The sequence below is a fragment of the Allobosea sp. P2_A10 genome (genome assembly GCF_056405115.1).
In genome coordinates, this window is record NZ_JBFUCS010000009.1 from 55,279 (window position 1) to 110,352 (window position 55,074).

Here is a 55,074-nt window from a genome sequence, read left to right on the forward strand (position 1 = left end):
TGAGGTCGAACTGTCGCGCGCCGCCGCTGACCCGCCCGGCAAGACTGATCGCGCCACCCGGCGACAGCGTGAACGCGCCGTCCAACCCGAGCCCGACGCCAGCCTTGGTCTCAGGCAGCAGAAACGAGCCGTCGAAACCGACCTGAATCGTCTCACCCGTGATCGAGCCCTTGGCGCGCAGCTTGCCGTCGGGTTCCAGCGCGCCGGTCGACAGCCGCATCGACGCGCCGGCCACCTCGCCCTCGGCCCGCCATGGCCCGGCGAGGCTGACGGCCGAAAGCTCCGCGGCGATCGGCGCGACCGTCACCGCGTCCTTGCCGGGCTCGCGCAAGACCAGGGCCGAGCGGCGCAGGGTAAGCTTGTCGAGGCTGGTTTGCGCCGGCAGGCCCGTTCCCGTCCGGGCGGGGAGCTTCACCGCGCCCGTCTCGTCGAGCACGGCCGTCAGGGTCGCACCCTCGGCCTCGGCATGGGAAAAGCGGAACTCGCCGCGCGCCAGCGCCGAGAGCGCCAGTTCGACATTGAGCTGTTCGATCGCGACCGAGCTTTCGGCGTCGCCTGCCCCGCCGATGCGGACATTGGCCAGCGCCAGACGCGGCGACGGCAGCAGGCGCAAGCCGATGCCGCCGGCGACCTGGGTCTCGACGCCGAGCACTGTCGTCAGCCGTGCTTCGATCTGCGGACGAAAACCTCGCCAGTCGACGAAGCCAGGCCCGATCAGGGCAGCCAGCAGGCTCAGCACGAGCAGGCCGGCCAGGACTGTCAGGCTTTCACGCACTGGCTGGCTTGTTCCTCAACATCGCGGATCATACCGGATCATGCCGTCAAGTCGCGGCAAGATCACGACATTTCAAGAATGCGGCCCGCACTTTGCCGCCACGCCGGTCACGAAACAAAGATCTTGCCAGGATTGAGGATGTTCCGCGGGTCGAGCGAGCGCTTCAGCAGCCGCATCACCGCGACGGCCGGCGCACCGTGCTCGGCTTCGAGATATTTGCCCTTCTTCTGGCCGAGACCGTGCTCGCCGGTGCAGGTGCCGCCCATGGCCAGCGCCCGCTTGACCAGCCGATCGATGAAGGCCTGGCAGCGCTCGACCTCGTCTGGGTCAGCGAGGTCGACGATCGGCTGGGTGTGGAAATTGCCGTCGCCGACATGGCCCGCGATCGGCGCGATCAGACCGCTCGCCTCGATGTCGCGCTTGGTCTCCTCGACGCATTCGGCGAGCTGCGAGATCGGCACGCAGACATCCGTCGCGACGGAATCGAAGCCCGGACGCAGAGCCTTGGCCGCCCAATAGGCATCATGGCGCGCCTGCCAGAGTTTTGTCCGGTCCTCGGCCCTGGTCGCCCAGTCGAAGGGACCGCCGCCATATTCGGCTGCGATCTCGCCGAAGCGTTCGGCCTGCTCCTTCACGCCGGCCTCGGAGCCGTGGAACTCGACGAAAAGCATCGTGGTCTCCGGCAGCCCGAGCTTGGAGTGCAGGTTGACGCCGCGGATCATGACGTCGTCCATCAACTCGATGCGCGCCACCGGCAGGCCGGTCTGGATGGTCGCGATCGCAGTGTCGCAGGCCGCCTTGACGGACGGGAACGCGCACACGCCGGCCGAGATCGCCTCGGGGATACCGTGCAGCTTGAGCGTGATCTCGGTGATGACGCCGAGCGTGCCCTCGGAGCCGACCAGAAGCCGCGTCAGATCGTAACCGGCCGAGGTCTTGCGCGCCCGGGTGGACGTCTTGACGATCGAGCCGTCGGCCATCACGGCGGTCAGCGCCAGCACGTTGTCCTTCATCGTGCCATAGCGCACCGCATTGGTGCCCGAGGCCCGCGTCGCCGCCATGCCGCCGATCGAGGCGTCGGCGCCGGGGTCGATCGGGAACATCAGGCCCTGGTCGCGCAGATGCTCGTTGAGTTCCTTGCGGGTGACGCCGGCCTCGACCGTGCAGTCGAGATCCTCGGCATGCACCGCGACGACACGTTTCATCATGCTCATATCGATGCAGACGCCGCCGAAGACGGCGTTGACATGGCCCTCCAGCGACGTGCCGGTGCCAAATGCGATGATCGGCACGCCGTGGGCGCCGCAAAGCTTCACGATCTCCGAGACTTCCTGCGTGTTCTGCGGGAAGACGACCGCGTCAGGCGGCATGTTCGGGATCCAGGTCAGGGTGTGGCCATGCTGCTGGCGCACCGCTAGGCTGGTGACCAGCCGGTTGCCGAACGAAGCAGCCAGCGCGCGCGTCACCGCCAGGACCGCGTCGGGAGAAGGCGGCAGGGTTGCGACGGAAGCAGGGGCGTCATGAAGTGCGGCGAAGGGCAAGCTCATTGTCATGATCCGGTTTTGGCGCTTAACTTGTAAATCGATGATCTCGCAACAACGCGTAGCCACTGGCTGACGCGGGTTTGCGTTTCTGTTTTTCGTTGTCCTGCCTGTCACGGGCGGCGGCAAGCATTATCGACGCAGGGTAGACCATGCAGGCAGGGAATGCGCGGCCGCGGCGATCATGGCGCGCATCGGTGGCATCACCAATCTGCGAGCCCGCGCCTGGGCCGGCACGCGATATGAGGAGGCGGCCATGAAAGACGATATCCGCGCTCCGGCGCTGTTCTTCGCACCCTTCGTCTCGTCGGCTATGCACGTCGAGCCTCAATGGATCGATTATAACGGCCACCTGAACATGGCCTATTACCATGTGCTGTTCGACCGGGCGGTCGATGAGGTGTTTTCGCTGGTGGGTCTGAACCAGGAGTATGTCGAGACCCGCCACGCCTCCTTCTTCGCTGCCGAGTGCCACATCCTCTACAAGCGCGAACTGACGCCGGGCGATACCGTACGGGTCACCGCGCAACTTGTCGCCTTCGACGACAAGCGGCTGCACTACTATCTCGAAATGCGCCACGCCACCGAAGGCTGGCTCGCCGCGACCAGCGAGAACCTGTCGCTGCATGTCGATATGGTCAGCCGCAAGGTCGAGCCGTTCCCGGCCGATATCCTGGCGAACCTCGCGCTGATGAAGGCCGCCCACAGCATGATGCCGCTGCCGGCCACGATCGGCCGGATCATCGGCATGCCCCGCAAGACCGCGATCACGGTCGAGGGCATGACCGGCGAACGCGAGACCGAAACGCGGCACTGAGCCCGAAGCGCTCGCCCCTACCTAAACGGCTCGCGAGACCCTAGTTGCATCCGATCGACTTCAGCGATCGGAACACAGCTCATGGTCAAGGCAGTTTGGAACGGCGCCGTCATCGCGCAATCGGACGACACCGTGGTCGTCGAAGGCAATCACTATTTTCCGCCGGACGCGATCAAGACGGAGCTGTTCAAGCCCAGCGACACCACCTCCGTCTGCGGGTGGAAGGGCACGGCGAATTATCATTCGGTCGTGGTCGACGGAAAGGAAAACCGCGACGCCGCCTGGTATTACGCCGATCCGAAGTCGGCGGCCGCCAACATCAAGGGCCGGATCGCCTTCTGGAAGGGCGTGCAGGTCGGCTGAGCCGGCAACAGGCGAGGCTTCAGGCTGCCCGGCGCAGCGTCGCCAGAACCGCATAGCCGCGATAAAGCGGCGTCGTTCGATCGAGTGCGCCTGCCGCCAGCGCGACCTCGCCGAGCACGGCCGCCAGATCGCCGCGCGGCGTGACGTGGAACAGCGCCAGCCAGCGGTTCAGCACTGTCCTGAATGGTGCGGGCAAACCTGACTGGTCGCCGAAATCCACGATATGCAGCGCCCCACCCGGCGAAAGCCGCCGCAGCGCCTCCTCGACGACGGCGCGCCAGGGCGGGATCATCGAAAGCGCATAGGAGATTACGATCCGGTCGAAACCCGCGCGGTCGAAGAGCGCCTGCGGGTCGAAGCCCGTCGCATCCGCCTGCCGCAGCACGATCCGCCTGTCGAGACCTGCCTTCTCCACGGCTACCCGCGCCGTCGCCAGCATCTCGGCCGAGACATCGAGCCCGTAGCAGGGCCGGCCCGGATAGGCCTGCGCGATCTCGATCAGGTTGCGCCCCGTGCCGCAGCCGATTTCGAGGATTGTCCCGCCCACGGGCGGCGCAAGGCCCGCGATCAGTTCGTCGCGACCCAGCAGGTAGAACTTGCGGCTGGCGTCGTAGATGTGGCGCTGATGGCGGTACATCGCGTCCATCAGGCCCGCGGCCTCGCCGCTTGGCATGGTCGCGCTCACGCGGCCCGCTCCGGCAGGACGTAAAGATGGAAGGCGCCATAGATCGAGGAGCGGTCCTGCTCGCCGAGCTGCCGGCTGGTGGCCTCCTCGTAACGCCAGAGATCGAGGATCGCCGATGGCACACGACCGGGCAGCAGCCTTTCGTCGGCGGCGGTGCGGAAGATCACGCGCGCGCCGGGCCGGGCGGTGCGGGTGATCTGCGACCACAGCGCCGTCAGATCGGCATCGTTCATCCAGTCCTGCGCATCGAGCAGCACATAGGCGTCGCAGCTTTCGGCCGGCTGGCGCTCCAGAAAGGCGGTGATCGCACTCTGGTGGTAGGCGACGCGGCCCGCGCGCGCCTTCACGGCGGCGAAATTGCCGCGCTGCAGATAAGGCGGCAGCGCCTCGTCGGAGCCCGGTTCGTAGCCGCGCCCGAAGGCCTGCCGCGCGAAATAATTGGTCTTGAGATCGAACCCGCAAGCCAGCCGCTCGAGCCGCTGGCGCAGCGCTCCGCGAATGCCGTCATCGCCATCGGCCGCGAGCGCCTTGTACTGCGCCGGCGGGATGCCGAGCCCGTAGAGCGAGGCCGGCTGGCGTATCAGCCAGCGCACCAGCCGCTTGTCGAAGACAGGGGCGAGATGGCGATCGTACAGCACGCGCTGTTCGGCCATGTCGCGCGCCTTGAGCATGACACGCGGATCGCAGCCCAGCGCCCGGCCGAGCAGATGCCCTGCCCCGATGAAGCGGCCGAGCAGGCCGTAGCGGTAGAAATTGCGCGCGAACAGGCCAATCCGCCGCCGCCCGTCCAAGCCCCGCCCCTCCCAATAGGCCCGCGAGACCGGGTCGAGATGGGCCGCGATCTCGTGGTCGTAGAACGCCACGTTCTCGTGCGACTGCGCCTGCCCGAAAAAGCGCAGGAAATCCTCATGCGAGGTCATCCGGGCGAGCGCTGCGAGTTTTAGCCGCCCTAGCGCGATATGCGCTCCGTTCAGGTCGATCGCGCTGATCCTGGCAGGATCGCCAGTCAGATATGACAGGATGTTGCAGGAGCCCGATGCGATCGCGACGACATGGTCGTCGCCCTTCAACGCCAGCGCCTGCATGTCGACGACCGGGTCCTCCCAGATCTGCGGATAGACGAGGCCCGAAAAGGCCAGCGTGAACATCCGCTCCAGCACCCCCGCCTTCGAGAGCGGCTTGCTGCGATGGACCGCCGTGGTCAGCCCCGAGGTCGTCTCTCGCCGGACCGCGCGCGCGCTCTGCATGGCAAACCCCTGGTCGCCTCACTTTGATGGCGAGCCGACTAGAGGAGTCGCGTGACGGTTGGGTGACGCGCGGCTATTGCGCGGTGACGCCCGCCGCCTTGATCACCGGGGTCCATTTGTCCACTTCGGCGCGGACATGGGCTCCTAGCGCGGCGGGGGTCTGACCGGCATCGTCGGGGATGTCACAGCCGAGTTCGAGAAGACGGGCGCGGACATTGGCGTCGGCCAGGGCCGCGCGCCCGGCGGCGTTCAGCTTCTCGACGATGGCTGCCGGCGTGTCCTTCGGCGCGAAGATCGCGTTCCAGCCGACGGCCTGGAATTGCGGCAGGCCGCCCTCCGCGCTGGTCGGCACATCCTTGGCGACATCGAGGCGCTTCGGCGTGGCGACGACATAGGTCTTCAGCGCGGTGAGTTGCGGCACGATGCCGACCGATTGGTCGCAGACATAGTCGAGTTGCTTGGCGAGAAGCGCGTTCATCGCCGGGCCCGAGCCCCGGAACGGCACCTGCTGCACCGGCGCCTTGATCAGATAGTGGAAGTAGACGCAGGTCAGATGCGAGGTCGAGCCGATGCCGCCATGTCCGTAATTGTACTTGCCCGGATTAGCCTGCAGCAGCGCCACGAACTCCTGGAACGTGTTGGCCGGGAAGTCCTTATGCGCGGAGATCAGCATCGGCGTGCCGGCGGTGTTCATCACCGGCGCAAAATCGGTGCGCGGATCATAGGCGAGGTTGGGATAGAGGCCCACCGACGCCGAATGCGTGCCGAGATTGCCCATCATGATGGTGTAGCCGTCGGGCGTCGCCCGCGAGACCCGCAGCGAGCCGGTGGTGCCGCCCGCGCCCGCGACGTTCTCGACGATGACCGACTGTCCGAGCGTGCGACCCATATGGTCGGAGACGATCCGGGCGATGACGTCGGTCGGACCGCCCGCCGCGAAGGGCACGATCATGGTGATCGAACGCGCGGGATAGGTCTGGGCCATGGCCGGCAGGGCAAGCCCCAAGGCGGCAAGAAGCCCGATGATGAAGCGCTGCATGAAAATCCTCCCTTGTGCGGCCGTCGCTTTCGTTGCGATCTGGCGATCTTGTATCGTCGCCACGATGCAGCAGGCGCAGCCCTGACGGCAATGCTCCGGAGATCGATTTGATGAAGACCTACTCTATCGCGGCCATTCCCGGCGATGGCATCGGCGTCGAGGTCATCGCGGCCGGCGTCGAGGTGCTGCAGGCGCTTGCCGCGCGCGACGGCTCTTTCGGTTTCCGCTTCGACCATTTCGACTGGGGCTCGGACTACTACAAACGCACCGGGCTGATGATGCCGGACGATGGCCGCGAGCAGATCAAGGGCCATGACGCGATCTTCTTCGGCGCAGTCGGCGCGCCCGACGTGCCCGACCATGTCACGCTCTGGGGCCTGCGGCTCGCGATCTGCCAGCCCTTCGACCAATACGCCAATGTCCGCCCGACCCGGGTGCTACCCGGCATCACCTCGCCGTTGCGCTCGGTCTCCGGCCCGGAGCTCGACTGGGTGATCGTGCGCGAAAACTCCGAGGGCGAATATGCCGGCGTCGGCGGGCGCGTCCACAAGGGCTTCCCCGAGGAGGTCGCGACCGACGTCTCGATGATGACGCGCGCCGGCGTCGCCCGCATCATCCGCTACGCCTTCAAGCTGGCGCGGTCGCGGCCGCGCAAGCTGCTGACCGTCGTGACCAAATCGAACGCCCAGCGCCACGCGATGGTGATGTGGGACGAGATCGCCGCCGAAGTCGCGGCCGAATTCCCCGACGTGACCTGGGACAAGATGCTGGTCGACGCCATGACCATGCGCATGGTGATCAGGCCGGGCAGCATCGACACCGTCGTCGCGACCAACCTCCACGCCGACATCCTCTCGGATCTCGCCGCCGCGCTCGCCGGCTCTCTCGGCATCGCGCCGACCGCAAACCTCAACCCCGAGCGCGCCTTCCCTTCGATGTTCGAGCCGATCCATGGTTCGGCCTTCGATATCGCCGGCAAGGGCATCGCCAACCCGATCGGCACCTTCTGGACCGCGACGATGATGCTCGACCATCTCGGCGAGCCGGCAGCGTCCGCCCGGCTGATGCGCGCGATCGAGCGCGTCACGGCAGATGCCGCCTTCCATACGCCCGACCTTGGCGGAAGTGCGACGACACGGCAGGTCACCGACGCCGTCATCGCCGCGATCGCCGGCGACAACGCCTGAACAGGATCGTGAACGCAGTTGAGCGCGCCGCAGGCTGAAAATCCCGGCGCATCGTACCATATTGCACCCTGGACTGGAGTTCGCGGCCTGCTCGGCCGCATCACGCAAGGGAGGGCGCAATGGGCCTGATGAGCATGTTCGGCGCGGACAAGGAGAAGAAGCCGGAGGAGCACTTCCCCTTCGAACTCACCGATGCGCAATGGCGCGAGAAGTTGACGCCCGAGCAGTACCGCGTGCTGCGCGGCCACGGCACCGAGCGCCCCGGCTCATGCGCGCTGAACTACGAGAAGCGCGCCGGCACGTTCTCCTGCGTCGGCTGCGGGCAGAAGCTGTTCAAGTCGGGCAAGAAGTTTGAGAGCGGCACCGGCTGGCCGAGCTTCGACCAGCCGCTCGAAGGCGCTGTCGGCATCACCGAGGACCGCAGCCATTTCATGACCCGCACCGAGGTTCACTGCGCCAATTGCGGCGGCCATCTCGGCCACGTCTTTCCCGATGGCCCGCCCCCGACCGGGCAGCGCTACTGCATCAACGGCGTCGTCATGGATTTCGAGCCGGCCACCGGCGAGAGCGCTTCATGACGACGCGCCGGACGCTTCTCGCGACGTTTGGCCTCGCCCTCGGGCTTGGCGCGGCCACGCTGTTTGGTCTCTCCGGGCAGGCCCCCGCCCAGCAGGCGAAACCCGTCCCGGCGGCGACCGCGACGGCGGTCTTCGCGGGCGGCTGCTTCTGGTGCATGGAGCCGCCTTTCGACGCGTTGCCGGGCGTGATCTCGACGACCTCCGGCTACACTGCGGGCAACACCACGGACCCGACCTACAAGGAGGTTTCGTCCGGCAAGACCGGCCATACCGAAGCGATGAAGATCGTCTACGACCCGGCCAAGGTGTCCTATGAGAAGCTGCTCTATGTGTTCTGGCGCAACCACGACCCGCTGACCGCCAACGGCCAGTTCTGCGACAAGGGCAACCAGTACCGCGCCGGGATCTATTACGGCTCGGAAGCCGAGAAGAAGCTCGCCGAGGCCTCGAAGGCCGAGATCGAGAAATCAGGCCGCTTCAAGACGAAGATCACCACCGAGATCGTGGCGCAGACGGCGTTCTACCCGGCCGAGGACTATCATCAGGATTATTACCAGAAGAACCCGATCCGCTACAAAATCTACCGCGGCAGCTGCGGTCGCGACTCGCGCCTGAATGAGCTCTGGGGCGCGGAAGCAGGCGGCGGCGCACATTCCTGAAGAGCGCTGCTTTTTGCTCGAAACCACGGCGTCATCCTGGACAAGCCGCGCAGCGGCGCAGATCCGGGATCCATCGTAAGGCACCATTCGTGCTCTATGATGGATCCCGGTACGACCTTCGGTCGCCCAGGATGACGGCGAGTGGTTCCGACCTCAATCAACAAGCATGACGCCGGGACGACGCGCTTTGGCGCGTCATTTCGGAATCTCGATGACATAGACCGCCTTGTTGCCGACAGTGCCGGTGTGCAGGCAGACCACGCGCGCCCGGCGTTTGCCGGCAGCGTCCTCGATCGCGGCCCAGGCGATGTATTCCGACGAGACGTACTGGCTGCCGACCTTCCGGTCGAAACGGTTCTCATGCAGGCTGTCGCCGCGCTCGAGCTTCATCGATTTGAGGCTGCCGCCCTCGCTCCTGGAGTCGGCCATGGCGAGATTCTCGCAGTCGCGCAGCGGGTCCGGCGCGGGCCTGGGCTGGGCCAGCGCAACCGCAGGCATGACGATCCCGAAAAGACCGACCAGTGTGTAGTGGCGAAAATTCATGGCGAGACCCGCTGGACGCCCGCATCGTCGCGGACGGCCTCACCATGCGTCAGGGGGCAAGACACCACAATCCCACTGGACAAGTCGCGCCGAACGACGCGCAATCTGCTGTCCGACGCCCTATATTGCGACGAGAACGAATCACGATCGAACGTAGCGCCTCTTGTCCGACCACAGCACCACCTCCGCTCCCCTGCCCCGCCCCGGCGGCCTTGCCGCGCGCGCGGCGGCGCAGCCTTCAGCGGGATATCTCTCGGGCCTGAACCCGGAGCAGCGTCAGGCTGTCGAGGCGACGGACGGGCCCGTGCTGGTTCTGGCCGGCGCCGGCACCGGCAAGACCCGCGTGCTCACCACCCGCATCGCGCATCTGATAGCGACCAACCGCGCCTACCCCTCGCAGATTCTGTCGGTGACCTTCACCAACAAGGCCGCCCGCGAGATGAAGGAGCGCATCGCCCATCTTGTCGGCCCGGTCGCCGAGGGCATGCCGTGGCTCGGCACCTTCCACTCGATCTCGGCCAAGATCCTGCGCCGCCACGCCGAACTGCTTGATCTGCGCTCCGATTTCACCATCCTCGACACCGACGACCAGATCCGTCTGATGAAGCAGGTGATCGCGGCCGAAGGCATCGACGAGAAGCGCTGGCCCGGCCGCATGCTGGCGGGCTTCATCGACTCGTGGAAGAACCGCGGGCTTTCCCCCAAGGACGTGCCACCCGGCGAGGCCAGCGTCTTCGCACATGGCAAGGGCGGCAAGCTCTATGCCGCCTATCAGGACAGGCTCAGGACGCTGAACGCCGTCGATTTCGGCGATCTCCTGCTGCACTGCCTGACGCTGTTTCGCGAGCATGCCGACGTGCTCGCCGTTTATCACGAGCGCTTCCGCTACATCCTCGTCGACGAGTATCAGGACACCAACACCGCCCAGTATCTCTGGCTCAGGCTGCTCGCTCAAGGGCGGCGCAACATCGCCTGCGTCGGCGACGACGACCAGTCGATCTATGGCTGGCGCGGCGCGGAAGTGGATAACATCCTGCGCTTCGAGCATGATTTTCCAGGCAGCACGGTGGTCCGGCTGGAGCGCAACTACCGCTCGACCGGGCACATTCTCGCCACCGCCTCGAAGCTGATCGCGCGCAACGAGGGCCGCCTCGGCAAGACGCTGCGCACCGAGGACGTCGCCGGCGAGAAGGTCACCATCACCGGCGCCTGGGACAGCCAGGAGGAAGCCCGTCTCATCACCGACGAGATCGAGGCGATGCAGTCGAGAGGCGAGAACCTCGCCGAGATCGCCGTGCTCGTCCGCATTTCCGCGCAGATGCGCGAACTGGAAGAGCGCTTCGTCCAGACCGGCGTGCCCTATCGCGTCATCGGCGGCCCGCGTTTCTACGAGCGCGCCGAAATCCGCGACGCCATGGCCTATCTGCGCTGTGTGGTCTCGCCAACCGACGATCTCGCCTTCGAGCGCATCGTCAACCAGCCCAAGCGCGGGCTCGGCGACGCGACCGTCCAGATCCTGCACAACCACGCCCGCGCCAGCCAAATCTCGCTGCTGCAATCGGCCCGCATGGTGGTCGAGAGCGACGAGCTCAAGCCCAAGGCCCGCACCACCCTGCGTGAACTGGTTCAGGCCTTCGCCCGCTGGTCGCAGCGCGCTGAACATATGCCGCAGGGCGAACTCGCCGAACTCGTGCTGGAGGAAAGCGGCTACACCGAGATGTGGCAGAAGGACCGCTCGGCCGACGCCGCCGGCCGGCTTGAAAACCTGAAGGAGCTGGTGCGCTCGCTCGACGAATTCCCCGACCTGCCGGCCTTCCTCGAACACGTCTCGCTGGTGATGGACACCGACACGGGTGAAAACGCCGCCCGCGTGTCGATCATGACGCTCCACGGCGCAAAAGGGCTGGAATTCGACACCGTCTTCCTGCCCGGCTGGGAGGAGGGCCTGTTTCCGAACCAGCGCGCGCTCGACGAGAGCGGCCGCGCGGGCCTCGAAGAAGAGCGCCGCCTCGCCCATGTCGGCCTGACCCGCGCCCGCAAGCGGCTGAAGCTTTATTTCGCCTCGAACCGCCGGATTCACGGCCTCTGGCAATCGAGCCTGCCCTCGCGCTTCATCGACGAACTGCCGGAGGAGCATGTCGAGGTCGTCCAGGCGGCTTCCAACTACTCGCAGGGCGGCTATGGCGCCTCGCGTTTCGACCGCATGGAAAGCTTCGGTTCCAGCTACAACACGCCCGGCTGGCAGCGCGCGCAGGAGAACAAGGCGAAAGCCTCCGGCGGAGGCTTCTCCGACAGCGGCGGACGCAGCGGCTTCAACGCGGGCGGCTTTGGCGTAGTCAAGCGCGGCCCGGTCCAGATCGAAGGCGAACTCACCGCCAAATCCTCGGGCTCATCGGCCTATGACGCGGGCGCGCGCGTCTTCCACATCAAATTCGGCCCCGGCTCGGTCGCCAGCGTCGACGGCAACAAGCTGACGGTCGATTTCGACAAGGCCGGTCGGAAGATGGTGCTGGATAGTTTTGTGCAGAAGGCGGGGTGACTCGTTGAGTTCTTGTGAGGTGCGGGGACAACTCAAACAGCACGCAAAACAAAACGGGAACATCATTTAGGCTGAAGCCTTCTGACGATATATGGATCGGGTCAGATGCGAATCAGCAGGTTCCGATGCTCACGAACAGCCGCGATATTATTCGCCGCCTCGAACGAGAGGGGTTCGTACTCAAGGCCGTGCGGGGCTCCCACCACAAGTTCGTGCATGCAGCAACCAAACGCATGGCGATTGTCGTCCATCCCAAGCGGGACATTCCCATCGGCACTGTCCATGGCATATACAAGGACGCTGGTTGGGAACGAGACTGAGCAAAGGTCGCCATGCGACATTACATTGCAGTCGTCCATAAGGACGAAACATCATGCTTCGGCGTGCAGTTTCCCGATGTGAAGGGCGTGTTCACCGCTGGAGACACGCTCGATGATGCGTTTCAGCAAGCACGTGAGGTTCTGGAGTTTGCAGCCGAAAGCTGGTCCGAAGACACCGCCTCGGAATTTCCCGAACCACGAAGCATAGACGAATTGCGACGCGACCCCGATTTTCTGGAGGCCTCGCAAGACGCGATCCTGATGGCAGTTCCGTTCGAGCCGGCACCCGTGCGCCTCGCCGCCGAGTAATTTGACCCACTACGTCGCCATCATCGAGGACGCAGGCCCCGACTTCGCCGTCGGCGTCTGGTTTCCTGATCTGCCCGGCTGCTTTTCGGCCGGCGACACGCTCGATGAAGCACTCGTTAACGCGCCAGAAGCCGTAGCGCTTTGGTTTGAAGACATCGAAGCCGAAGGTCGAATGGTTCCCCGGGCTCGCACGCCGAGCGAACTCAAGGCCGATCCCGAGATCGCCGCCGATATGGCGAAATATGCCATCGCGCTGATCCCGGCTCCGGATGTCGCGCTTCAACCGGCGGCAGAATAGCTCCCCAACCTCTCCGTCATTACGGACAAGCCGCGAAAGCGGCGGCGATCCGGAATCCATCACAAAGCGCTGTAGTGCCTTGCGATGGATTCCGGGTCTCCGCTTCGCTGCGCCCGGAATGATGGCTCTACAGCACCGACGGCCGTCCCCTCACCGCCCATCCCTTGCCCGAAACGCCGCCCGCGCCTTTTCCACCTGCGCGTAATAGGTTTCCGCCCAGACCCAGACGCCGCAGAACGCGGCCGTGAGCTCGCTGCCGAGTTCCGTCAGCGCATAGTCGACATGGGGCGGGATCACCGGATGGACGGTGCGGGTGATCAGCCCGTCGCATTCCATCTGGCGCACGGTTTTGGTCAGCATCTTCTGGCTGATGCCGCCGACGATCCGGCCGATCTGCGTGAAGCGCAGCGTGCCGTGCTCTTCCAGCGCCTCCAGGATCAGCATGGTCCATTTGTCGGCGACCTGCGCGATCACATCGCGCACCAGCGCCTCGACGGCCGGGCTGATTTCGGGATGCGACAGGCGGCCCTGCTCCTGCATCGCCGCGACCGCGGCGCGTATCGTCCCCATCTACACTCTCCTTTTGGTGCCTATAGAACTTTCAGGTGCCTTCTTTCGTTAGGAGAGCATCGCGCCTAGCTCTGTGCAGCGCAACCACGACAGGCGCAATCGCGAAAGGACACGGGCGATGAACATCACAGGCAACACCATTCTCATCACCGGCGGCGGGTCCGGCATCGGCCGGGCGCTGGCCGAAGCGCTTCACGCCAGGGGCAATCAGGTCATCGTCTCCGGCCGGCGCGAAAAGCTGCTCGACGCGGTCACGCAGGCCAATCCCGGCATGGCCTCGCTGCTGCTCGACGTCCAGGACAAGGCCGACATCGAGGCCTTTGCCCGCAGCGCCGTCGAGCGCTTTCCGGCGCTCAACGTGCTGATCAACAATGCCGGCATCATGAAGGACGAGGACGTGACGGTCGCCGCCGAGCATCTCGCGGTCGCCGAGGAGACCATCGTCACCAACCTGCTTGGTCCGATCCGGCTCACGGCGACGCTGCTGCCGCATCTGCTGAAGCAGCCGAAGGCCACCGTGATGAACGTCTCGTCGGGCCTCGCCTTCGTGCCGCTGGCGGTCACGCCGACCTATTCCGCGACCAAGGCAGCGCTGCATTCCTTCTCGATGTCGCTGCGCCATCAACTCAGGGATACCGCAACGCAGGTGATCGAGCTCGCCCCGCCCTATGTGCAGACGGAGCTTCGCGGCCCCGAGCAGGCGGTCGATCCGCGCGCCATGCCGCTGGCCGCCTTCATCGCGGAGGTGATGACGATCCTCGAAACGCAGCCCGACACTTCGGAGGTCATCGTCGAGCCCTGCAGGCCGCTGCGCTTCGCGGCTGAAACCGGCAATCTGCCCGCCGTCTTCGCGCTGGTGAACAGCCTGCACTGACCGGGATCGGTCGTCATTCTCGGGCTTGCCCCGAGAATCTCCCGGCCAGAGGGCACTGGCTTCCGAAATGGTCGGGTCAAGTCCGACCACGACGCCCCTGGCCATCGCCGCCGGCCATGACAACTGGCGGCGAGCCTGCTAATCGCAGGCCATGCGTGAAGGTCTCCTGCCATCGACGGTCGCGACTGTCCTCGAACTCTCGACCTCGGGGGAGAAAGCGCGCGCGCTGACCGAGCTTCTGGGCGAGGTCTTCGACCCCACGGAGACCGCGATCTCGGCCTTCGAGATCGAGAGCGGCGTCACCACCCTCTCGCTCAACGCGCCGTGGAAGGTCGAGATCTATTTCGCTGTTCATCCCGACGAGGACGCCGTGCGCGACATGCTGCGGCCCATCGTCGGCGGGGTCATCGACACCACGCCCTTCACGACGGTGAACCAGCAGGACTGGGTCGCAGCCAGCCTCGACGGGCTGAAGCCCGTGCGCGCCGGCCGCGTCCTCGTCCATGGCGAGCATGACCGGGACGCGGTGCGGATCAACGATATCGGCATCGAGATTCCCGCCGCGCTCGCCTTCGGAACCGGCCATCACGGCACGACTGCAGGTTGCCTGCTCGCGCTCGACGCGGAACTGAAGCAGCGCCGCCCGCGCCATGCCATCGATGTCGGCACCGGCACCGGCATCCTCGCGCTGGCACTGGCCAAGCAGATCAAACGCAAGGTCGTCGCCGGCGACATCGATCTGGTCGCGGTAGAGGTCGCCGCGCACAACGCCCGCGTCAACCATGCTCCCCACGGGCTCGACCTCTATGTTGCGCCGGGCCTGCGCCACGCCAAGGCGAACCGCCCGGGCCATTTCGACCTCGTGTTCGCCAATATCCTGGCCGGGCCGCTGAAGCGGCTGGCTCCATCTATCGCGCGCGCCCTGTCGGATGACGGCACGGTGATCCTGTCGGGCCTGCTGGCGATGGATGTCGCCGGCGTGGTTTCGGTCTACCGGCATCAGGGGCTTTATCTCGCCCGCCGGTCGCTGCGCGAGGGCTGGGCCACGCTGGTCATGAAAAAAGGCGGCGCGGCCCCAAGACCACGCCGCCCTCGATAGGCAAATTGAAGTGCCGGCGGCTGCGATCCTGCGTCAGGCGGCCGGCATGGCGTAGGAGCGCAGCCTCCGTATCAGAAGCCGATTGGGCCGTACTTGGCTTCCGCCTCGGCCTGCATCGAGCGGGCGTCGTGCCAGACGGCGGAGGTGAACTTGGCGGTGTCGGCGACCCAGTCGTAGATGTGCTTGACGATGGCGATCATGACGATTGTCCTAGGGCTGTGCGGCGCGGCGCGTGGCTGCGCGCGAAATCCGGGTGAGAGCGATCAGCGATTGAACGGCAGCGCGGCGTCTTTGCTCAGTTCGGTATGCGGGAAACCGCCGAGCACGATCTCCGCCTCGTTGACGAGGTAGGAGCGGGCCCGCAATTCGCGCAGCGCGGAGCGGCGGCGGCTTTCCAGTATGGCGACGTAGAGCCGCTGGAAGAACGTCGTTTCGCTGGTCTTGACGGTGGTTTTCACAGCGGCTTCCGAAGCCAGCAGTGAGGCGGTGTTGTTCAGCAGATAAGTCACAGGTCCATCTCCTCATTCAAACGAAGGACAGTCCCGGTCGCTTCCTCGTTCTCTTATGCGACTAAAGTGGGGTCTTTTCGCACTTGCGAGAAGATGTTTTTGCAGGTGCGAGATATGCATGAAACGCATGCAATCCGTTTCATTTCGTTAACGTTTGCGTTTATCGCATAGCAATGAGGCAACGAGCCCAAAACGGAGGCCGCGCCAGCCTGCGCGGAAAGCAGGGCCAAATTCCGCTTTTGCGCTGGCCTTCGAATCGCGCAGGCGCAACGATGCGCCAATTCGCCCAGCCTGGACCGATCATGACCTCATCGCCTGCCTCTAGATCGCCTGCCCCCGCCTGCCGCTTCCAGTCCTTCTCCGAGCCGAGCAACCCGGCGCAGGTCGCGCCGCGGATCGCGGCCTTGCGCAGGGCGCTCGCCGCGCAGGGGCTGGACGGCTTCATCGTGCCCCGTGCCGACGAGCATCAGGGCGAATACGTCCCCGCCCATATGGCCCGCCTCGCCTGGCTGACCGGCTTCACCGGCTCGGCCGGCAGCGCCATCGTGCTCGCCGGCAAGGCGGCGCTGATCGTCGATGGCCGCTACACCATCCAGTCTGCCGCGCAGACCGACGCCGGCATCGTCACGCCAACCAAAATGGAAGAGACGCCGCTCGAACGCTGGATCGAGGCGAACCTGCCAGCCGGCGCCCGGCTCGGCTACGATCCCTGGCTGCATACGGTCGACGGCGTCGCCAGGCTGGAGAAGGCCGTGGCAACGGCCGGCGGCACCCTCGTGGCCGTCGCGAAAAATCCGGTCGACGCGATCTGGGCCGACCGCCCCGCCCCGCCGACAGCCCCGGTCAAGGCGCATCGCGCTGATTTCGCCGGCGAGGACACCGCAGGCAAGCTCGCCCGCATCCAGGAGGCGCTGAGCAAGGCGAAGGTCGATGCGCTGGTGGTCTCCGACCCGCATGCGCTGGCCTGGACTTTCAACATCCGCGGCGGCGATGTCGAGCACACGCCGCTGCCGCTGGGTTACGCCATCGTGCCGCGCGAGGGCCGCCCGACCGTCTTCCTCGTGCCGGAGAAGATCACCAACGAAGCAGGCGACGCCATCGGCGCGGTCGGCGAGATCGCCCCGCCCGCCGCGCTGGAAACCCAGCTCAGGGCGCTCGGAGCGGCCGGAGCCAAGGTGAGGCTGGATTCGGCGACCGCGGCATCGGCACTCGCAAGCCTGATCAGCGCCGCCGGCGGCACGCCCGATGCGGGCGCGGACCCGATCGCGCTGATGAAGGCGCGCAAGAACGAGGCCGAGCTGAAGGGCACGCGCGACGCGCATCTGCGCGATGGCGCGGCGATCGTGCGCTTCCTGACCTGGCTCGCCCGCGAGGCCCCCAAGGGCGGCCTGACCGAGATCGACGCGGTCGCCGCGCTCGAAGCCGAGCGCCTGAAGACCGGGCAGCTGAAGGACATCTCGTTCACGACGATCGCGGGCGCCGGCCCCAACGCCGCCTTGCCGCATTATCGCGTCACCGATGCCAGCAACCGCAAGATCGAGGCCGGCATCTTCCTGGTCGATTCAGGTGGCCAATACGAGGACGGCACCACCGACATCACCCGCACCATGGCCGTCGGCGAGCCGACCGACGAGATGCGCGACCGCTACACCCGCGTGCTCAAGGGCCATCTCGCGATCTCGCGCGTCGTCTTCGTCAAGGGCACCTCGGGCGCGCAACTCGATGCCCTGGCGCGGCTGCCGCTCTGGCAGGCGGGGCTGGATTTCGACCATGGCACCGGCCATGGCGTCGGCAGCTATCTCTCGGTGCATGAGGGGCCGCAGCGGCTCTCCAAGCTCGGCACCACGCCGCTCGAACCCGGCATGATCCTCTCCAACGAGCCCGGCTACTACAAGCAGGGCGAATACGGCATCCGCATCGAGAACCTGATCGTGGTCGAGGAGCGCGTCATCCCCGGTGGCGACCGGACGATCTACGGTTTCGAGACGATCACCTGGTGCCCCTATGAGCGCGCGCTGATCGACCTCAGACTGCTCGACGAAGGCGAGATCGCCTGGATCAACGCCTATCACGCCCAGGTCTGGAGCAATCTCGCAGCCCTGGTCGAGGGCGAGGCGAAGGCGTGGCTGGAGAAGGCGTGCCTGCCTTTATAAGCCAGCGTCAGTCCCAGAGATCGGTCGAGAGATATTTCAGGCCAGAGTCGCAGATCAGCACGGCGATGGTCTTTCCGGCCTCCGCGCCGGCGAGCAGCTGAAGCGCGGCAGCGACATTGGCGCCGGCTGAAAAACCGCCAAAAATGCCCTCGCAGCGCGCCAACAGCCGCGTCGCGTCGCGCGCCTCCTGCCCGGACACGCGCAGATAGCCATCGACCTCGACACCCCCCAGGAACGCGAGATCGCGGATGGCGTAGCCCCCGCCCTGGATCGGATGCTCGGCTTGCGTGACGGGCTCGCCTGCGGCCGCCGCCGCCCCGGTCGGTTCGACCACGAAACATCGCACCAGCGGATCGCGCTCCTTCAGGGCCTTGGCGACGCCGGCATAGCTGCCGCCCGAACCGATGAAATCGACGAAGACGTCGATGGCGCCCGCGCTCGCCTCCCACAGCTCCGGCCCGGTCGTCCGGTAATGGGAAAGCCAGTTGCCGGCCCGGTTGAACTGATCGGCGCGAAAGGCCCCGCGCTCCCGCGCGATGCGCGTCGCCTCCTGATCGACGAGCGCCAGATCGCCGCCCGAGACCTGTCCCGGCATCGAATCCGGCAGTTGATCGACGAGGATCACTTCCGCCCCCAGCGCGCGCATCATCCGCGCGCGTTCCTCCGAATTGCCCTTCGACATCACGGCGACGAACGGGTAGCCCCGGTTGGCACAGACGATCGCGAGACCCGTGCCCATATTGCCGGATGTGAGTTCGACGACGGTCTGGCCGGGGCTCAACGAGCCGTCACGTTCAGCCTCGTCGATGATGCCGAGCGCGGCCCGATCCTTCTTCGAGAAGCCGGGATTGAGATATTCCAGCTTGGCCAGGATGGTGCCTTCGACGCCCGCCTGCCGCGTCATCCGATCGAGCCGGACGAGTGGAGTTCCGCCGATCGCATCGACAACCGAATTCAGGATGGCGCTCATGTCAGTCTCCAGCCGGGCGGATCCGACTTTAGAGCAGCAGCCGGAAGCATACGACGCTCGCGACGCCGACGGCGACGACGCCCAGCACCGGCAGCCGCGTTGCAGCAAGGGCCGTCAGCAGCGCCGCCCCCGTCTCGGCCCAGCCGGTCGCGAGCGCGCTCGGCGCGATCACCGCGATCAGCACCGCCGGCGGAATGGCGTCGAAGGCGGCCTGTGCCCGTGGCGACAGATCGAGCCGGCCCGCCAGCGCAAGCCCGGCGAGGCGCGTGGCGCAGGTGACGATCGCCATGCCGAGAATGGCGAGGAGGTTGAGCGTGTCGAAGGTCATGTCGCCCTCTCCTCACTGGCCGTCCCGCTCTCACGGCCTGCCGCAAGCCAGGCCGCCGCCAAGCCAAACACCGCACCGGCGAGCACATGCCAGGGCGCACCGATCAGGCGGTAGGTCAGGGCCGAGGCGATACCCGAAGCGGCGACCGTCCAGCCGGTGACACGACCCTGCCAGAGCGAGGCGACGAGCGCGATGAAGATCGCGGTAAAGGCGAAATCCGCCCCAAAGCGGCGCGGATCGCCAAGCGCCGGGCCGATCACGGCGCCCAGCGTCGTCATGATCAGCCAGGTCGGGATCAGGCACGCGATCAGCCCGAACCAGTAGGCCGGCGTGATCGTGTGCTCGCGCGCGCGTTTCTCCGCCATCGCCCAGTTCTCGTCGGCCATGTAGTAGAGCCCGAAGAACTTCTGCGTGGGGCTGAAACCGTCGAGCTTGGGCACGATCGACGCACTCATCAGCACATGGCGCGAATTGATCAGCAGCGTCGAGAACACCAGCGCGACGACCGGCGCGGGCATGATCCAGATCTCGATCGCCGCGAATTGCGCGCCGCCCGCGAAGACGAAGATGCCCATCAGGAAAACCTCGAGCACCGACAGGCCCTTCGCCGAGGCGAGCGCGCCGAACAGCAGGCCAAACGGCGCCGCCGCGATCGCAGCGGGCACGATGTCGGCAAGCCCCTTGCGGGCATCCGCGAGAACCGGGTTCATGATGGGCTGATCCGTCAGGAGAGATGCGCGGCGCGGAAGACGCCGGGCGTGACGCCGTAGCGCGCCTTGAAGGCCCGCGTCAGATGCGCCTGGTCGCAGAAGCCCGTGGCGGCGGCCACCTCGCATGGCGCCTCGCCCAGCCGCAGCCGGTCGCGCGCGCGCCTGATCCGGACATCGACGAGATAGGCATGCGGCGTCAGCCCGGTCTCAGCCCGGAAGGCCCGGATCAGATGGTGTCGCGGCACCCCTGTCAGCCGCGACAGATCGGCCAGCGAGATATCCTCCTCGAAGCGCTGCTCGAAGACCTGCCGCGCCAGAGCGACGGGCCCGGCTTCGCCCCCGAGCGGGACGACCGCCCAGTTGGCATGCCGGGCGAGGCAGCGGGCATAAAAGCCAAGCAGCATCTGCTCGCCGGCGAGTGCGTCGACGCCCTGTTCGATCACGCGATGGGCGGCGGCAAACAGCGCCGCGCCCTCGGCGTCCTCGACCAGAGGCGCCGGGAAGAACGGCGTCGCGGCCGTGTCGCGACCGCTAAGCGAACCGGCGACTTCCCGCATCAGCCCGACGCCCGGATAGGTCATCCGATAGCTGTAGCCCGCGCCATGGGGTTCGCCGTCATGGGTCTCCAGCGGATTGACGAAGGCGATCTGTCCGGGCCGGGCATAATGGCGGACGCCGCGCACGTGAAAAGTCTCGCACCCGGCCTCGATCACGCCGGCGACATAGCTCTCATGGCGATGGGGGGCGTAGGTATGGCTGCGGAAGGTCGCGGACAGGCAATCCAGCCCGTCAAAGCGCGCCGCCGGAAACAGCTTCGCCCGCTCGCCGGCGGCAAGCGGTTCGAGCTTCAGTGTTTCAGCCTGGGCGATCGCGTCCATGGCGGCAGGATAGAGCGGAAGCGCCGGCTCGTGTCTTGAAGAAAAGTGATGGCGACGATCACACGAGCACAACCCGTTTGCCGGAACAAACCGCCGGGACGCCGGTTTTCATAGCCGAAGGTCGAGCGCACTGACGATGGCGTTTCGACCGATGCAAACGGACACATCATCATGACGATCAAATCTCTTGCACTCGCCGGTGCTGCGGCATTGGCCATCTTCGCACTTCCGATGGCAGCCAATGCGCAGGGCGTGCCGCGTGGCGCGGCCCAGGGAGCAGACATCGGCAACCGGGCAGCCGGCCCGGTCGGCGGCGCGGCGGGCGCTGTGGTCGGCGGCGTTGCCGGCGGCGTCGTGGGCGGCGTCAAGGGTGTCGTCGGCATTCCGCAGAGGACCGGGCTTCCGCACCGCAATCGCCACAGGCGCCATCACCGTCGTTGATGGCTGACACCGGGCCCGTAGACGGCCTGCCTTAGCGTCCGACGAGGTCGAACCACCCGGCCTCGTCGATGACCTCGACGCCATGCTTGGCGGCGTCCTTGAGCTTAGACCCCGCTCCGGGCCCGGCGACCAGCAGGTCGGTTTTCGAGGAGACCGAGCCGGCGACTTTCGCGCCGAGCCGTTCGGCCATCGCCTTGGCCTCGTCGCGCGTCATCTGTTCCAAGGCCCCGGTGAAAACGACGGTCTTGCCGGCGACCGGGCTGACCGAGGCGACCGCCTCCAGCGGCTGCGGCGTCACCTGCGTCAGCAGCCGGTCGAGTAGTTCCTCGTTATGGGCCTCGGCGAAAAACTGCATCAGCGCCTCGACTACGGTCGGCCCGACACCGTCGATCGCATCAAGCTCCTGCCTCTCGGCCGAGCTTTCGTCCGCTGCGGCAATGCTCGCCGCGCGCAGGGCTTCAAAAGAGCCATAATGCCGCGCCAGCAGGCGTGCATTGGTCTCGCCGATATGGCGGATGCCGAGCCCGAAGATAAAGCGGTTGAGCGGTGGGGTTCGCCTGTCTTCGATCGCGGCGAACAGCTTCGCCACGCTCTGCGCCCCAAAACCCTCCTTGTCCTTGAGCTTCTTCAGATTGGCCCCGTCGCGCGCAGCCAGCGTGAAGATGTCTGCCGGCTCCTTCACCGGCAAATCGGGGTCGGCGTGAAAGAACTCGATCTGCTTGTCCCCCAGCCCGTCGATGTCGAGCGCGTCGCGCGCGACGAAATGCTTCAGCCGCTCGACGGCCTGCGCCGGGCAGATCAACCCGCCGGTGCAGCGCCTTATCGCGTCCTCCTTGCCGGAGCGTGGATTGAGTTCGCGCGTCGCATGGCTGCCGCAGGCCGGGCAGAGCGTCGGGAAAACATAAGGCTGTGAATCGACTGGCCGCTTCGCGAGATCGACGGATTGCACGCGCGGAATCACGTCGCCGGCCCGCTTCACCGTGACCGTGTCGCCTTCGCGGATGTCGGAACCATCCCTGATGGGCAGCCCCTTCGAATCGAAGCCGCGGATATAGTCCTCATTGTGCAGCGTCGCATTGGTGACGACGACGCCGCCGACCGTGACCGGGCGAAGCCGCGCGACGGGCGACAGCGCACCCGTTCGCCCAACCTGTATCTCGATCTTCTCCAGCACCGTCGTCGCCAGTTCGGCCGGGAATTTATGCGCGATGGCCCAGCGCGGCGCGCGCGAGACGAAACCCAGCCGCGCCTGAAGACCGAGATCGTCGACCTTGTAGACCACGCCGTCGATATCGTAGCCGAGCGTCGCGCGCTGGCTTTCTATCAGGCGGTAATGCGCCAGAAGCTCCTCGACGCTTTCGCAGCGGACCATCAGCGGGTTGGTGCGGAAACCCCAGCGCTTGAACGCCTGAACCACGCCCGATTGCGTCTGCGCCGGCAGCACCGGCATCTCGCCCCAGGCATAGGCGAAGAAGCGCAGCGGCCGCGCCGCCGTGATCGAGACGTCGAGCTGGCGCAGCGAACCCGCCGCCGCGTTGCGCGGATTGGCGAATTCGGGCAGCCCCTTCTCACGCTGGCGCTCGTTGATACCTGCGAAATCGTCATGGCGCAGATAGACCTCGCCGCGCACCTCGGCGACCTCGGGCACGTCGTCGCCTGCGAGTTCATGCGGGATTTCGGAGATGGTGCGGGCGTTCGCCGTGACATCCTCGCCCTCCTCGCCATCGCCGCGCGTCGCGGCATGGACGAGCGCGCCCTTCTCGTAGCGCAGCGAAAGCGAGAGCCCGTCGATCTTGGGTTCGGCCGTGAAGGCGATGCCCTCCTCCGGCTTGCGGCCGAGGAAACTCCTGACGCGCCGGGCGAAATCGGCGACATCCTCGTCGGAAAACGCATTGCCGAGCGAGAGCATCGGCACGCGGTGCCGGATCTTGGCGAATTTAGAGGATGGCTTCGCGCCGACCTTGTCGGTGACGGCATCCGCCTCCTTCAGCGCGGGGAACGCCTCCTCGATCGCAACCAGCCGGCGGCGCTTCGCGTCATAAGTCGCATCGTCCAGGATCGGCGCGTCGTCCTGGTGATAGGCGAGATCCGCCTGCGCGATCTCGGCGGCGAGCACGGTATGCTCCGCCCTGGCCTTGCGCGGCGTCAACTTGTCTATGGAGGTGTCGTCGGTCTCGCTCATGCGGATTTATTAGGCGAGATGGCCGTGACGAGAAAGGGCAGGAGCATGCCTGCGTTCACCGCCGCGTCTCATTTTCGTGTTTGGCCGGCATGCGACAAAACGCCGTTTCGCGCGTATAGTATCCAGGCTGGGAATTGGAAGCTCGACGCCTCAAGGCCGTTGACCCAAGGATCGCGTCAACTGCGCAGGGCGAACCGGGCCGCAACCGGGAGATACGCCATGGCAAACGTCGACGGCATCATGAGCAATGCCGGCCTGCATAACGCCGCCACGCAGGCCACGCCGAGCATACGCACCATCACCACCCACGACCTTCGCGACGCGCTCAGGCTCGGCTGGGAGGACTTCAAGGCCAAGCCGAGCCATCTCGTCTTCATCGCGCTGATCTATCCGGTCGTGGGCGTGCTGCTGGCTCAGCTGACGGTGACCTTCAACATCTTCCCTCTGCTGTTCCCGCTGCTCGGCGGCTTCGCGCTGCTCGGGCCCTTCGCCGCGATCGGTCTCTACGAGATCAGCCGACGGCGTGAGCGCGGCATGGACACGTCCTGGGGCCATGCCTTCGCCGTGCTCAGATCGCGCTCGATCGGCCAGATCGCGCTGCTCGGCGGCATGCTGACCGGCCTGTTCGTCGTCTGGCTGTTTTCGGCCTGGTTCATCTATCGCGGCCTGCTTGGCCTCGACGCCAACGTCTCGACGCCGGACTTCCTGCGCGCCGTGCTGACGACCTTCGACGGCTGGGTGATGATCGTGGTCGGCAACTCGGTCGGCCTGCTCTTCGCCATCGCCGCCTTCGCGATCTCGGTGGTCTCCTTCCCGCTGATCATCGACCGGCATGTCGACGCGGCGACAGCGATCAAGACCTCGGTGGCGGCCGTGGAGGCCAACCCGCGCGTCATGATGATCTGGGGCCTGATGGTCACTGGGCTGCTGGTGCTCGGCTGCCTGCCGCTGCTGGTCGGCCTCGTCGTGGTCATGCCGGTGCTCGGCCACGCGACCTGGCATCTCTACCGCAAGATCGTCCAATGACGGGCGGGCGCGAATAAATACGTCGCACCGAAAAAATCTTCGGCGCCTTTGAACCTGATCGCTGTCTCCCGCGACCAATCGGCATGGGGCTGCATGAGGCAGCCCCTCAACCGAACCCAAGGGAGATCGATCATGTCCATCCGCACCACAGTCGCCGGCATCGCCACGGCCTTCGTTCTCGGCGCCGGCGCCCTGCTCGGCGGCTCGCTCGCCACCTCGACCTCGGCTGAAGCCGCGCCCGGCTGGCATGGCGGCCACGGCCATCATGGCCATTTCGGCCACGGTTTTCGGCATCCCGGCCGTCATTTCGGCCATCGCGGCTGGGGCTATCGCTCGGCCTATTCGGGCTTCTATGGCGGCTGCTACACGGTCCTGCGCACCCGCTTCGTGCCTGGCCTCGGCTATGTCGAGCGCCCGGTCAGCCGCTGCCGCTGAACGGCGTCTCACACTTCGCAACGGGGCCGGAGCGATCCGGCCCCTTCAATGCTGGTCGATATGGACCTCGCGCAGCAGGCCGCGCCGCACCAGCCCGATCGCGGCGAGAACCGGCAGCGAGGCCAGGAGGCCGATTGCGCTGAGCTTGCCCCACAGGGTCTCGTCCTCGGTGATCAGCGTCGCGATATAGGCTGGCAGGGTGAAGTTCGACGGCGTCTGCACGAAGAGCAGCGCGAACAGGAACTCGTTCCAGCTCATGATCGCCACGAAGACGGCGGTCGCGACGAGGCCGGGCATCAGCAGCGGCACGACGATGTCGATCATGCGCTTGAGGAAGCCGGCCCCGTCCATCATCGCGGCCTCCTCGAAGGCGACCGGTACGTCGCGCACGAAGCCCAGCAGCATCCAGATCGCGAAGGGCAGCGCGTAGATCTGGTTGACCAGGACGAGCCCAGCCAGCGTGTCGATCAGGCCGAGCGCGCGCAGCGACTGGTAGAGCGGGATCGCCAGCGCGATCGGCGGCGCGAGCTTGATCACCAGCACGAAGCCGAGAAAGACGAGATCGAGCTTGCGGGGCAGCGACAGCCGCACGAGCGCATAAGCCGCGGGCAAAGCCGCCGCCAGCGCCAACACGACCGTGCCGATCGCGACCACGATGCTGTTGACGCCAAGCCGCCACGCGCCGGTCTGCAGCAGTCCGCGATAATGCTCCAGCGTCGGCGCGTGCGGCCACAGCGCCGTCGAGGTCGAGACATATTCGAGCGGCGGCTTGAACGAGGTCGCAATCATCCAGAGCAGCGGAATCAGCGAGACGAACGCGATGGCGCAGGCGGCGGCGACGCGGATCATCGCCCGGCCCCGCGCAGCATCGCGGCGGCATAGACCAGCGCGAGTCCGCCCGCGACGACGATCATCACCACGGCGGCGGCCGAGGCCATGCCGATATCGAAGAAACGGAAACCCTGCCGGTAGACGAAGAGCGAGACCGTCTCCGTCGCGTTGCCCGGTCCGCCGCCAGTCATCGCATAAACCTTGTCGAACAGCTTGAAGCTGTCGACGCAACGCAGCAGCGCCGCGATGAAGAGATAGGGCGCCAACAGCGGCAGCGTCATGTCGCGAAAGCGACGCCACGGCCCTGCCCCGTCGATCCGCGCCGCCTCGTAGACATCGCGCGGGATCAGCCTGAGGCCAGCCAGGATCAGCAGGAAGCAGAAGGGCGCGCTCTGCCAGACATCGACCAGCACGATCGACCACAGCGCCAGCCCCGGGTCGAACAGCCATGCCACCGGCGTGAGGCCAAGCGAGCGCAGCACATTGTTGAGATAGCCGAGATCGAAATGGAACCACGCTCGCCAGATCGCGGTCACGACCATGGTCGAGAGCACGAAGGGCGCGAGCAACAGCGTCATCACGAGGCCGCGCCCGGCAAACGCGCGGTCGAGCAGCAAAGCGAGACCCAGCCCGACCGCTACCTCGATGGCGGTCGAAGCAAGCGTGAACACGATGGTGTTGACGATCGCCTGCCTGAAGAAGCGGTCGCCGGCGAGATCGTAAAAGTTTTCCAGCCCGACGAAGGTCGCGCCGGCAAAGCCGTAATCGGTCGCAAAGAAGGCGAGCGCCAGCGTCCGGCCCAGCGGGTAGAAAGTCAGCCCCGCCAGCAGCAGGAAGGCCGGCGCGAGCAGGAGCCAGGGCAACAGGCGGCGATGCGCGATCATGGGCACGTCAGCAGTCTAGCTCGATCCATCCCAACTCACGCCGTCATCCCGGACGCAGCGAAGCGGAGATCCGGGATCCATCATGAAGCGCCGTCGAGCCTTATGATGGATCCCGGGTCAAGCCCGGGATGACGGGGTGGTTCTCGTGTGAAAACCCGAAACCAGCGTCAAGACAGAGCCGTTCAGCGCGCCAGCGCCCGCGCGATCTGCGCATTCGCCTCGGTCAGCGCCTGCTGCGGCTGCATCTGGCCGATCAGGGCGAGCTGGAGATAGTCGCCGAGGATCGTTTCGACTCGGGCCCATTGCGAGATGCGCGGGCGGGCCTGGGCGAGGTTCAGCGCCTCGAGCTGGGCCGGATACCAGCGATATTTCGCCACCAGATCCTTGTCGGTGAAGAGCGAGACCAGCGTCGGCGGATTGCCGGTCTCCAGCGCGATCAGCTTCTGGCTCTCGGGGCTCGTCACGAAGCGGATGAAATCGGCGGCGCGCGCCTTGTTGGGCGAATCCGCCGGGATCGCCAGCAGCCAGGCGCCCAGCATCGGCGCAGGACCCTTGACCTCGCCGGGCGAAGCGACGACCTCGACCTGGCCCGCAACCTTCGAGACCTTGCCGTCATCGAGCGAGCCGGCCCAGGACGACCACATCTCGACGGCGATGGCGGCGCGGCCCTGATGCACGGCATCGCGCAGTTCGGTCGCGTTGTAGGTTTCGACGCCCTTGGGCGCGAGCGCCTTGAACGACAGGAACTGCGTCAGCGCCTTCAGCGATTCCGGCGTGTCGAGGACGGCCTTGCCGGCGTCGTCGACGACCTGCCCGCCATTCGCCCACAGCACCGGCAGGAACGAGGTGACGATCGGGTTGCCCTTCAGGCCGCGGAAGACGAGGCCGGAGACGCCCTCCTCCTTCGCCTGGATCGTCTGCGCGGCCTTGAGCACGTCGCTCCAGGTCTTAGGCCGGTCGAAGCCGTATTTGGCGAGAAGGTCCTTGCGGTAGGCGAACATCGCGATGTTGCCGACGAAGGGCGCGGCATAGAGCTTGCCGCTGCCGACCGGAAAGCGCGACACGTCGATCGCCGATTTGACGAAGGTGCCGGGCAGGCCGCCGACCGTATCGAGATCGGTCAGCCAGCCGCGCGACATGAACTCGGGCGCCCAGATATCGTCGAGCATGGCGACATCGGTCGCAGCCGTCTTCTCGCGCGCGCCGATGGCGAGGCGCTCATAAAGCGGGCCGCCGGGGAGTTCGAGACGCTCGATCTTAACGCCCGGATTCTTGGCCTGGTAGAGCTCGACCATCTTCGCCAGCGCGGGCGCGAAACCCGCATCGCGGCCGGCGATGACGAGCCGGTCCTGCGCGAGCGCCGGCATGGCGCAGGCGACGAGCAACAGCGCGGCGCAAGCCGCCTTCCTGACGATGTTCATTGGACGTTTCCCCGATTTTTGCCGAGCGTAGGCCCGGCGCGCATCGGGGGCAAGTGAAGTGGCTGTGCGACAGCCACGCGACGGTTTGGGAACTTTTGCCGGCAAGCGCGGTTCGACAAGGGTCGCGCCAGCCGTGACGCACCACTCATACGGGCCGCCGCGCCCGTTTTCAGCCCGGGGGCATTGCCATGAACAACATCATTTACATCGTCGGTTTGATCGTCGTCGTTCTCGCCATCCTGTCCTTCCTCGGCTTGCGCTGAGGTAAACGACAAGACGGCGCGGGTGACGCGTCACCACCAACACGCACCCGAAGACAAGCCGCGCTGGTGTCAGCGCGGCTTCTTGCTTTTGAACGGCTTGCCGGCGCCAAAGGGCTTGCCGGCGGGTCGGCCGCCATCGCCATCGCTCTTGCCGGCATGGGGCTTGCCGGCGAAGCCGGGTTTACCGCCGGAATAGGGCTTGGCGCCGCCCGGCTTGCCGGCAGGAGGCTTGGGGCCGGAACGGAACGAGACGTTCGGGTCTGAATAATCAGGCCGGTCGCTACGGACGGGATCATACGGCTTGGCGTCGAACGTCTTGGCCGCGCCGAACGGCTTGCTCTTGCCCTCATAGGGCTTCTTCTTGCCTTCATAGGGCTTGGCGTCCGGCCGAGCGCCCTCATAGGCCTTCTTCTCGTACGGCTTCTTCTCGTAAGCCTTCTTTTCGTAGGGCTTCTTCTCATAGGTCCGGGCCGCCGGTCGCTCGTCGTCGCGACGTTCGGGGCGCGCATGGGCGGCCGGCGCATGGCTCGCCTTCTCGGCGAAGGGCTTGGCCGGGCGGCGCTCGTCCTCGCCGGTCACCGGCTCGATCACGATCTTGTCGCGGTCGACCGCCTTGGCCAGTTCGTAGAAGCGCTCGGCGACATCGGCGTCGATCTCGACCTTGGTCTCCTTGTCGAAGATGCGGATCGCGCCGACCTCGTCGCGCGTGATCTTGCCGCGACGGCACAGCATCGGCAGAAGCTGGCGCGGATCGGCGCCGTCCTTGCGGCCGATGTTGAGCCGGAACCAGACGGTGTCGCCTCGCGGACCGGACTTGTTGCGCGGCGCATCCGAACGCGGGCTGTCCTCACGATTCTCGCCGAAACGCGCGCCCTCGCGAGGCGCATAGTCCTCGCGCGGGCGCACGGGGCGGCGCTCGTCGCGGCCGAAATTCGGATCGCCGACCTCTTCGGCCGACGGCAGGCGCGAGCGGTAGACCCGCACCAGCGCAGCCGCGATCTCGTTTGCCGAACGACCGGCGAGCAGCGCCTCGACCATCGCGGCGTCTTCCTCGCCCGGTTCGCCGGTCAGGATTGGGTCCGACAGCAGACGCTCCTGGTCGAGCACGCGGATTTCGTCCTGCGTCGGCGGCCCGGCCCATACGACTTCGACCTTGGCCTCGGCGATCAGCATCTCGGCCTTGCGGCGGCGCGAGACCGGCACCAGCAGCACGCTCGTACCCTTGTTGCCGGCGCGGCCGGTGCGGCCCGAGCGATGCTGCATCACCTCGGGGTCGTTGGGCAGTTCGGCATGGATGACCAACGTCAGGCCGGGCAGATCGATGCCGCGCGCGGCGACGTCGGTGGCGACGCAGACGCGCGCCCGGCCGTCGCGCAGCGCCTGCAGCGCCGAATTGCGCTCGCTCTGCGAGAGCTCGCCCGAGAGCGCCACGGCCTGGAAGCCGCGCTCCAGCAGGATCGCCTCGAGATGGCGCACCGAGTTGCGCGTGTTGCAGAACACCAGCGAACACGGCGAATCGTGGAACCGCAGCAGGTTGACGACGGCGAGCTCGGCTTCCTTCGGGTAGACCCGGATGGCGCGGTATTCGATGTCGGCATGGCCGCGCGAGCCGCCAGCCACGGCGATGCGCAGCGCATCGTTCTGATAGCTCGCCGCGAGCTGGATGATCGCTTTGGGCAGTGTCGCCGAGAACAGCAGGCTGCGCTTCTCGGCCGGCGTCGTCTTCAGGATGAATTCGAGATCGTCGCGAAAGCCGAGATCGAGCATCTCGTCGGCCTCGTCGAGCACGACGGCTTTCAGCGCCGAAACATCGAGGCGATTGCGTTCGATATGGTCGCGCAGGCGGCCGGGCGTGCCGACGACGATATGGGCGCCCTCGTCGAGGAGTGCGGCCTCACGGCGCGGGTCCATGCCGCCGACGCAGGAGATCACGCGGGCGTTGGCGTGCTTGTAGAGCCAGCCGAGCTCGCGCTGGACCTGGAGAGCGAGTTCGCGCGTCGGCGCGATGATCAGCGCCAGCGGCTTGCCCGCGCGCCCGAAGACTTCGGCCTCTCCGAGGAGGGTCGTGGCGATGGCGAGCCCGTAGGCGACGGTCTTGCCGGAGCCGGTCTGCGATGAGACCAGCAGGTCGCGGCCAGCGGCGGCGTCCTCCAGCACGGCGTTCTGCACCGGCGTCGGATCGGAATAATTGCGTTCGGCGAGCGCCCGCGCCAGCGGCGCACTCGTGGGAAGAAAGGACATGGAGGCTCTAGCCTAGGGGTTAAGGCGCTGGACGGAAGACGGCGCAGGAATTCGGGCGATGAGCGACGCGGCGAAAAACGCAAAGCCTGTCCGCAGCCATCGGTTGAACAGGGCTCATAGAGCAGATGGCGGCAAAAGGAAACCGGCGCCTCGCCACTGCGCAAGCGAGCGGCCCTGTCTGCGCGGCAAGCCCTTGACGACTCGCATCTCGGCGCGCGATGCCGCGCCCCTCGAACGGAGCGGCGGATATGCGGATATCGATTTTGGCCTGGCTGATGGCGACGACCATCGCCGCAGGCGCCCAGGATGGCGCGCAGACGATCACCATCGCCGAGGTCAGGACTCACAAGGCCGAGATGGCCGGCATGTTCATCCGCATCGAGAACGTCACCATCTCCGGCTTTTCCCAGCGAAACGGCGGTCTGGCGAGCGATGCGACCGGTGGCGCGCGCATCGACGATATCGGCATGCCGCCCCGTACGATCACGCATCTGGAGCGTCATTGCGGCCAGGCACGCCCCGCTCAGTCTCCAGCCTTGTGCAGGGGCACGCTGGAATTCACGCTTGCGGGCCATGAGACGGCGCGCAGCGGCTTCACCATCAGCGACGCCGAATTCATCCCGCAGAACTGAAAACGCATGGCGACCTCGGCATCCGCCGGCATTGTCATGGCGCTGCGCCCGGTGCCTTGATCCTCTCAGGCGTCGCTCAGGGAGAGTTTCGGATGGACCAGCAGATGCGCCGCTTCGGCCTCTACGACGTATCGATCCTGCGCGACGGCTTCTTCGAGACGTCCTCGGATGTGCTGACCCATACGGTCGGCGAGGCCGCGCGCGAAGACGCGCTGGCGCGATGGGGCAAGCCGACGATCGGCATCGAGGTGAATTGCTTCCTGCTCAGGGGGCCGGATGGAATCACGCTCGTCGATGCCGGAACAGGCGCCTCATGGGGCGACGCCTTCGGCCATGCCCGCACAGCGCTTGTCGCGGCAGGGGTCCAACCGGAACAGATCGACCGCGTCCTGATCACGCATCTCCATGGCGACCATGCGCTTGGCTTGTTCGACGGCGAGAAGCCCTATTTTCCGAAGGCCGAGATTGTCGTTCCCAAGATCGACCTCGCTTATTTCACCGACGAGGCGAAGCGTGCTGCGGCGCCGAAAGCCCGACAGGGCGGTTTCAACATCGCCGCAAACCTGCAGCGCCTCTATGGCGGCCGGATCCGCACGGTCGGGCAAGGCGAGGTTCTGCCGGGCGTCGAGGCACTGCTGCTGCCCGGCCATACCCATGGCCATAGCGGCTACCTGATCGAAGACGCCGCGCACAGCCTGCTGCTCTGGGGCGACGTCCTGCATCTCATGGACTTGCAGGCGACCGATCCCGATGTCGGGCTCACCTTCGATCTCGACGGCGAAACGGCGGCGCGCACGCGCCACGCCACACTCGAGCGCGCCGCGCGCGAAGGCTGGATCGTTTCGGGCGGACATATCGAAGGCTTCAGGACCGTCCGGCGCAGCGCAGACGGCTACGAACTCCTGTCGAGCTGAAACCTGCTCAGCCCCGCGCAACCGCCGCTTCCAGCAACCGCCCGGCCGCCGCGCGCGCCTCTGCGGTGATCGACGCCCCCGCCAGCATGCGGGCGATCTCCTCGCGCCGGGCCTGATCCTCCAGCGCCATGACGCGGGTCACGGTGCGCGAGGCGGCATCGCCCTCCAGTGCCGATTTGGCGATCAGGAAGTGCTGGCCGGCTTTGGCCGCGACCTGCGGCGCATGCGTCACCGAGATCACCTGCACACGCTGGGCGAGCCGCGCCAGCCGCTCGCCGATCGCGTCGGCGACCGCGCCGCCGACCCCGGTGTCGATCTCGTCGAAAACCAGCGTCGGGGCCGAGCCGCGCTCGGCCAGAACGACCTTCAGCGCCAGCATGAAGCGCGAGAGCTCGCCGCCGGACGCAACCTTCATCATCGGGCCCGGCCGCGTGCCGGGATTGGTCTCGACCCAGAACTCGACGCGGTCGAAGCCCTCGGGCCCGCGCGCCGCCTCGTCGCAGTCGATCTGGGTGATGAAGCGGGCACGCTCCAGCTTCAGCGGCGGCAGCTCAGCCTTGACGGCTCCGTCGAGCCGCGCCGCCGCCTGCTTGCGCGCGGCCGACAGCGCCCGCGCCTGCGCCACAAAAACCCCCTCGGCCTGCCTGAGCTCGGCCTCAAGCTTGGCAAGCGAGGTCTCGCTCTCGTCGAGCGCGGCGAGATCGGCCGCCATACTGTCAGCCAGGACCGACAGGCCATCGACCGGAACATCGTATTTCCGCGCCGCGCCGCGCAGCGCGAACAGCCGCTCCTCGACACGCTCCTGCTCGCGCGGATCGTATTCGGCGGCGCGCATCGCGGCGGCCAGCGCCTCGCCCGCCTCCTCCAGCGCGACGATTGCGGTGTTGAGCGCAGCCGACGAAGGATCGACCAGCGCCGGAGCCTGCGTCGCGCGCCGCTCCAGCCGCCGCAGCACCGCCGCCAGCGCCGGCACGGGCGAAGCCTGACCACCAACCGCCTCATAGGCGTCGATCAGGTCGCGCGCGACCTTCTCGGCCTGCATCATGCCTTGCCGGGTCGCGGCGAGCCTGTCTTCCTCGCCGGCTTGCGGCGCGAGCTTGCCGAGTTCATCGACCGCATGGCGCAGGAAATCGGCCTCCTTGCGCGCGGCCTCGACACGGATGCGCTGCGCCTGCAAGGCCTGCCGCGCGCGCTTGAGCGTCTCGCTGGCTGCACTTACGCCCTGCGCCTGCTCTTCCAGCCCGCCGAAGATGTCGAGGATCAGGCGGTGCTGGGCCGGGTCGGTCAGGGCGCGGTCGTCATGCTGGCCATGGATCTCGACGATCGCCGCGCCGATCATCTTAAGGATCTGGACGCTGACCGGCTGGTCGTTGACGAAGGCACGCGTGCGTCCGTCGGCATATTGGACACGGCGCAGGATCAGATCGCCGTCGGTGTCGATTTCCTGCGCCCGCGCGAGGCGTCTGGCGGCATGGTCCATCGGCAGGTCGAAGACCGCGCTGACCTGCCCCTGCGTCTCGCCATGGCGGACGAGGGAGCCGTCGCCGCGCCCGCCCAGCGCCAGCGCGAAAGCGTCGAGCACGATCGACTTGCCCGCGCCGGTCTCTCCGGTGAGCACGCTCAGACCATCGCACAGTGCCAGATCGAGCCGGTCGATCAGGACGATGTCGCGTATCGAGAGCTGCGCCAGCATGGCTTTTAGCGCAGGCTCAAAGAGCGGGGCATGCGCGGGCCACCTTCATGCCGGACCTAGAACGGGTTCAGGCTGACCACGGTGCGCGAAAAGCCCTGGAAGATGCGGCTGATATAGGAGCCGCGATCCTCGCGCGGCGCGAGCCCGCCGCTTTCGAGCAGCACATAGGAATCCTTGTACCACGGGCTGTCGGGGAAGTTGTGTCCGAGCACGGCCGCGGCAGTCTGCGCCTCGTTGGTGATGCCCAGCGCCATATAGGCCTCGGTCAGGCGCATCAGCGCCTCCTCGACATGGCGCGTGGTCTGGTACTTGGTGATGACGTCGCGGAAGCGGTTCACCGCGCCAGTGTAGTTGCGCTTCTCCAGATAGAACCGGCCGACATTCATCTCCTTGCCGGCGAGCTGGTCGCGCGCGACCAGAATCTTCTCACGGGCGTCGACGACATATTCCGACTTCGGATATTTCTGGAGCAGTTCGTCCATCGCCGCGATCGCCTTTTCGGTGCGCTCCTGGTCGCGCGTCGAATCGGGGATCTGGTTGAAGTAGGACATGCCCATCAGATACTGCGCATAGGCTGCGTCGGGGCTCGCCGGGTTCTGCGCGATGAAGCGCTTCGAAGCGGTGATCGCCTCTTCCCATTTGCTCGCCTGGTAGTTGGTGTAGGCGGCCAGGATCAGGCCCTTCTTGGCATAGGGCGAAAACGGCGACTGCTTGTCGATCTGGTCGAACTTCTTCGACGCGCCTTCGCTGTCGCCGTTCTGCAGCCGCGCCAGACCCTCGTTGTAGAGCCGGTCGGCCGGCACCTCGGCGACGATCTCGGGCTTGTAGACCTCGGGCTTGTCGAACGGGTTCATGCTGGAGAGCGTGTCGCAGCCGCCCAGAAGCAGCGCGACGCCCAGCGCAAGGAACGCGCCCTTGCGCATCGATCCGGCGCGATGAAGTGTCGGAATGGTCTGCCGCATGACGCTCACGTCGTCCGTCCTCTTGTCATCGTCCCCACGCAAGGGGAAGCATGCCTTACCTCAGACGCGCCCTGCGCGCCACCGCCGAAAGCAGACCATCCTGCCCGTCGAGGGCCATGCGTCCAGACCGCCGGACGGCGTCACCAATGCGATATCATCGCAGGCGATCCGATTCCAGCATCCTGCATTCGACATAAAGCGGGCAAATGGAAGGCACGAACTGGCCTTCAGGCATCTCGCCGACGCGGTGAAGCCTTTCGGCCTCAGTGCAGGTCGGGCGCGAAGGCCGCCGGCGCGGCGGCGCCCATCTGGACGGCGCGCGGCGCGGCATAGACCGGCTGCGCCTCGACGATCGCGTAATTGGCGCGATCGGCGAAGAGGGCTTCCAGAATGCGGACATTCAGGCGATGGCCGCCGCAATAGGAGCGGAACTCTCCCTGGATCGGATAACCGGCCAGCGCGAGATCGCCGATCGCGTCGAGCACCTTGTGGCGCACGAACTCGTCGGCATAGCGCAGGCCTTCGGGGTTGATCACCTTGTCGTCGCCGATCGCGACCGTGTTGTCGAGCGAGGCGCCGAGCGCAAAGCCCGCTTTCCAGAGCTGCTCGACATCGCGCATGAAGCCGAAGGTGCGGGCGCGCGAAATCTCGCGGGCATAGGCGGTCGGCTCGAGATCGAAGACCTTGCGCTGGCGGCCGATCACCGTGGTGTCGAAATCGATCTCGACATCGAGTCGGAAGCCCTCCTCCGACGGAACCAGTTCGGCGAAGGCGCGGCCATTCTCGACACGCACAGGGCGCAGCACCTTGAGATAACGCCGGGCGGCCGACAATGTCACGACGCCGGTCGCTTCGATGGCGGCCACGAATTCGGCGGCGCTGCCATCCATGATCGGCATTTCCGGCCCATCGATCTCGACGAGCACATTGTCGATACCAAGACCGGCGCAGGCCGACATCAAATGCTCGATCGTCGCGACCGAGGCGGAACTCGTATCGCCGATAACAGTGCAGAGTTCGGTGGCGCTGACCTTGGTGTGCTTGGCATGGATCAGCTGGTCGGGCGCATCGGCGAGGCCCTTGCGCAGGAAGACGATGCCGGAATTCACACTGGAAGGCTTGAGGCAGATGCTGGCCGGGGTTCCGGAGTGGACGCCGATGCCGGTCAGGGTCACAGGCGCGCGCAGTGTCGTCTGCCGATCGAAATTCATTCCGGTATCCAATCCTGATCGCGATGGATCGTGTCGAAGCCTTAAGATCAGGCCTGTCGACCGCTTACCGCCCGCGATGCCTCTGAAGTTCGGTGCGGGACTGATCCGCCCCCAACGTTCCCGTTAGTGCAGCTGCAACATAAGCCCTTGGGACTCGGTCACAAAATCACGGTTTCTTACGCTGTGTTACAGGTCGAGAAAGCCAGAGAATACTGAGTATCACGTTGATAAATATGGTTTTTTAAAAATGAACAAGGCCCGCCGCGCTGATGCGCGGTGGGCCTTGTCACAGAGTGCGGACAGATGCCGTGGCGTCAGTTCGACTGACGCCGCAGGAAAGCCGGGATCTCGAGATGATCCTCCTCGCTGGCGCGATTCGGCGCCGCGCGACCATGCTGGTCGAGCTGCCCCTGAGCCGGGCGCGCGGCGGGCTGCGCCGGGCGGCGCATATACTCGGCATGGGCGGCGCTGGGCGCGGGCGCGGCGGCGGGAGCCGGCGGGGCCTGGCGAACGGGAGCCTGCGGCTCATGCATCTCCTCGTCCTTGCGGCCGAAGCCGACGGAGGCGAGACGCTGCATCAGCGACATGCGCTTCTGGTCGACAGCATTGGGCGGCAGCGGCGCGTTTTGCGCGCCGCGCTGGGCCGCGATCTGGTTCTGCGCCGGGACGGGCAGATCCTCGATCCGGGGCATGCGGGTCGGACGGATCAGGGCGCGCTCGGGCATCGGCGCGATGAAGCTGCTTTCCGGAACCGGAGCGAGCTCGGCCGCTATCATCGGCTCGGGCGCAGGCGCAACCATCACCGGGCGCGGCTGCACCGGCGCGATGTGGATGTCCTCGGACACCGCGATCGGAGCAACCGGCGCGGCCGGACGCATCGTCTCGATCGAGGGCGTCATCCGGGCCTCCATCACGGGCTCGGGCTGGGCCGGAGCGAAGGAGCGCGCCGGCGCGGTGTTGCGCAGCCGGGCCTCGGCCTTCAGCCGCTCCGCGACCTGGGCGATGCGGGCCTCGGTCTCGTCCATCTCGGCCTGGGTGGTCTGCGGCTTGTCGATGCCGGTCGCGACGACGGAGACGCGAACCGTGCCTTCAAGCGATTCGTCGAAGGTCGCGCCGACGATGATGTTGGCCTCGGAATCGACCTCCTCGCGGATGCGGGTGGCGGCCTCATCGACCTCGTAGAGCTTCATGTCGCGCCCGCCGGTGATCGAGATCAGCAGACCGCGCGCGCCCTTCATCGAAACGTCGTCGAGCAGCGGGTTGTTGATCGCAGCCTGGGCTGCCGCAAGCGCGCGCTTCTCGCCCTGCGCCTCGCCGGTGCCCATCATCGCCTTGCCCATGCCGCGCATCACGGCGCGGACGTCGGCGAAGTCGAGGTTGATCAGGCCCGGACGGACCATCAGGTCGGTGATGCAGGCGACGCCGGAATAGAGCACCTGGTCGGCCATGCCGAAGGCGTCGGCGAAGCCGGTCGTCTCGTTGGCGACGCGGAACAGGTTCTGGTTCGGGATCACGATCAGCGTGTCGACCGCCTCGTTGAGCTCACCGATGCCGGCTTCCGCCATGCGCATGCGGCGATGGCCCTCGAACTGGAACGGCTTGGTGACGACGCCGACGGTCAGGATGCCCATGTCGCGGGCGACGCGGGCGATGGCGGGAGCAGCACCCGTGCCGGTGCCGCCGCCCATGCCGGCGGTGATGAAGACCATGTGCGCGCCGGCGAGATGATCGCGGATCTCGTCGATGACCTCTTCCGCGGCCGCGCGGCCGACTTCCGGCTGCGAGCCGGCGCCGAGACCTTCGGTGACCTGCAGGCCCATCTGGATGATGCGCGAGGCGCGGGACAGCGCCAACGCCTGCGCGTCAGTGTTGGCGACGACGAAATCGACGCCGTCGAGACCGGCCTCGATCATGTTGTTGACCGCATTGCCGCCGGCGCCGCCGACGCCGAACACCGTGATCCGGGGCTTGAGTTCCCGGATGTCCGGGGCTTGCAGATTCATCGCCATGGTTGCCTCTTTTGATGCTTGTCCGGCGCCTGGCGGGAGCCGTCCCGATTGCTACGATTTGACCCTTGGTGCGGCAGAAGAACGCCCGCGCACCCGTACCCGTTAGAAACTTTCCTTCAGCCACCGCCCGACGCGGGAGAAATACCCGTCCGTTCCGGTGGCGAAATACGCTCCGTTGGCGCGCGGCTCGAAATGCTCGACATGCGCGACCTGCGGATAGACCAGAAGCCCGACGGCGGCCGCGAAGGCCGGCCCCTTGCCAGCCTCCGGCAGACCCTTGATGCCGAGCGGCCGGCCGGTGCGGATCTGGCCGCCGAGGATGCGGCGCGCCGCCTCCGGCAGGCCAGTGAGCTGGCAGGCGCCGCCGGTCAGCACGACGCGGCGTCCGGCCTGGGCCGAGAAGCCGGCATTGGCCAGGCGGTCGCGCACAAGTTCGAGGATTTCCTCGACGCGCGGCTTGATGATCCGCACGAGATGCGACTTGGCGAGGTGGTTTGGCGTGTCACGCTCGTCGTCGTCGACCTGCGGCACGGAGATCATATCGCGTTCGTCCGAAGAGCTCGAGATCGCGGAGCCGTGCAGCGTCTTCAGCCGTTCGGCGGCGGAAACCCGCGTCGAGAGCCCGCGCGCCACGTCCATGGTGATGTGGTTGCCGCCGACCGCGATCGCGTCGGCATGCATGAGATGTCCGCCAGAGAAGACGCCAAGGCTGGTCGTGCCGCCGCCCATGTCGACCACGACGACGCCCATCTCGGCCTCGTCGTCGACCAGAACGGACAGTCCCGCCGCATAGGGCGTCGCGACCACCGCCTCGACCTCAAGATGGCAGCGCTCGACCGCGAGCATGACATTGCGCGCAGCCGAAGCCTCGCTGGCGACGACATGCATATCGACCGAGAGTTTTGCGCCGATAAGACCGCGCGGATCGAGCACGCCAGGCGAGCCGTCGAGCGCGTAGCCGGTGGGCAGCGCATGCAGCACCGCCTTGCCGGGCTTGATCGCGTGGGTCGCGGCAGCCGCGAGCACGCGCTTGACATCGCTGTCGCCGACCGCGCCGGCGCGCAGGTCGACGCCGGCGGCATAATGCTGGGATCCGAGACGCCCGCCGGTCAGGTTGACGATGACCGACTGGACCTCGACCTTGGCCATGCGCTCAGCGGCATCAACGGCCGCGCGAATGGCTTTCTCGGCGCTTTCCAGATCGATGATGGCGCCGCCCTTGAGGCCGAGCGAGCGCTGATGTCCGATGCCGATGATGCGCGCGACATGGGTCCGGCCGCGCAGCCGCTCATTGGCTTCCGCCGGGTTCAGTTCCGCGATCAGGCAGACGACCTTGCTGGTGCCGATATCCAGAATCGACAGGGTCGCGCTCTTGCGCGACGAGAGCGGACGCATCCTGGGAGTGAGGCCCTGGGAGGTGAGGTTCATGCCTCGCCGCCCTTCTTCTTGGCCTTGCTCTTGAGCTGGTCGGCACGGGCGCTGGCGCCCTCCTCCGTCAGCCGCATCACGACGCGGTCGGGCTGGCGCAGATCGATCGCCAGGATGTCCTTGTCGAGCAGATGGAAATCGGCTTCGAGGCCGGCCAGGCGCTTGACGGCGTCGGCAGGCTGCGTTTCGGGCAGGCGCACATCGATTCCGTTGTCGAGCTTCAGGGTCCAGCGCCGCCCGGCGATCAGGGTCGCGGCCCGGATGCGCGGCGCCAGCGCGCCGGCCTGCACCCGCATCGCGACATAGTCGCGGGCCCGAAGATTGGCGTCGGGGCCGACGACGAGCGGCAGATGCGCGAAGCGCCCGTCATCCATCTTGTCGATCACCGTTCCATCGGCTGCGATCACGAAGAGTTCGCCCTTGACCTGCCAGAGGGCATAGGGCTCGCGCTCGGAGAGTGTGATCGAGACCTCGCCGGGATAGAGCTTGCGAACGGTCGCCTCGCGAATCAGCGGCGTCGCCTCCAGCCGCTTGCGGGCCTGGTCGGCGTCGAAGAAGGCGAGCGACATCTTGGGGTCGATGCCGGCAGCGACCAGCACCTCGACCTCGGAAAGTTCGGCGATGCCCGAGATCGTCACCCGGTCGATGCCGAGCCCGACGAGGCGCGCCAGCATGTGATGCGGTTCGCCGTAATTGTTGCGCAAATCCTCGACATGACCGCCCAGAACGCTGCCGGCGCCAACGGTCAGGGTCAGGAAGCTCAGGGCCAGGAAGGTGCCGACGCGACGAGGCAGACGCTGCGCCAGAGGCACTGCGACAGCGCTGCGACGCGAGCGACGCAGCCAGCGGCTCGACCGCTCTCCGACGAGGAGTTGCGGTCCGGCAGCTGGAATCGGCAGGCGGTTGGCGGCCACCGCCGCCACCGTCTTTACCGATCGAGGGAGGCGTCCTCCACCATCCATGTGACGAGCTCACCGAAGTTCATGCCCGCGTGGGCAGCCAATTCGGGCACCAGACTGGTCTCGGTCATGCCGGGTTGCGTGTTGACCTCCAGCCAGACGAGAGTTTCAGTCTCGTCGTCGTATCGGAAGTCAGACCTGCTAACGCCCCGGCACCCGATTGCTTGATGCGCCGTTAACGAACACTCTTCGATCTGCTGGTAAATATTTGGTAAAATTTGCGCCGGGCAGATGTGGATCGATCCGCCTTTCGTGTATTTCGCGTCGTAGTCGTAGAACTCGCCGGTCGAGGCGCGGATCTCCGTCACGCCCAGCGATTTGTCGCCCATGATCGCGCAGGTCAGCTCCCTGCCGGCGACGAAGCTTTCCGCCATCAGCATCTCGCCGCAGGGCCAGTCGGCGCGGGCGATCTCCTGCGGCGGATGTTCGCGCCCCTTCTTGACGATCACGACGCCAACTGAAGAGCCCTCGTCGATCGGCTTGAGAACGTAAGGCGGAGGCAGGACGTGGCGCTTGGCCGCCTCGAAGCGCGAGACGTTGACGCCGTAGGCGACAGGCACGCCTGCCGCGGCGACGACGGTCTTCGCGCGGTCTTTGCGGATGGCCAGCGCCGAGGCCAGCACGCCCGAATGGGTATAGGGCAGCCCAAGAATTTCGAGCATGCCCTGAATCGTGCCGTCTTCGCCGAAGCGCCCGTGCAGGGCGTTGAACACGACATCGGGCCGCAGCCCTGCGAGCACCTGGGCGATGTCGCGCTGCACATCGACGCGCGTGACCCTGAAGCCGACGCTCTCCAGCGCCTGCGCACAACCGGCGCCGGTATTGAGGCTGACCTCGCGCTCGACGGACCAGCCGCCCATCAGCACTGCGACATGTTTGCTCATGCGGGTCCCCGAAACGCGCGATGCGCCGACCCTCGGGCAAGGGTGGTTAACGGCGCGTTAAGGAGTTGGCGAAAAGGCGGTGCGCTAAGGACGCCAGGCGCAATTGCCTCAACATCCGGAATCCTGTATATACGACTTGATGGAAATCGTTTGGGACGAGTGGAAGCGAAAGGCGAACTTCCTGAAACATGGCCTCGATTTCGCCGTGTTGGACCCGGAATTCTTCGCAAGCGCCTATATCGGCCCAGCCAAGCATGGTCGGCTACGGGCCGTCGGCGAGATTGACGGTGTCGTGACCGTCATTTTCGTTCGGCTCGGCACTGAAGGCCTTTAGGTTATCAGTATGCGCCCCGCTTCGCAGAAGGAAATGAGGCTGCTTGATGCCTAAGCTGCTCAGAGAGTTCGAACCCGGCCACGGTTTCTCGAAAGAGGATTGGGACGAGGTGTCCGACAATCCGGAACTTACCGATGCGGAAATCGCCAGCCTTCGTCCAATGAAGGAGGCTCTTCCCGATCTATACGCTGCCCTGCAGGAAGAAATCCGCAAGCGCGGCCCGGCCAAGACGAAGGAAGCGATTTCGATCCGGCTCGACATCGACCTCGTCAAGAAATTGCGCGCCTCGGGACCAGGCTGGCAGTCGCGCGTCAACGACGCGCTGCGGGAGTGGGTCGATAAATCGGCGGCCTGAAGCTCTAGGCCGCCACGCCGATCCGCTTGATTTCCCAATGCAGCTCGAAGCCCGAGTTTTCCTTCACCCGCCGGCGCACCTCCTCGCCGAGGCCTTCGACATCGGCCGCCGTCGCGCCGCCGGTGTTGATCAGGAAGTTGCAGTGCATTTCCGAGACCTGCGCGCCACCCAGCCGTAAACCTCGGCAGCCGGCGGCGTCGATCAGCTGCCAGGCCTTGCCTCCCGGCGGATTCTTGAAGGTCGAGCCGCCGGTGCGTTCCTTGATCGGCTGGGCCGCCTCGCGCGCCGCCGTGACGCGGTCCATCTCGGCCTGGATCGCGGCCCTGTCGCCCGGCCTTCCCTGAAACAGCGCGGAGGTGAAGATGATCTCATGCGTCGCGGTGGCGCTGTTGCGATAGGTGAAGCCCATCTCGGCATGGGAGAGCGTCACGATCTCTCCCTTGCGCGTGACGCCGCGCGCTTCGATCAGGACGTCGGTGGTTTCTCCGCCATGCGCGCCGGCGTTCATGCGCAGCGCTCCGCCGATGCAGCCGGGGATGCCGCGATAGAAGGCGAGCCCGTCGAGCGAGGCATCGGCCGCAGCGCGCGCGACCTTCACGTCGGGCACGGCGGTTCCAGAGCGAAGCCTGTCGTCCGCCTCGATCGCGATCTCGCCGAACGCCTTGCCGCCGAGCCTGATCACGATGCCCGGAATCCCGCCGTCGCGCACGATCAGGTTCGAGCCGAGCCCGACCACGGTCACCGGCATCTCCGCCGGCAGGCTTGCCAGCAGCAGAGCGAGATCGTCCTCGTCGGCGGGCGTGAACAGGACCTGCGCCGGCCCGCCGACGCGAAACCAGGTCAGGCCGGCCATCTCTTGGTTGGCGAGCAGGCGGCCGCGAAGCGCTGGCGCACCAGCGCGGAGAGCGGGTGTGATGTCAGGGAAGGTCATGGCGCTATCCGCGTGTTTCCTTCTCCCCTCGGGGGAGACGGTGGCCCCGCGAAGCGGGGTCGGATGAGGGAAGACCGGGTGAGCGGCATCGATGAGCGTCGGAGCATCGGAGCATCGGCGCGGCCCTCATCCGTCACGGCTTCGCCGTGCCACCTTCTCCCCCAAGGGGAGAAGGATCAACCTCCCAGAGCCGCCAGTTCGCCCGGCAGCGCATAGGCCCATTGCGTGATGTTGCCCGCTCCCAGGAACACGACGTAGTCTCCCGGTCCCGCAAGCTCCGCCACAATGCCGGCGAGTTGTTCGGGGTTTTCCAGCGGCAGCGCATGGCGGTGGCCGCGCGCCTTGATGCCGGAGACGAGCGATTCGCGGTCGGCGCCAGCGATCGGCGCTTCGCCCGCCGCATAGGTCTGCGCCACGATCACCGTGTCGGCGTCGTTGAAGCAGGCGGCGAAATCGTCGAACAGGCTCGAAAGCCGCGTGTAGCGATGCGGCTGCACGATCGCGATGACCTTGCCCTTGGTCGAGGCGCGCGCCGCCTTGAGCACCGCGGCGATCTCGACCGGGTGGTGGCCGTAATCGTCGAAGATCAGCGCGCCGTTCCACTCGCCGGTCTTGGTGAAGCGGCGCTTGACGCCGCCGAAACCCGCCAGCGCCGCCCGTATCTCAGGCACTGGAATGCCGAGATCATAGGCGACGGCGATCGCCGCCGTTGCGTTGAGCGCATTGTGATGGCCCGGCATCGGCATGATCAGGTCGCGCACGACCTCGTCGCGGCCGCGTTTGCGGTCGCGGATCAGCAGCGTGAACTTCGCCTGCCCGCCGGCGAGGTCGATGTCGATCAGCCGGAAATCGGCCTGCGGATTTTCGCCATAAGTGATGACCCGGCGGTCCTCGATCTGCCCGACCAGCCCCTGCACGGTCGGATGATCGATGCACATCACTGCAAAACCATAGAAGGGCAGGTTCTCGACGAACGTCCGGAAAGCCGCCTTGATCGCATCGAAGGTGCCGAAATGGTCGAGATGCTCGGGATCGATATTGGTGACGATAGCCACGTCGGCCGGAAGCTTCAGGAAGGTGCCGTCCGATTCGTCGGCCTCGACCACCATCCAGTCGCTCTCGCCCATGCGGGCATTGGTGCCGTAGGCGTTGATGATGCCGCCATTGATCACGGTCGGATCGAGCCCGCCCTTCTCCAGCAGCGTCGCGACCAGCGAGGTCGTCGTCGTCTTGCCATGGGTGCCGGCGATGGCGATGCAGCTCTTGAGGCGCATCAGTTCGGCCAGCATCTCGGCCCGGCGCACCACCGGCAGGCGCTGCTCGCGCGCGGCAATCAGCTCGGGATTGTCGCGCTTGATCGCGGTCGAAACCACGACGACCTCGGCTTCCCCGATGTTCTCCGCCTTGTGACCGACGAAGGTTTTGATGCCCTTATCGGCAAGGCGCTTGACGTTGGCGCCGTCGGCGGCGTCCGAGCCCTGCACCTGGTAGCCGAGATTGTGCAGCACCTCGGCGATGCCGGACATGCCGATGCCGCCGATGCCGACGAAATGGATGGAGCCGAGCTTCGGCGGCAGCTTCATGGCGGGATCGTCCTTGTCGGGCTGGTCAGAGGCCGGCGGTTTCGATGACGAGACGGGCGAGTCGCTCGGCCGCGTCGGGGATTCCGGCGCTCTTCGCGTTTGCCGCCATGGTCGTCAAGTGCGCCGGCTGGGCGAGCAATTGCGAGAGTTCCTGCGCCAGGCGGCGCGGCGTGAAGTCGGACTGCAGGATGCGGACCGCGCCGCCCACACCTTCGAGGAAGGCGGCGTTAGCCGCCTGGTCCTGGTCGAGCGCGCCTGGCAAAGGCACCAGGATGGACGGCCGGCCGATGACGCTCAGCTCCGCCACGGTCGAGGCACCCGAGCGCCCGATCACCAGTTGGGCCTTGGCCATGCGCGCCGGCAGATCCTTGAAGAACGGTGCGATCTCGGTCTTGAGCCCGAGCTTGCCATAGATGCCCTCGACCCGGTCGAAATCCTCGGCGCGCACCTGCTGGACGATGTGCAAACGCGCCCGCTCCTGCGGCGTCAGCAACTCGATCGCCGGCGGCACGATGTCGGCCATGATGCGCGCGCCCTGGCTGCCGCCGAAGACCAGCAGTTCGACCACCCCCTCGCCCGGCCAGTCATAGGGCGAGGTCGCCTCGATCACCGCCGGACGCACGGGATTGCCGACCTGACGGCATTTTGCCTTCGCGGCATCCGACAACCCGCCAACCTCGGCGAAGCCGGTCGCGATCACGCTCGCGCGGCCGGAGAGGAAGCGATTGGCCCGGCCGATGACGGCGTTCTGCTCATGGATCAGCGTCGGCACGCCGGCAAGCGACGCAGCCAGCACCGGCGGCACAGTGGGATAGCCGCCGAAGCCGACGACGAGCGCGGGCTTGAGTTGCCGGACGATGCGCCGCGCCGCCAGCACGCCCTTGGCCAGCGTCACGAGCGCGCCGGCCATCTTGATCGGCGAACGGCCGGACGGCGTCGCGGCGGGCACCGCATGCAGCGATTCGGCCGGGAAGCTGCCCGCGAACTCTGCGGCACGCTCGTCGGTGATCAGCGCGACGCGAACACCTTTCCCGCGCAGCGCATGGCTCAGCGCCTCGGCGGGGAAGAGGTGTCCACCAGTGCCGCCGGCGGCGAGAAGGACGAGCTTGCCCTGAGCCATCGTGGTCAGCGCCTGAATGCGCCGAGATCGTTGGCGCGCGGGCGCTTGCGCGTCAGGGCCAGCAGGAAGCCCGTGCCGATGGCGAGCGAGATCAGCGACGAGCCGCCATAGGAGATGAAGGGCAGCGTCATCCCCTTGGCCGGCATCATGTGCAGGTTGACCATCATGTTGATCGCTGCCTGGATGCCGAAGAGCAGCGCCAGCCCCGTGACCGCGAGCCGGATGAACGGATCCTCGGCCTTTTGGGCCACCATCAGCGAGCGCAGCACGATCAGCGCAAACAGCATGACGAGCGCGATGCAGACGATGATGCCGAACTCCTCGGCCGTGACCGCGAAGATGAAGTCGGTATGCGCGTCGGGAAGGATGCGCTTGACCGTGCCCTCGCCCGGCCCCTTGCCGAGCCAACCGCCCTGCGCGAAACTTTCGAGCGCGGTATCGACCTGGAAGGTGTCGCCCGAGCCCTTGTCCATGAAGCGCTCGATGCGGGCGCGCACATGCGGCACGAGCTGATAGGCGACGAGGATGCCGAAAGCCCCTGCCCCGCCCAGACCCAGCACCCAGAACCAGTGCAGCCCCGCGACGAAGAAGAGCCCGGCCCAGACCAGCGTGATCAGCATGGTCTGGCCGAAATCGGGCTGCAGCACGAGCGGAACGATCGTCAGCGGCAGGAGCAGGAACGCCATGATCGTGCCGGGAAGATCGGGCCGGCGCGTGCCCTCAGCGAAAGCCCAGGCGGCCAGCACGACGAAGGCGGGCTTGATGAATTCGGAAGGCTGCACCGAGCCGAGCGGCCCCATGGTGAGCCAGCGCCGCGCGCCCTTGACCTCGACGCCGAGATAAAGCGTCGCCACCACCATGGCGAGCGATACCGTGAACAGCAGCAGCGCCGAGCGCCTGACCATGCGCGGCGTCATGAACGAGACGCCGGTGAAGATCGTCAGCGCCACCAGCAGATAGGCGGCCTGCCGGTTGACGAAATGGAAGGTCGAGAGCCCAAGCCGCTCGGCGACGGGCGGCCCGCCCGCCATCAGCAGCACGACGCCCGACACCATCAGCGCGACCAGCGCGCCGAGGATGACGCGGTCGATCGACCACCACCAGCGGCCGCTGAGAGAGGGTTCGGCGCGTGAAACCATGCTGGACGTCCCATCGACAGCCGGCGCGGAACGACGCGCCTTCGTGGCGAATCACTCTGTCAATGAAGGGTTAACGGAATGATTCCGAAGCGCGGGTTTCAGCGCCCCGCAGGTTTTCGCGTTGACCGCCTTCTTCTGTTCAAAGCAGGGTCGCTATGATATTGTCTGCCAATTATCCACTTTTGTCGAACAGGCGCGCGGCGGATGACACGCAAAACGACGAAGTCCCCAAAGACCAGCAGCAGCGCGGCTCCCACCCGTGGCAATCGGATCGTCCGAGACAGAAAGACCGGGGCATTCAAAGGGGTCGCGGCCGAGGTGATGAAGACAGCGCAAGCCTCCGGATTCTTGAACGACAAGGGAAGCCGTATTACCGGACGCGTCAGCAAAGCACTGGTCGAACAGGCGAAGCGCCGGACGGGCATCACAGAAAACACGCAGCTGATCGAGTTCGCCCTCGCCAACCTGGCGCTTGACGACAACTTCGCCGAGGTGTTCGCGAGCGTGAAAGGTGCTGTAGACCCCGACGTCAAGCTCGGCTTCTGAGCGTGCCGGATTTCGACTTCCGGTCCGCCGCGCGCCTGGCGCGGCATAGCTCGGCCTTATCGCGCCGCGTGGACGCAGACCTGCCCTTTCTGACAACATCACATCTGGCTGGCCCCGGAATCCTTCTCGATACCAGCGTCTATATCGATCAGTTGCAGGGTCGATCGGGCATGCTGGTCGAAACGCTGATTGCGAGCAGGCACTGCTATCACTCGGTCGTGGCGATCCAGGAACTGATGCATACCGTCGGCGTTCTGGACCCAAGCCATGCGGGGACGACCGCTATCGTCAGCGCGATCGAGAGGCTCGTCTCGAGCATGCCGGCGCACCGCATAAGAGTCCCGGACGTGAACACGCTTGGCCGCGCGGCCGTCCTGTCGGGCGTTCTATGCCGTATCCAGGGCTATCAGTACGACCATCGTCGAAAGGCGCTTCAGGACTGCGTCCTGTTTCTCCAGGCCTACAAGGACGGGCTCACGGTCGTGACGAGAAACATCCGCGATTTCGACTACCTGCTCCAGCTTGTGCCGGAAGCCAGGGTTCTGATGTACCGATGAGCCGCAATTACTACCCTGCCCCGAACCGGACAAACCCCGGCAGCGCCTTGACCAGCGCCCCGAACGCCTCGCCGCGCACCTCGAAATTCGGGAACTGGTCGAAGGAGGCGCAGGCCGGCGAGAGCAGCACGGCGATCTCGCCCTCACCCGCTTTCGCCAACGCGTCGCGCGTCGCCGCCGCGACCGCCACGTCGAGCGTGCCGCTGCGCTCATAGGTCACGCGGCCATCATCGTCGAAGGTCGCGGCAAAGGCGTCGCTCGCCGCGCCGATCAGATAGGCCCTGGCGATGTTGGGGAAGTAGCGCCTGAGCGACTCGATGCCGCCCTCCTTCGCCTTGCCGCCAAGGATCCAGAAGATGTCGCGAAACGAGGTCAGGGCCTTCTCGGTCGAGTCGGCGTTGGTCGCCTTGGAATCGTTGATGAAGACGACGCGGCCGATGCGTCCGAGTTCCTCCATGCGGTGCGCCAGCCCCGGATAGCTCTTGAACCCGGCAGCGATCTCCTCGGGCGTCAGTCCGAGCGCGAAACAGGCGGCGAAAGCCGCCGCCGCATTCTGGGCGTTGTGCGAACCGCGAAGGGAGCCGATGCCGGCGAGGTTGGCGACGACCTTCGGCTTGCCGTTCCTGACCTGCACGATGCGGGTGTCGAGCTTGCCGACGTTCGCGGTGATTCCGGCGAAGACGCCCTCGTCGAGCGGCTGCTCGCCGCTGATCTTGACCAGCGGCCGGCCCGACGCCGCCCGCCGGCGCGCCATCTGCTTCGACGCCTCGTCATCGACGCCGATGACGGCGATGTCGGCGCTCGCGACCAGCCGCTCCTTGATCGCGCCGTACTGCTCGAAGGTGCCGTGCCGGTCGAGATGGTCCGGTGTCAGGTTCATCTGGATGCCGACGGTCGGCTTCAGCGAAGGTGCGAGGTCGATCTGGTAGCTCGAACATTCGACGACATGCACGCGGCTTGGCGAGGGCGGCTCCAGCGCCAGAACGGCGGTGCCGATATTGCCGCCCATCTGCACATCGCGGCCGGCGCTGCGCAGCACATGGGCGATCAGCGCCGTCGTCGTCGACTTGCCGTTGGTCCCGGTGACGCAGACGACCGGAGCAGCCGGGGCGCTCTTCGCACGCTCGCGGAAGAACAGTTCGATGTCGCCGATGATCTCGACGCCGGCCGCCTTCGCCTTCTCCACCGTCCAGTGCGGCACGGGATGGGTCAGGGGCACGCCGGGCGCCAGCACCAGCGCGGAAAAGCCCGCCCAGTCCGCGCCGGCGAGATCGACAATGGCAATGCCCTCCGCCGCAGCCTTGTCTCGGCCCGCCTGACTGTCGTCCCAGCAAACGACATCGCAGCCACCGGCCCTGAGCGCGCGCGCGGTCGCCAGCCCCGAGCCGCCGAGCCCAAACAGCGCGACCCTGCGGCCTGCGAAAACCGTGACGGGCGTCATCCGGGCATAATGCCGAAAAGTGGGAACCGGTTTTCGGACGACATCATGCCCTTCCTTTTCAGCGCAGCTTGAGCGTCGAGAGGCCGACGAGAGCCAGCACCACCGAAATGATCCAGAACCGGATCACAACCTGCGGCTCGGTCCAGCCCAGCTTCTCGAAATGATGGTGGATGGGGGCCATCAGGAAGACGCGCTTGCCGGTGCGTTTGAACACCGCGACCTGGATGATCACCGACATCGCCTCGACCACGAACAGCCCGCCGACGATGGCGAGCACGATCTCATGCTTGGTCGCGACAGCGATGACGCCGAGCAGGCCGCCAAGCCCCAGCGAGCCGGTGTCGCCCATGAAGATCTGGGCCGGCGGGGCGTTGAACCAGAGGAAACCGAGGCCGGCCCCGATCATCGCGCCGCAGATGACCGACAGTTCGCCCGCGCCAGGCACATGGTGGATCTGCAGGTAGTTGGCGAAAATCGCGTTGCCGGTGAGATAGGAAATGAAGCCGAAGGTCGCCGCCGCGATCATGACCGGCACGATGGCGAGCCCGTCGAGCCCGTCGGTGAGGTTGACCGCATTGCCCGCGCCGACGACGACGAAGGAGGTCACCAGCGGAAAGAGCAGGCCCAGCGGCACCACCATTTCCTTCAGGAACGGCATAGCGAAGCCCGACGAAATCCCGACAGGCCCGAGCTGCATGATCAGCGTGCAGGCGACGAGCGCGATCGCGACCTCCAGCGTCAGCCGCGCCTTGCCCGAGAAGCCCTTGTGGGACTGCTTGGTGACCTTCAGGAAGTCGTCATAGAAGCCGATCGCGCCGTAGCTCGCGGTGACGCCGAGCACGACCCAGACATAGGGGTTGCGCAGGTTGCCCCAGAGCAGCGTCGCGGCGAACAGGCCGGACAGGATCATCAGCCCGCCCATGGTCGGGGTGCCGCGCTTGGCGAGATGCGATTCCGGCCCGTCGGTGCGAATCGGCTGGCCCTTGCCCTGCTTGAGCCTGAGCCAGGAGATCGCGGCTGGCCCGAAGAAGAACACGAACATCAACGCGGTGGCGGTCGCCCCGCCGGCGCGGAAAGTGATGTAGCGGAACACGTTCAGGACCGGGAACGTGCCCGAGAAATCGGCCAGCCAGACGAGCATTGCTTTGTCTCTCGTTCTTATTCGTCAGCCGGTGCGTTCGGGAAGCGCGCCACGACCGCCTTGACGATCGGCCCCATGCGCGAGCCCAACGATCCCTTGACCGTGACGACATCGCCGGCCCGGATCGCTTCCAGCACGAGCGATTCAAGCCCGCTCGCGTCGTCGGCATAAGCGCCCCTGAGGGCGGATGGCAAGCCGTCATAGAGCCCGCGCATCAGCGGCCCGCAGGCGAAAACCTTGTCGATGCCGGCCACGACGATCGGCTCGGCCAGCCCCAGATGCAGTTCCGGCCCGCGCGGGCCGAGCTCCAGCATGTCGCCCAGCACGGCAATGCGGCGGCCCCGGCCCGACACCGGAATCCGGCCGAGATTCTCGATCGCGGCCCGCATCGAGGCGGGGTTGCCGTTGTAACTCTCGTCGAGCAGCGTGAACGGGCCACCCGGGCCCTGCAGGATCTGGCGCGCGCCGCGTCCGGCCGGCGGCACGAGATCGGCCAGCGCCAGCGCGGCCAGCGCAAGATCGGCCCCGAGCGCCGAGACGGCAGCGAGAACACTGAGCGAATTCAGCACGATATGCTTGCCGGGGCTGCCGAGCTCATAGGTCACGGATTGACCGAACGCGATCGCATCGACCGTCGAGACATCGGCCTTGAGCGCGCAGGAGACGAGCCGGACATCGGCGTTTGCGCTCTCGCCGAAGCTGATGATCCGCCCGGCCGGGCTTTGCTCCGCGAACCTACGCAACAACCCACTCTGGGGAATGTCGGCATTGATGATCGCGGTGCCACCGGTCTTCAGGCCCGAGAAGATCGCGGCCTTCTCCTCGGCGATGCCCTCGATCGAGGCAAAGGCCGCCAGATGCACCGGCTGCACCGTGGTTACGATCGCGACATCGGGCGTCACCAGTTTCGCCAGCGGCAGGATTTCGCCGGGATTGCTCATCCCGATCTCGTAGACCGCGTACGCCACCGAAGCCGGGGTCCGGCACAAGGTCAGCGGCACGCCCCAATGGTTGTTGTAGGAGGCGACGGGCGCATGGGTCTCGCCCTGTCGCGACAGCACCAGGCGCAGCGCCTCCTTGGTGCCGGTCTTGCCGACCGAGCCGGTGACGCCGACGACGCCGGCCTTGAGCTGCGCCCGGCGCGCCATGCCGGCCTGCTCCATCGCCTTCAGCACATCGGGCACGACGGCATAGGGCCCAGCGCCGGTGAATTCGGCGGCATGCGCTTCGTCGATCACGGCAAGTGCTGCGCCCTTGCCCAGCGCGCCCGCGACGAAGCCGTGCCCGTCGCGCGCCTCGCCCTGGATCGCGAAGAAGGCATCACCGGTGGCCAGCGTGCGGGTGTCGATCGAGATGCCGGTAACAACTGCCAGCGGCGCGCCGACAAGCCTGCCGGCCATGGCCGCGACCAGATCCTCGCCGGTCCAGAGTGGCGCGCTCATCCTGCGATCTCCGCGATAGCCGTCCGCACCACGTCGTGATCGGAAAACGGATAGGTCCGGTCGCCGATGATCTGGCCGGTTTCATGGCCTTTTCCGGCCACGACCAGAACATCGCCGGGCGCGAGCATGGCGACGGCCGCCTTGATCGCCTCGGCCCGGTCGCCGATCTCGCGCAATTTCGATGACGCCGCCATCACCTCGGCGCGGATCGTGGCGGGGTTCTCGCTGCGCGGATTGTCGTCGGTGACGATGGCGATATCGGCCTTTTCCGCCGCGATCGCGCCCATCAGCGGGCGTTTGCCCTTGTCGCGGTCGCCGCCGCAGCCGAACACGCAGATCAGCTTAGCCGTCGCATAGCCGCGCAAGGTCGACAGCACGGCCGCCAGCGCATCGGGCTTGTGGGCGTAGTCGACCACGACGAGCCCGCCATGGACTTCGCCGACGCGTTCGAGCCGCCCGGCGACGCCGGTCAGCCCCGAGATCGCCTGAAGCGACGCGACGCCGTCCTCGCCCGTCGCAATCGCAAGCGCAGCCGCGACCAGCGCATTGCCGGCCATGAAATCACCGACCAGCGGCAGCGTCACCGCGAGCTCCCGGCCGTCGACGGCGATCCTGAGTTGTTGCGAGAAGCCATCACGCACGCTGTCGACCAGCCTGATCGTCTCACCTTGACGGCCAATCCCGATCAGCGGATGGCCGCCCGCTTGGGCTGCCGCCGCAGCCTCGACCGCATAGGGCTCGTCTCGGTTGATCACGACGGGCGCGCCCTTCGGCAACAACTCCCAGAGCCGCATCTTGGCGGCGAGGTAGTCGGCGACCGTCGAATGGTAGTCCATATGGTCGTGGCCGAGATTGAGGAAGGCTCCGGCCTTGAGGCGCACGCCGTCGAGCCGGCGCTGGTCGAGCCCGTGCGAAGAGGCTTCCATGGCGAGATGCGTGACGCCCTGCCCCGCCAGCCCGTCGAGCGAGGCGTGCAGCGAGAGCGGGTCGGGCGTTGTCAGCGAGCCGTAATCGGCGCCTTTCGCCGTCACCACGCCGATGGTGCCGAGGCTCGCAGCCTCATGCCCCAGCGCCTGGAAGATCTGGCGGGTGAAGTCCGCGACCGAGGATTTGCCGCTGGTCCCGGTCACCGCGACGATGGTGCCGGGCTGGCGCGGATGCACGACAGCCGCAGCCAGCGACAGGGCCAGCCGCGGATCGCCGACCTGCGCGAAGGCGATGGTCGGGTCGAGATCGGCCGGGCGCGGCTGCGCGGAGACGATGGCCGACGCGCCGCGCGCCACGGCGTCCGCGATGAAGCGCGCGCCATCGGCCTTCGCGCCGTTCAGCGCGACGAAGACTTCGCCTGCCGCCACCTTGCGGCTGTCGAAGGCGACGCCGGAGACGGTACGGCCCGCATCGTCCGGGAAAGCCCCGGGAAAGAGCAGGCCAAGGCTCAAGGGTTGGGTCATCGTCGTTTCGCTATCGCCCCGGCGGCCTCGCGGCAAGTCTCGCCCTCGCGGCAAGCCTCAGCGCGTGCCCCAAGCCCCAAGTTTCGCCATCAGCGGGAACGGCGCGACCGGCGGCTCGAAGCGCGGCGGCAGGCCGAGGATCGGCGCCGTGCGCTCGATCACCTTGCCGGTGGTGACGCCGGCGTTCCAGGCGGCGGTCGAATAGCCGCCGCTTTCGGCATAGCCCTTGGGCTCGTCATAGATCGAGAGGAACAGGTATTTCGGCTTGTCGGAGGGGGCGATCGCCGTGAAGGTCGTGAAGTTGCGGTTCTTGGCGTAGCGCCCGTTGATGACCTTCTCGGCCGTGCCGGTCTTGCCGCCGACGAAGTAGCCGGCGATGTCGGCCTTGCGGGCCGAGCCCTTCTCGCCGTTGAGGCGCATGATGAAGCGCATCGCCTCCGACGTTTCCGGCTTGATCACCCGGACGCCGGTCTTCTTGGCGTCTTCCTCGGAGCGTTTCAGGAAAGTCGGCGTCATCAGCGTGCCGCCATTGACCAGCGCGCCGACGGCGGCCATCGCCTGGATCGGCGCGACCGCGAGGCCATGGCCGAAGGCGATCGTCGCCGTGTTGATCTCGCCCCAGCGCCCCGGAACGATCGGGGCCGCGCTTTCCGGCAACTCGGTCTGCATCCGGTCGAGCTGCATCATCTTGCGCAGGAAGGCCTTGTGGCCCTCGACGCCGACCGAGAGCGCCATCTTGATCGAACCCATGTTCGACGAATGCAGGAACACCTCCGGCACCGTCAGGGTCCGCCCCGTGCCGTGATATTCCTTGATGACCTGCCGGCCGAAATGCATCGCCCCGCCAGCCGTCGAATAGCTCGAATTGATCGTGGCCTTGCCGGAATCCAGCGCCATCGCGATGGTCAGGGCCTTGAAGGTCGAGCCCATCTCGTAGACGCCGACATTCATCCGGTTGATCCGGTCTTTCTCCTGCGCATCGACAGGATTGCCCGGATCGTAGTCGGGCAGCGACACCAGAGCGAGCATTTCGCCGGTGTTGACGTCCATGATCGCGCCTGCCGCCGCGATGGCGCGGAATTTCTCCATGCCCTTCACGAGTTCGTCGCGCAGCGCATGCTGGACGCGCAGGTCGATCGAGAGCTGGATCGGCTTCAGGTCGGAAGCCTGCGTCGCAAGCCCCGCCCCGTTCAGATCCTGCAGGCCCTGCGAGTCGATGTATTTCTCCATCCCGGCGATCCCGACATTGTCGATGCTGGCGAAGCCGAGCACATGGGCGGCGGCCGGGCCGTTCGGGTAAACCCGCTTGTTCTCGGGCACGAAGCCGACGCCGGGAATGCCGAGCCGGTGCACTTCGACCTGTTGGCGCGGTGTGATCTCGCGCTTGACCCAGACGAAACCCTTCTTGGTGTTGAGCTTGTCGCGCAGATCCTTGGCGTCGAGATCGGGCAGGACGGCGGTCAGGAGTTCGGTCGCCTCGTCCTTGTCGAGGATCTTGCGTGGCTCGGCGAAGACCGAGACGGTGCGAATGTCGGTCGCCAGCACCGTGCCGCTGCGGTCGATGATATCGGGCCTTGCCGCGGAGATCGCGTTGGAGGTGGCGCGGCGCAGTCCGACCTGCTCGTTG

Annotated in this window: 54 protein-coding genes (2 of these 54 cut by a window edge); 20 read left to right on the forward strand and 34 right to left on the reverse strand. The window is 66.5% G+C overall.

The genetic code is table 11. The features are described from left to right. A protein-coding gene (locus AC1DZY_RS14475; protein WP_476820822.1) for an AsmA family protein crosses the window boundary here: on the reverse strand, nt 1–775 show its start. 2,879 nt of this gene lie to the left of the window's left edge; only the first 775 of its 3,654 coding nucleotides appear in the window; it begins with the start codon at nt 773–775; its stop codon lies beyond the left edge, outside the window. 107 nt (nt 776–882) lie between these two features. Beyond that, a complete protein-coding gene (locus AC1DZY_RS14480; protein ID WP_476820823.1) occupies nt 883–2,322 on the reverse strand; it encodes an FAD-binding oxidoreductase in 1,440 nt (479 codons plus the stop codon). A 250-nt stretch (nt 2,323–2,572) separates the two neighbouring features. Here AC1DZY_RS14480 and AC1DZY_RS14485 point away from each other — a divergent pair, with 250 nt between their 5' ends. Together AC1DZY_RS14485 and AC1DZY_RS14490 are read left to right on the forward strand one after the other, a co-directional pair. Beyond that, a complete protein-coding gene (locus tag AC1DZY_RS14485; RefSeq protein ID WP_476820954.1) occupies nt 2,573–3,133 on the forward strand; it encodes a thioesterase family protein in 561 nt (186 codons plus the stop codon). Between the two features lie 81 nt (nt 3,134–3,214). Further along, nucleotides 3,215–3,496 carry a DUF427 domain-containing protein gene (locus tag AC1DZY_RS14490; RefSeq protein WP_476820824.1) on the forward strand — a complete coding sequence of 94 codons (282 nt, stop codon included), beginning with the start codon at nt 3,215–3,217 and terminating at the stop codon, nt 3,494–3,496. A gap of 19 nt (nt 3,497–3,515) precedes the next feature. Here the strand turns inward: AC1DZY_RS14490 and AC1DZY_RS14495 are convergent, their stop codons facing one another. The 3 genes from AC1DZY_RS14495 to AC1DZY_RS14505 all read right to left on the reverse strand — a co-directional run bounded on the left by AC1DZY_RS14495 (nt 3,516) and on the right by AC1DZY_RS14505 (nt 6,467). Then, a complete protein-coding gene (locus AC1DZY_RS14495) occupies nt 3,516–4,133 on the reverse strand; it encodes a class I SAM-dependent methyltransferase (protein ID WP_476820955.1) in 618 nt (205 codons plus the stop codon). A gap of 44 nt (nt 4,134–4,177) precedes the next feature. Then, the gene (locus AC1DZY_RS14500; RefSeq protein ID WP_476820825.1) at nt 4,178–5,428 is read right to left on the reverse strand and encodes a BtaA family protein; all 1,251 of its coding nucleotides are present in this window, start codon (nt 5,426–5,428) and stop codon (nt 4,178–4,180) included. A gap of 73 nt (nt 5,429–5,501) precedes the next feature. After that, complete coding sequence (locus AC1DZY_RS14505; protein ID WP_476820826.1) at nt 5,502–6,467, reverse strand: tripartite tricarboxylate transporter substrate-binding protein; 966 nt, start codon at nt 6,465–6,467, stop codon at nt 5,502–5,504. 110 nt (nt 6,468–6,577) lie between these two features. Between AC1DZY_RS14505 and AC1DZY_RS14510 the strand changes: the two genes are divergently transcribed. From AC1DZY_RS14510 to msrA, 3 genes are all read left to right on the forward strand, one after another. After that, nucleotides 6,578–7,654, forward strand: a complete 1,077-nt coding sequence (locus AC1DZY_RS14510; protein WP_476820827.1) for a tartrate dehydrogenase — start codon at nt 6,578–6,580, stop codon at nt 7,652–7,654. Between the two features lie 128 nt (nt 7,655–7,782). Continuing rightward, nucleotides 7,783–8,232, forward strand: coding sequence for a peptide-methionine (R)-S-oxide reductase MsrB (gene msrB, locus AC1DZY_RS14515; protein WP_476820956.1), 450 nt, complete (start codon nt 7,783–7,785; stop codon nt 8,230–8,232). Continuing rightward, the gene (msrA, locus tag AC1DZY_RS14520) at nt 8,229–8,891 is read left to right on the forward strand and encodes a peptide-methionine (S)-S-oxide reductase MsrA (RefSeq protein ID WP_476820828.1); all 663 of its coding nucleotides are present in this window, start codon (nt 8,229–8,231) and stop codon (nt 8,889–8,891) included. The genes msrB and msrA overlap by 4 nt, the downstream gene beginning before the upstream one ends. Nucleotides 8,892–9,086: 195 nt before the next feature. Here the strand turns inward: msrA and AC1DZY_RS14525 are convergent, their stop codons facing one another. Further along, nucleotides 9,087–9,434 carry a hypothetical protein gene (locus AC1DZY_RS14525; protein ID WP_476820829.1) on the reverse strand — a complete coding sequence of 116 codons (348 nt, stop codon included), beginning with the start codon at nt 9,432–9,434 and terminating at the stop codon, nt 9,087–9,089. A gap of 163 nt (nt 9,435–9,597) precedes the next feature. Between AC1DZY_RS14525 and AC1DZY_RS14530 the strand changes: the two genes are divergently transcribed. The 4 genes from AC1DZY_RS14530 to AC1DZY_RS14545 all read left to right on the forward strand — a co-directional run bounded on the left by AC1DZY_RS14530 (nt 9,598) and on the right by AC1DZY_RS14545 (nt 12,900). After that, the gene (locus AC1DZY_RS14530; RefSeq protein ID WP_476820830.1) at nt 9,598–11,973 is read left to right on the forward strand and encodes an ATP-dependent helicase; all 2,376 of its coding nucleotides are present in this window, start codon (nt 9,598–9,600) and stop codon (nt 11,971–11,973) included. 125 nt (nt 11,974–12,098) lie between these two features. Continuing rightward, nucleotides 12,099–12,293 carry a type II toxin-antitoxin system HicA family toxin gene (locus AC1DZY_RS14535; RefSeq protein ID WP_476820831.1) on the forward strand — a complete coding sequence of 65 codons (195 nt, stop codon included), beginning with the start codon at nt 12,099–12,101 and terminating at the stop codon, nt 12,291–12,293. Between the two features lie 12 nt (nt 12,294–12,305). Next, complete coding sequence (locus AC1DZY_RS14540) at nt 12,306–12,602, forward strand: type II toxin-antitoxin system HicB family antitoxin (RefSeq protein ID WP_476820832.1); 297 nt, start codon at nt 12,306–12,308, stop codon at nt 12,600–12,602. A gap of 1 nt (nt 12,603) precedes the next feature. Continuing rightward, complete coding sequence (locus tag AC1DZY_RS14545) at nt 12,604–12,900, forward strand: type II toxin-antitoxin system HicB family antitoxin (RefSeq protein WP_476820833.1); 297 nt, start codon at nt 12,604–12,606, stop codon at nt 12,898–12,900. A gap of 150 nt (nt 12,901–13,050) precedes the next feature. Here the strand turns inward: AC1DZY_RS14545 and AC1DZY_RS14550 are convergent, their stop codons facing one another. Further along, nucleotides 13,051–13,470 (reverse strand): winged helix-turn-helix transcriptional regulator, encoded by a 420-nt coding sequence (locus tag AC1DZY_RS14550; protein ID WP_476820834.1) that lies wholly within the window; start codon nt 13,468–13,470, stop codon nt 13,051–13,053. A 118-nt stretch (nt 13,471–13,588) separates the two neighbouring features. On the opposite strand from AC1DZY_RS14550, the gene AC1DZY_RS14555 reads away from it, so the two are divergent. Together AC1DZY_RS14555 and AC1DZY_RS14560 are read left to right on the forward strand one after the other, a co-directional pair. Then, nucleotides 13,589–14,344, forward strand: coding sequence for an SDR family oxidoreductase (locus tag AC1DZY_RS14555; protein WP_476820835.1), 756 nt, complete (start codon nt 13,589–13,591; stop codon nt 14,342–14,344). A gap of 151 nt (nt 14,345–14,495) precedes the next feature. Next, on the forward strand, nt 14,496–15,443 hold the full coding sequence (locus AC1DZY_RS14560) for a 50S ribosomal protein L11 methyltransferase (RefSeq protein ID WP_476820836.1): 948 nt from the start codon (nt 14,496–14,498) through the stop codon (nt 15,441–15,443). A gap of 71 nt (nt 15,444–15,514) precedes the next feature. On the opposite strand, the gene AC1DZY_RS14565 is transcribed toward AC1DZY_RS14560, so the two are convergent. Beyond that, nucleotides 15,515–15,643 (reverse strand): hypothetical protein, encoded by a 129-nt coding sequence (locus AC1DZY_RS14565; protein ID WP_476820837.1) that lies wholly within the window; start codon nt 15,641–15,643, stop codon nt 15,515–15,517. 63 nt (nt 15,644–15,706) lie between these two features. Further along, entirely contained in the window at nt 15,707–15,952 is a 246-nt protein-coding gene (locus AC1DZY_RS14570) for a hypothetical protein (protein WP_476820838.1), read from the reverse strand. A 302-nt stretch (nt 15,953–16,254) separates the two neighbouring features. Between AC1DZY_RS14570 and AC1DZY_RS14575 the strand changes: the two genes are divergently transcribed. Next, the gene (locus AC1DZY_RS14575) at nt 16,255–18,105 is read left to right on the forward strand and encodes an aminopeptidase P family protein (RefSeq protein ID WP_476820839.1); all 1,851 of its coding nucleotides are present in this window, start codon (nt 16,255–16,257) and stop codon (nt 18,103–18,105) included. 7 nt (nt 18,106–18,112) lie between these two features. Here the strand turns inward: AC1DZY_RS14575 and AC1DZY_RS14580 are convergent, their stop codons facing one another. Genes AC1DZY_RS14580 through AC1DZY_RS14595 form a run of 4 tightly spaced genes read right to left on the reverse strand, consistent with a single transcriptional unit; the run spans nt 18,113 to nt 20,991 of the window. After that, nucleotides 18,113–19,075 (reverse strand): PLP-dependent cysteine synthase family protein, encoded by a 963-nt coding sequence (locus AC1DZY_RS14580; protein ID WP_476820840.1) that lies wholly within the window; start codon nt 19,073–19,075, stop codon nt 18,113–18,115. 28 nt (nt 19,076–19,103) lie between these two features. Further along, nucleotides 19,104–19,403: an AzlD family protein gene (locus tag AC1DZY_RS14585; RefSeq protein WP_476820841.1), complete on the reverse strand. Its 300-nt coding sequence runs from the start codon at nt 19,401–19,403 to the stop codon at nt 19,104–19,106. After that, the gene (locus AC1DZY_RS14590) at nt 19,400–20,113 is read right to left on the reverse strand and encodes an AzlC family ABC transporter permease (protein WP_476820842.1); all 714 of its coding nucleotides are present in this window, start codon (nt 20,111–20,113) and stop codon (nt 19,400–19,402) included. Before AC1DZY_RS14590 ends, AC1DZY_RS14585 begins: the two co-directional genes overlap by 4 nt. Before the next feature lie 14 nt (nt 20,114–20,127). Beyond that, on the reverse strand, nt 20,128–20,991 hold the full coding sequence (locus AC1DZY_RS14595; RefSeq protein ID WP_476820843.1) for a helix-turn-helix domain-containing protein: 864 nt from the start codon (nt 20,989–20,991) through the stop codon (nt 20,128–20,130). A gap of 171 nt (nt 20,992–21,162) precedes the next feature. Here AC1DZY_RS14595 and AC1DZY_RS14600 point away from each other — a divergent pair, with 171 nt between their 5' ends. Continuing rightward, entirely contained in the window at nt 21,163–21,432 is a 270-nt protein-coding gene (locus tag AC1DZY_RS14600; protein WP_476820844.1) for a hypothetical protein, read from the forward strand. Between the two features lie 31 nt (nt 21,433–21,463). On the opposite strand, the gene ligA is transcribed toward AC1DZY_RS14600, so the two are convergent. Beyond that, nucleotides 21,464–23,614 (reverse strand): NAD-dependent DNA ligase LigA, encoded by a 2,151-nt coding sequence (gene ligA, locus AC1DZY_RS14605; RefSeq protein WP_476820845.1) that lies wholly within the window; start codon nt 23,612–23,614, stop codon nt 21,464–21,466. A gap of 219 nt (nt 23,615–23,833) precedes the next feature. Between ligA and AC1DZY_RS14610 the strand changes: the two genes are divergently transcribed. Next, entirely contained in the window at nt 23,834–24,640 is an 807-nt protein-coding gene (locus tag AC1DZY_RS14610; protein ID WP_476820846.1) for a DUF2189 domain-containing protein, read from the forward strand. Nucleotides 24,641–24,772: 132 nt separating this feature from the next. Beyond that, entirely contained in the window at nt 24,773–25,075 is a 303-nt protein-coding gene (locus AC1DZY_RS14615) for a hypothetical protein (protein ID WP_476820847.1), read from the forward strand. Nucleotides 25,076–25,120: 45 nt separating this feature from the next. Here the strand turns inward: AC1DZY_RS14615 and AC1DZY_RS14620 are convergent, their stop codons facing one another. The 4 genes from AC1DZY_RS14620 to AC1DZY_RS14635 form a co-directional block, all read right to left on the reverse strand. After that, on the reverse strand, nt 25,121–25,924 hold the full coding sequence (locus AC1DZY_RS14620; RefSeq protein ID WP_476820848.1) for a carbohydrate ABC transporter permease: 804 nt from the start codon (nt 25,922–25,924) through the stop codon (nt 25,121–25,123). Next, nucleotides 25,921–26,790 carry a carbohydrate ABC transporter permease gene (locus tag AC1DZY_RS14625; RefSeq protein ID WP_476820849.1) on the reverse strand — a complete coding sequence of 290 codons (870 nt, stop codon included), beginning with the start codon at nt 26,788–26,790 and terminating at the stop codon, nt 25,921–25,923. The genes AC1DZY_RS14620 and AC1DZY_RS14625 overlap by 4 nt, the downstream gene beginning before the upstream one ends. Nucleotides 26,791–26,972: 182 nt before the next feature. Continuing rightward, nucleotides 26,973–28,211, reverse strand: a complete 1,239-nt coding sequence (locus AC1DZY_RS14630; protein WP_476820850.1) for an ABC transporter substrate-binding protein — start codon at nt 28,209–28,211, stop codon at nt 26,973–26,975. A 332-nt stretch (nt 28,212–28,543) separates the two neighbouring features. Next, the gene (locus tag AC1DZY_RS14635) at nt 28,544–30,715 is read right to left on the reverse strand and encodes a DEAD/DEAH box helicase (protein ID WP_476820851.1); all 2,172 of its coding nucleotides are present in this window, start codon (nt 30,713–30,715) and stop codon (nt 28,544–28,546) included. 248 nt (nt 30,716–30,963) lie between these two features. Here AC1DZY_RS14635 and AC1DZY_RS14640 point away from each other — a divergent pair, with 248 nt between their 5' ends. Together AC1DZY_RS14640 and aidB are read left to right on the forward strand one after the other, a co-directional pair. Further along, entirely contained in the window at nt 30,964–31,347 is a 384-nt protein-coding gene (locus AC1DZY_RS14640; RefSeq protein WP_476820852.1) for a hypothetical protein, read from the forward strand. 92 nt (nt 31,348–31,439) lie between these two features. Then, nucleotides 31,440–32,261, forward strand: a complete 822-nt coding sequence (gene aidB / locus AC1DZY_RS14645; protein WP_476820853.1) for an AidB family quorum-quenching N-acyl homoserine lactonase — start codon at nt 31,440–31,442, stop codon at nt 32,259–32,261. 7 nt (nt 32,262–32,268) lie between these two features. On the opposite strand, the gene recN is transcribed toward aidB, so the two are convergent. From recN to AC1DZY_RS14680, 7 genes are all read right to left on the reverse strand, one after another. Then, complete coding sequence (recN, locus tag AC1DZY_RS14650; protein WP_476820854.1) at nt 32,269–33,954, reverse strand: DNA repair protein RecN; 1,686 nt, start codon at nt 33,952–33,954, stop codon at nt 32,269–32,271. 56 nt (nt 33,955–34,010) lie between these two features. Further along, complete coding sequence (locus tag AC1DZY_RS14655; RefSeq protein ID WP_476820957.1) at nt 34,011–34,916, reverse strand: outer membrane protein assembly factor BamD; 906 nt, start codon at nt 34,914–34,916, stop codon at nt 34,011–34,013. 263 nt (nt 34,917–35,179) lie between these two features. Next, the gene (lpxC, locus tag AC1DZY_RS14660) at nt 35,180–36,127 is read right to left on the reverse strand and encodes a UDP-3-O-acyl-N-acetylglucosamine deacetylase (protein ID WP_476820855.1); all 948 of its coding nucleotides are present in this window, start codon (nt 36,125–36,127) and stop codon (nt 35,180–35,182) included. Between the two features lie 314 nt (nt 36,128–36,441). Then, nucleotides 36,442–38,136 (reverse strand): cell division protein FtsZ, encoded by a 1,695-nt coding sequence (gene ftsZ, locus AC1DZY_RS14665; RefSeq protein WP_476820856.1) that lies wholly within the window; start codon nt 38,134–38,136, stop codon nt 36,442–36,444. Between the two features lie 102 nt (nt 38,137–38,238). Beyond that, nucleotides 38,239–39,564: a cell division protein FtsA gene (gene ftsA, locus AC1DZY_RS14670; protein WP_476820857.1), complete on the reverse strand. Its 1,326-nt coding sequence runs from the start codon at nt 39,562–39,564 to the stop codon at nt 38,239–38,241. Next, the gene (locus AC1DZY_RS14675) at nt 39,561–40,478 is read right to left on the reverse strand and encodes a cell division protein FtsQ/DivIB (RefSeq protein WP_476820858.1); all 918 of its coding nucleotides are present in this window, start codon (nt 40,476–40,478) and stop codon (nt 39,561–39,563) included. The genes ftsA and AC1DZY_RS14675 overlap by 4 nt, the downstream gene beginning before the upstream one ends. Before the next feature lie 14 nt (nt 40,479–40,492). Beyond that, nucleotides 40,493–41,407 (reverse strand): D-alanine--D-alanine ligase, encoded by a 915-nt coding sequence (locus tag AC1DZY_RS14680; protein ID WP_476820859.1) that lies wholly within the window; start codon nt 41,405–41,407, stop codon nt 40,493–40,495. A gap of 380 nt (nt 41,408–41,787) precedes the next feature. Between AC1DZY_RS14680 and AC1DZY_RS14685 the strand changes: the two genes are divergently transcribed. After that, complete coding sequence (locus tag AC1DZY_RS14685) at nt 41,788–42,096, forward strand: BrnA antitoxin family protein (protein ID WP_476820860.1); 309 nt, start codon at nt 41,788–41,790, stop codon at nt 42,094–42,096. Between the two features lie 4 nt (nt 42,097–42,100). On the opposite strand, the gene murB is transcribed toward AC1DZY_RS14685, so the two are convergent. The 4 genes from murB to AC1DZY_RS14705 all read right to left on the reverse strand — a co-directional run bounded on the left by murB (nt 42,101) and on the right by AC1DZY_RS14705 (nt 46,869). Continuing rightward, the gene (murB, locus tag AC1DZY_RS14690) at nt 42,101–43,027 is read right to left on the reverse strand and encodes a UDP-N-acetylmuramate dehydrogenase (RefSeq protein WP_476820861.1); all 927 of its coding nucleotides are present in this window, start codon (nt 43,025–43,027) and stop codon (nt 42,101–42,103) included. A gap of 176 nt (nt 43,028–43,203) precedes the next feature. Further along, the gene (murC, locus tag AC1DZY_RS14695; RefSeq protein WP_476820862.1) at nt 43,204–44,610 is read right to left on the reverse strand and encodes a UDP-N-acetylmuramate--L-alanine ligase; all 1,407 of its coding nucleotides are present in this window, start codon (nt 44,608–44,610) and stop codon (nt 43,204–43,206) included. A 25-nt stretch (nt 44,611–44,635) separates the two neighbouring features. Then, entirely contained in the window at nt 44,636–45,730 is a 1,095-nt protein-coding gene (gene murG, locus AC1DZY_RS14700) for an undecaprenyldiphospho-muramoylpentapeptide beta-N-acetylglucosaminyltransferase (RefSeq protein ID WP_476820863.1), read from the reverse strand. Between the two features lie 5 nt (nt 45,731–45,735). Further along, the gene (locus AC1DZY_RS14705) at nt 45,736–46,869 is read right to left on the reverse strand and encodes an FtsW/RodA/SpoVE family cell cycle protein (RefSeq protein ID WP_476820864.1); all 1,134 of its coding nucleotides are present in this window, start codon (nt 46,867–46,869) and stop codon (nt 45,736–45,738) included. A 204-nt stretch (nt 46,870–47,073) separates the two neighbouring features. On the opposite strand from AC1DZY_RS14705, the gene AC1DZY_RS14710 reads away from it, so the two are divergent. Together AC1DZY_RS14710 and AC1DZY_RS14715 are read left to right on the forward strand one after the other, a co-directional pair. Beyond that, nucleotides 47,074–47,415, forward strand: coding sequence for a hypothetical protein (locus AC1DZY_RS14710; protein ID WP_476820865.1), 342 nt, complete (start codon nt 47,074–47,076; stop codon nt 47,413–47,415). A 2-nt stretch (nt 47,416–47,417) separates the two neighbouring features. Then, nucleotides 47,418–47,972, forward strand: coding sequence for a type II toxin-antitoxin system VapC family toxin (locus AC1DZY_RS14715; RefSeq protein WP_476820866.1), 555 nt, complete (start codon nt 47,418–47,420; stop codon nt 47,970–47,972). 10 nt (nt 47,973–47,982) lie between these two features. Here the strand turns inward: AC1DZY_RS14715 and murD are convergent, their stop codons facing one another. The 5 genes in view from murD to AC1DZY_RS14740 are tightly spaced (at most 58 nt apart) and all read right to left on the reverse strand, a layout consistent with a single transcriptional unit that may run on beyond the window. Then, nucleotides 47,983–49,413, reverse strand: a complete 1,431-nt coding sequence (gene murD / locus AC1DZY_RS14720) for a UDP-N-acetylmuramoyl-L-alanine--D-glutamate ligase (RefSeq protein WP_476820867.1) — start codon at nt 49,411–49,413, stop codon at nt 47,983–47,985. A 58-nt stretch (nt 49,414–49,471) separates the two neighbouring features. Next, nucleotides 49,472–50,554 (reverse strand): phospho-N-acetylmuramoyl-pentapeptide-transferase, encoded by a 1,083-nt coding sequence (gene mraY / locus AC1DZY_RS14725; protein WP_476820868.1) that lies wholly within the window; start codon nt 50,552–50,554, stop codon nt 49,472–49,474. A 17-nt stretch (nt 50,555–50,571) separates the two neighbouring features. Further along, nucleotides 50,572–51,996: a UDP-N-acetylmuramoylalanyl-D-glutamyl-2,6-diaminopimelate--D-alanyl-D-alanine ligase gene (locus tag AC1DZY_RS14730; RefSeq protein ID WP_476820869.1), complete on the reverse strand. Its 1,425-nt coding sequence runs from the start codon at nt 51,994–51,996 to the stop codon at nt 50,572–50,574. Further along, on the reverse strand, nt 51,993–53,447 hold the full coding sequence (locus AC1DZY_RS14735; RefSeq protein WP_476820870.1) for a UDP-N-acetylmuramoyl-L-alanyl-D-glutamate--2,6-diaminopimelate ligase: 1,455 nt from the start codon (nt 53,445–53,447) through the stop codon (nt 51,993–51,995). Before AC1DZY_RS14735 ends, AC1DZY_RS14730 begins: the two co-directional genes overlap by 4 nt. 57 nt (nt 53,448–53,504) lie before the next feature. Further along, nucleotides 53,505–55,074: the 3' portion of a peptidoglycan D,D-transpeptidase FtsI family protein gene (locus AC1DZY_RS14740; RefSeq protein ID WP_476820871.1), read on the reverse strand. Its footprint extends 197 nt past the window's final position; 1,570 of the gene's 1,767 nt are visible here — the last part of the coding sequence; the start codon falls outside the window, past its right edge; its stop codon occupies nt 53,505–53,507.

Bases quoted from the DNA above. Each gene is read 5' to 3' on its own strand.
- AC1DZY_RS14610 (WP_476820846.1), top strand. From the start codon at position 23,834: ATGGCAAACGTCGACGGCATCATGAGCAATGCCGGCCTGCATAACGCC.
- AC1DZY_RS14620 (WP_476820848.1), bottom strand. From the start codon at position 25,924: ATGATCCGCGTCGCCGCCGCCTGCGCCATCGCGTTCGTCTCGCTGATT.
- lpxC (WP_476820855.1), bottom strand. From the start codon at position 36,127: ATGAATTTCGATCGGCAGACGACACTGCGCGCGCCTGTGACCCTGACC.
- AC1DZY_RS14525 (WP_476820829.1), bottom strand. From the start codon at position 9,434: ATGAATTTTCGCCACTACACACTGGTCGGTCTTTTCGGGATCGTCATG.
- AC1DZY_RS14630 (WP_476820850.1), bottom strand. From the start codon at position 28,211: ATGAACATCGTCAGGAAGGCGGCTTGCGCCGCGCTGTTGCTCGTCGCC.
- murC (WP_476820862.1), bottom strand. From the start codon at position 44,610: ATGAAGCTGCCGCCGAAGCTCGGCTCCATCCATTTCGTCGGCATCGGC.
- AC1DZY_RS14480 (WP_476820823.1), bottom strand. From the start codon at position 2,322: ATGAGCTTGCCCTTCGCCGCACTTCATGACGCCCCTGCTTCCGTCGCA.
- AC1DZY_RS14710 (WP_476820865.1), top strand. From the start codon at position 47,074: ATGACACGCAAAACGACGAAGTCCCCAAAGACCAGCAGCAGCGCGGCT.
- AC1DZY_RS14495 (WP_476820955.1), bottom strand. From the start codon at position 4,133: ATGTACCGCCATCAGCGCCACATCTACGACGCCAGCCGCAAGTTCTAC.
- murG (WP_476820863.1), bottom strand. From the start codon at position 45,730: ATGGCTCAGGGCAAGCTCGTCCTTCTCGCCGCCGGCGGCACTGGTGGA.
- AC1DZY_RS14555 (WP_476820835.1), top strand. From the start codon at position 13,589: ATGAACATCACAGGCAACACCATTCTCATCACCGGCGGCGGGTCCGGC.
- AC1DZY_RS14540 (WP_476820832.1), top strand. From the start codon at position 12,306: ATGCGACATTACATTGCAGTCGTCCATAAGGACGAAACATCATGCTTC.
- AC1DZY_RS14705 (WP_476820864.1), bottom strand. From the start codon at position 46,869: ATGGTTTCACGCGCCGAACCCTCTCTCAGCGGCCGCTGGTGGTGGTCG.
- AC1DZY_RS14560 (WP_476820836.1), top strand. From the start codon at position 14,496: ATGCGTGAAGGTCTCCTGCCATCGACGGTCGCGACTGTCCTCGAACTC.
- AC1DZY_RS14655 (WP_476820957.1), bottom strand. From the start codon at position 34,916: ATGCGGCAGACCATTCCGACACTTCATCGCGCCGGATCGATGCGCAAG.
- ligA (WP_476820845.1), bottom strand. From the start codon at position 23,614: ATGAGCGAGACCGACGACACCTCCATAGACAAGTTGACGCCGCGCAAG.
- AC1DZY_RS14590 (WP_476820842.1), bottom strand. From the start codon at position 20,113: ATGAACCCGGTTCTCGCGGATGCCCGCAAGGGGCTTGCCGACATCGTG.
- AC1DZY_RS14635 (WP_476820851.1), bottom strand. From the start codon at position 30,715: ATGTCCTTTCTTCCCACGAGTGCGCCGCTGGCGCGGGCGCTCGCCGAA.
- AC1DZY_RS14585 (WP_476820841.1), bottom strand. From the start codon at position 19,403: ATGACCTTCGACACGCTCAACCTCCTCGCCATTCTCGGCATGGCGATC.
- AC1DZY_RS14485 (WP_476820954.1), top strand. From the start codon at position 2,573: ATGAAAGACGATATCCGCGCTCCGGCGCTGTTCTTCGCACCCTTCGTC.
- AC1DZY_RS14735 (WP_476820870.1), bottom strand. From the start codon at position 53,447: ATGACCCAACCCTTGAGCCTTGGCCTGCTCTTTCCCGGGGCTTTCCCG.
- AC1DZY_RS14680 (WP_476820859.1), bottom strand. From the start codon at position 41,407: ATGAGCAAACATGTCGCAGTGCTGATGGGCGGCTGGTCCGTCGAGCGC.
- AC1DZY_RS14535 (WP_476820831.1), top strand. From the start codon at position 12,099: ATGCTCACGAACAGCCGCGATATTATTCGCCGCCTCGAACGAGAGGGG.
- AC1DZY_RS14640 (WP_476820852.1), top strand. From the start codon at position 30,964: ATGCGGATATCGATTTTGGCCTGGCTGATGGCGACGACCATCGCCGCA.
- murB (WP_476820861.1), bottom strand. From the start codon at position 43,027: ATGACCTTCCCTGACATCACACCCGCTCTCCGCGCTGGTGCGCCAGCG.
- aidB (WP_476820853.1), top strand. From the start codon at position 31,440: ATGGACCAGCAGATGCGCCGCTTCGGCCTCTACGACGTATCGATCCTG.
- AC1DZY_RS14730 (WP_476820869.1), bottom strand. From the start codon at position 51,996: ATGAGCGCGCCACTCTGGACCGGCGAGGATCTGGTCGCGGCCATGGCC.
- msrB (WP_476820956.1), top strand. From the start codon at position 7,783: ATGAGCATGTTCGGCGCGGACAAGGAGAAGAAGCCGGAGGAGCACTTC.
- AC1DZY_RS14600 (WP_476820844.1), top strand. From the start codon at position 21,163: ATGACGATCAAATCTCTTGCACTCGCCGGTGCTGCGGCATTGGCCATC.
- ftsA (WP_476820857.1), bottom strand. From the start codon at position 39,564: ATGAACCTCACCTCCCAGGGCCTCACTCCCAGGATGCGTCCGCTCTCG.
- AC1DZY_RS14615 (WP_476820847.1), top strand. From the start codon at position 24,773: ATGTCCATCCGCACCACAGTCGCCGGCATCGCCACGGCCTTCGTTCTC.
- AC1DZY_RS14565 (WP_476820837.1), bottom strand. From the start codon at position 15,643: ATGATCGCCATCGTCAAGCACATCTACGACTGGGTCGCCGACACCGCC.
- AC1DZY_RS14500 (WP_476820825.1), bottom strand. From the start codon at position 5,428: ATGCAGAGCGCGCGCGCGGTCCGGCGAGAGACGACCTCGGGGCTGACC.
- AC1DZY_RS14550 (WP_476820834.1), bottom strand. From the start codon at position 13,470: ATGGGGACGATACGCGCCGCGGTCGCGGCGATGCAGGAGCAGGGCCGC.
- recN (WP_476820854.1), bottom strand. From the start codon at position 33,954: ATGCTGGCGCAGCTCTCGATACGCGACATCGTCCTGATCGACCGGCTC.
- AC1DZY_RS14580 (WP_476820840.1), bottom strand. From the start codon at position 19,075: ATGAGCGCCATCCTGAATTCGGTTGTCGATGCGATCGGCGGAACTCCA.
- AC1DZY_RS14505 (WP_476820826.1), bottom strand. From the start codon at position 6,467: ATGCAGCGCTTCATCATCGGGCTTCTTGCCGCCTTGGGGCTTGCCCTG.
- AC1DZY_RS14685 (WP_476820860.1), top strand. From the start codon at position 41,788: ATGCCTAAGCTGCTCAGAGAGTTCGAACCCGGCCACGGTTTCTCGAAA.
- mraY (WP_476820868.1), bottom strand. From the start codon at position 50,554: ATGCTCGTCTGGCTGGCCGATTTCTCGGGCACGTTCCCGGTCCTGAAC.
- AC1DZY_RS14490 (WP_476820824.1), top strand. From the start codon at position 3,215: ATGGTCAAGGCAGTTTGGAACGGCGCCGTCATCGCGCAATCGGACGAC.
- msrA (WP_476820828.1), top strand. From the start codon at position 8,229: ATGACGACGCGCCGGACGCTTCTCGCGACGTTTGGCCTCGCCCTCGGG.
- AC1DZY_RS14625 (WP_476820849.1), bottom strand. From the start codon at position 26,790: ATGATCGCGCATCGCCGCCTGTTGCCCTGGCTCCTGCTCGCGCCGGCC.
- AC1DZY_RS14575 (WP_476820839.1), top strand. From the start codon at position 16,255: ATGACCTCATCGCCTGCCTCTAGATCGCCTGCCCCCGCCTGCCGCTTC.
- AC1DZY_RS14595 (WP_476820843.1), bottom strand. From the start codon at position 20,991: ATGGACGCGATCGCCCAGGCTGAAACACTGAAGCTCGAACCGCTTGCC.
- ftsZ (WP_476820856.1), bottom strand. From the start codon at position 38,136: ATGGCGATGAATCTGCAAGCCCCGGACATCCGGGAACTCAAGCCCCGG.
- AC1DZY_RS14510 (WP_476820827.1), top strand. From the start codon at position 6,578: ATGAAGACCTACTCTATCGCGGCCATTCCCGGCGATGGCATCGGCGTC.
- murD (WP_476820867.1), bottom strand. From the start codon at position 49,413: ATGACGCCCGTCACGGTTTTCGCAGGCCGCAGGGTCGCGCTGTTTGGG.